The sequence below is a fragment of the Streptosporangium sp. 'caverna' genome (assembly GCF_003203775.1).
GTDB classification, from domain to species: domain Bacteria; phylum Actinomycetota; class Actinomycetes; order Streptosporangiales; family Streptosporangiaceae; genus Streptosporangium; species Streptosporangium subroseum.
In genome coordinates, this window is sequence record NZ_CP029711.1 from 11,035,471 (window position 1) to 11,092,959 (window position 57,489).

At 65.8% G+C, this 57,489-nt stretch carries 50 protein-coding genes, 1 tRNA gene and 2 pseudogenes (2 of these 53 cut by a window edge); 28 read left to right on the top strand and 25 right to left on the bottom strand.

The window, feature by feature from the left end; genetic code table 11:
* Positions 1-364 carry the final stretch of an ABC transporter permease gene (locus tag DKM19_RS47830; protein ID WP_110705175.1) on the top strand. The gene continues 422 nt to the left of window position 1, outside the view, so 364 of the gene's 786 nt are visible here — the last part of the coding sequence; its start codon lies off the left edge, out of view; the stop codon is at positions 362-364.
* A gap of 16 nt (positions 365-380) precedes the next feature.
* Here DKM19_RS47830 and DKM19_RS47835 read toward each other — a convergent pair whose 3' ends face one another.
* Positions 381-1,232: a phosphotransferase enzyme family protein gene (locus tag DKM19_RS47835; RefSeq protein ID WP_110705176.1), complete on the bottom strand. Its 852-nt coding sequence runs from the start codon at positions 1,230-1,232 to the stop codon at positions 381-383.
* A 159-nt stretch (positions 1,233-1,391) separates the two neighbouring features.
* Between DKM19_RS47835 and DKM19_RS47840 the strand changes: the two genes are divergently transcribed.
* Positions 1,392-2,408, top strand: coding sequence for a glycosyltransferase (locus tag DKM19_RS47840; protein WP_110705177.1), 1,017 nt, complete (start codon positions 1,392-1,394; stop codon positions 2,406-2,408).
* Positions 2,409-2,585: 177 nt separating this feature from the next.
* Positions 2,586-2,828, top strand: a complete 243-nt coding sequence (locus tag DKM19_RS47845) for a hypothetical protein (protein WP_110705178.1) — start codon at positions 2,586-2,588, stop codon at positions 2,826-2,828.
* A 73-nt stretch (positions 2,829-2,901) separates the two neighbouring features.
* Here DKM19_RS47845 and DKM19_RS47850 read toward each other — a convergent pair whose 3' ends face one another.
* Both DKM19_RS47850 and DKM19_RS51440 read right to left on the bottom strand, forming a co-directional pair.
* On the bottom strand, positions 2,902-3,552 hold the full coding sequence (locus tag DKM19_RS47850; protein ID WP_110705179.1) for a class I SAM-dependent methyltransferase: 651 nt from the start codon (positions 3,550-3,552) through the stop codon (positions 2,902-2,904).
* Positions 3,553-3,830: 278 nt separating this feature from the next.
* On the bottom strand, positions 3,831-6,884 hold the full coding sequence (locus DKM19_RS51440; protein ID WP_204358565.1) for a lamin tail domain-containing protein: 3,054 nt from the start codon (positions 6,882-6,884) through the stop codon (positions 3,831-3,833).
* A gap of 487 nt (positions 6,885-7,371) precedes the next feature.
* On the opposite strand from DKM19_RS51440, the gene DKM19_RS47865 reads away from it, so the two are divergent.
* Entirely contained in the window at positions 7,372-8,127 is a 756-nt protein-coding gene (locus DKM19_RS47865) for an IclR family transcriptional regulator (protein ID WP_162642318.1), read from the top strand.
* 369 nt (positions 8,128-8,496) lie between these two features.
* Here DKM19_RS47865 and DKM19_RS47870 read toward each other — a convergent pair whose 3' ends face one another.
* Both DKM19_RS47870 and DKM19_RS47875 read right to left on the bottom strand, forming a co-directional pair.
* On the bottom strand, positions 8,497-9,411 hold the full coding sequence (locus DKM19_RS47870) for a hypothetical protein (protein WP_204358566.1): 915 nt from the start codon (positions 9,409-9,411) through the stop codon (positions 8,497-8,499).
* 83 nt (positions 9,412-9,494) lie between these two features.
* Complete coding sequence (locus tag DKM19_RS47875; RefSeq protein WP_162642320.1) at positions 9,495-10,298, bottom strand: SDR family NAD(P)-dependent oxidoreductase; 804 nt, start codon at positions 10,296-10,298, stop codon at positions 9,495-9,497.
* 291 nt (positions 10,299-10,589) lie between these two features.
* On the opposite strand from DKM19_RS47875, the gene DKM19_RS47880 reads away from it, so the two are divergent.
* The 9 genes from DKM19_RS47880 (at position 10,590) to DKM19_RS51445 (ending at position 21,369) form a co-directional block, all read left to right on the top strand.
* Complete coding sequence (locus tag DKM19_RS47880) at positions 10,590-12,083, top strand: aldehyde dehydrogenase family protein (RefSeq protein ID WP_110705183.1); 1,494 nt, start codon at positions 10,590-10,592, stop codon at positions 12,081-12,083.
* A gap of 22 nt (positions 12,084-12,105) precedes the next feature.
* On the top strand, positions 12,106-13,686 hold the full coding sequence (locus DKM19_RS47885) for a phytoene desaturase family protein (protein ID WP_369990825.1): 1,581 nt from the start codon (positions 12,106-12,108) through the stop codon (positions 13,684-13,686).
* Positions 13,687-13,764: 78 nt separating this feature from the next.
* A complete protein-coding gene (locus DKM19_RS47890; protein ID WP_110705185.1) occupies positions 13,765-15,042 on the top strand; it encodes an alcohol dehydrogenase catalytic domain-containing protein in 1,278 nt (425 codons plus the stop codon).
* Positions 15,043-15,048: 6 nt separating this feature from the next.
* The gene (locus DKM19_RS50395; RefSeq protein ID WP_162642322.1) at positions 15,049-15,222 is read left to right on the top strand and encodes a hypothetical protein; all 174 of its coding nucleotides are present in this window, start codon (positions 15,049-15,051) and stop codon (positions 15,220-15,222) included.
* Positions 15,215-15,925, top strand: a complete 711-nt coding sequence (locus tag DKM19_RS47895) for a hypothetical protein (protein WP_110705186.1) — start codon at positions 15,215-15,217, stop codon at positions 15,923-15,925. The genes DKM19_RS50395 and DKM19_RS47895 overlap by 8 nt, the downstream gene beginning before the upstream one ends.
* Entirely contained in the window at positions 15,926-17,539 is a 1,614-nt protein-coding gene (locus tag DKM19_RS47900) for an FAD-dependent oxidoreductase (protein WP_110705187.1), read from the top strand.
* A gap of 521 nt (positions 17,540-18,060) precedes the next feature.
* Entirely contained in the window at positions 18,061-19,419 is a 1,359-nt protein-coding gene (locus DKM19_RS47905; RefSeq protein ID WP_162642324.1) for an MFS transporter, read from the top strand.
* Between the two features lie 43 nt (positions 19,420-19,462).
* Positions 19,463-20,641 carry an FAD-dependent monooxygenase gene (locus tag DKM19_RS47910; protein WP_110705189.1) on the top strand — a complete coding sequence of 393 codons (1,179 nt, stop codon included), beginning with the start codon at positions 19,463-19,465 and terminating at the stop codon, positions 20,639-20,641.
* Positions 20,642-21,033: 392 nt separating this feature from the next.
* Positions 21,034-21,369, top strand: a complete 336-nt coding sequence (locus DKM19_RS51445) for a hypothetical protein (RefSeq protein ID WP_204358567.1) — start codon at positions 21,034-21,036, stop codon at positions 21,367-21,369.
* Positions 21,370-21,529: 160 nt separating this feature from the next.
* On the opposite strand, the gene DKM19_RS47915 is transcribed toward DKM19_RS51445, so the two are convergent.
* The 3 genes from DKM19_RS47915 to DKM19_RS47925 form a co-directional block, all read right to left on the bottom strand.
* On the bottom strand, positions 21,530-22,033 hold the full coding sequence (locus tag DKM19_RS47915) for a DinB family protein (RefSeq protein ID WP_110705190.1): 504 nt from the start codon (positions 22,031-22,033) through the stop codon (positions 21,530-21,532).
* 127 nt (positions 22,034-22,160) lie between these two features.
* Positions 22,161-22,565 carry a protein phosphatase gene (locus DKM19_RS47920; RefSeq protein ID WP_204359275.1) on the bottom strand — a complete coding sequence of 135 codons (405 nt, stop codon included), beginning with the start codon at positions 22,563-22,565 and terminating at the stop codon, positions 22,161-22,163.
* 417 nt (positions 22,566-22,982) lie between these two features.
* Positions 22,983-23,546 (bottom strand): helix-turn-helix transcriptional regulator, encoded by a 564-nt coding sequence (locus DKM19_RS47925; protein ID WP_204358568.1) that lies wholly within the window; start codon positions 23,544-23,546, stop codon positions 22,983-22,985.
* A 78-nt stretch (positions 23,547-23,624) separates the two neighbouring features.
* On the opposite strand from DKM19_RS47925, the gene DKM19_RS52875 reads away from it, so the two are divergent.
* Positions 23,625-25,199, top strand: a complete 1,575-nt coding sequence (locus tag DKM19_RS52875; RefSeq protein ID WP_204358569.1) for a S9 family peptidase — start codon at positions 23,625-23,627, stop codon at positions 25,197-25,199.
* Positions 25,200-25,361: 162 nt separating this feature from the next.
* Here DKM19_RS52875 and DKM19_RS47935 read toward each other — a convergent pair whose 3' ends face one another.
* Both DKM19_RS47935 and DKM19_RS47950 read right to left on the bottom strand, forming a co-directional pair.
* On the bottom strand, positions 25,362-26,186 hold the full coding sequence (locus DKM19_RS47935; RefSeq protein WP_110705193.1) for a hypothetical protein: 825 nt from the start codon (positions 26,184-26,186) through the stop codon (positions 25,362-25,364).
* Positions 26,187-27,897: 1,711 nt separating this feature from the next.
* Positions 27,898-29,070 (bottom strand): esterase-like activity of phytase family protein, encoded by a 1,173-nt coding sequence (locus DKM19_RS47950; protein ID WP_110705195.1) that lies wholly within the window; start codon positions 29,068-29,070, stop codon positions 27,898-27,900.
* Positions 29,071-29,259: 189 nt separating this feature from the next.
* Here DKM19_RS47950 and DKM19_RS47955 point away from each other — a divergent pair, with 189 nt between their 5' ends.
* From DKM19_RS47955 to DKM19_RS47965, 3 genes are read left to right on the top strand one after another with little or no spacing between them, the layout of a single operon-like run.
* On the top strand, positions 29,260-29,772 hold the full coding sequence (locus tag DKM19_RS47955; protein WP_110705196.1) for a SigE family RNA polymerase sigma factor: 513 nt from the start codon (positions 29,260-29,262) through the stop codon (positions 29,770-29,772).
* Positions 29,772-31,184 carry a hypothetical protein gene (locus DKM19_RS47960; protein ID WP_110705197.1) on the top strand — a complete coding sequence of 471 codons (1,413 nt, stop codon included), beginning with the start codon at positions 29,772-29,774 and terminating at the stop codon, positions 31,182-31,184. Before DKM19_RS47955 ends, DKM19_RS47960 begins: the two co-directional genes overlap by 1 nt.
* A gap of 10 nt (positions 31,185-31,194) precedes the next feature.
* The gene (locus DKM19_RS47965) at positions 31,195-31,659 is read left to right on the top strand and encodes a MaoC family dehydratase (protein ID WP_110705198.1); all 465 of its coding nucleotides are present in this window, start codon (positions 31,195-31,197) and stop codon (positions 31,657-31,659) included.
* A 189-nt stretch (positions 31,660-31,848) separates the two neighbouring features.
* On the opposite strand, the gene DKM19_RS47970 is transcribed toward DKM19_RS47965, so the two are convergent.
* Both DKM19_RS47970 and DKM19_RS47975 read right to left on the bottom strand, forming a co-directional pair.
* On the bottom strand, positions 31,849-32,484 hold the full coding sequence (locus DKM19_RS47970; RefSeq protein WP_110705199.1) for a response regulator transcription factor: 636 nt from the start codon (positions 32,482-32,484) through the stop codon (positions 31,849-31,851).
* Complete coding sequence (locus DKM19_RS47975) at positions 32,481-33,611, bottom strand: sensor histidine kinase (RefSeq protein ID WP_239513992.1); 1,131 nt, start codon at positions 33,609-33,611, stop codon at positions 32,481-32,483. The genes DKM19_RS47970 and DKM19_RS47975 overlap by 4 nt, the downstream gene beginning before the upstream one ends.
* A gap of 131 nt (positions 33,612-33,742) precedes the next feature.
* On the opposite strand from DKM19_RS47975, the gene DKM19_RS47980 reads away from it, so the two are divergent.
* The gene (locus tag DKM19_RS47980; protein WP_110705200.1) at positions 33,743-34,291 is read left to right on the top strand and encodes a hypothetical protein; all 549 of its coding nucleotides are present in this window, start codon (positions 33,743-33,745) and stop codon (positions 34,289-34,291) included.
* A 329-nt stretch (positions 34,292-34,620) separates the two neighbouring features.
* Positions 34,621-34,693: transfer RNA gene (locus tag DKM19_RS47985), tRNA-Arg, on the top strand.
* Between the two features lie 675 nt (positions 34,694-35,368).
* Here the strand turns inward: DKM19_RS47985 and DKM19_RS47990 are convergent.
* From DKM19_RS47990 to DKM19_RS48025, 11 genes and pseudogenes are all read right to left on the bottom strand, one after another.
* Positions 35,369-36,118: a hypothetical protein gene (locus tag DKM19_RS47990; RefSeq protein ID WP_239513993.1), complete on the bottom strand. Its 750-nt coding sequence runs from the start codon at positions 36,116-36,118 to the stop codon at positions 35,369-35,371.
* A 27-nt stretch (positions 36,119-36,145) separates the two neighbouring features.
* A pseudogene (locus DKM19_RS53210) lies at positions 36,146-36,352 on the bottom strand (helix-turn-helix transcriptional regulator); the annotation flags it as partial.
* 617 nt (positions 36,353-36,969) lie between these two features.
* Positions 36,970-38,325: a pentapeptide repeat-containing protein gene (locus tag DKM19_RS47995; RefSeq protein WP_162642328.1), complete on the bottom strand. Its 1,356-nt coding sequence runs from the start codon at positions 38,323-38,325 to the stop codon at positions 36,970-36,972.
* Between the two features lie 570 nt (positions 38,326-38,895).
* Complete coding sequence (locus DKM19_RS48000; protein ID WP_239513994.1) at positions 38,896-40,146, bottom strand: tyrosine-type recombinase/integrase; 1,251 nt, start codon at positions 40,144-40,146, stop codon at positions 38,896-38,898.
* Positions 40,143-40,337: a helix-turn-helix domain-containing protein gene (locus DKM19_RS48005; RefSeq protein WP_110705203.1), complete on the bottom strand. Its 195-nt coding sequence runs from the start codon at positions 40,335-40,337 to the stop codon at positions 40,143-40,145. Before DKM19_RS48005 ends, DKM19_RS48000 begins: the two co-directional genes overlap by 4 nt.
* Positions 40,334-41,710 carry a replication initiator gene (locus DKM19_RS48010; RefSeq protein WP_110705204.1) on the bottom strand — a complete coding sequence of 459 codons (1,377 nt, stop codon included), beginning with the start codon at positions 41,708-41,710 and terminating at the stop codon, positions 40,334-40,336. The genes DKM19_RS48005 and DKM19_RS48010 overlap by 4 nt, the downstream gene beginning before the upstream one ends.
* A 104-nt stretch (positions 41,711-41,814) precedes the next feature.
* Positions 41,815-41,970 carry a hypothetical protein gene (locus tag DKM19_RS50405; protein ID WP_162642330.1) on the bottom strand — a complete coding sequence of 52 codons (156 nt, stop codon included), beginning with the start codon at positions 41,968-41,970 and terminating at the stop codon, positions 41,815-41,817.
* Positions 41,967-42,143 (bottom strand): hypothetical protein, encoded by a 177-nt coding sequence (locus tag DKM19_RS50410; protein WP_162642332.1) that lies wholly within the window; start codon positions 42,141-42,143, stop codon positions 41,967-41,969. The genes DKM19_RS50405 and DKM19_RS50410 overlap by 4 nt, the downstream gene beginning before the upstream one ends.
* 16 nt (positions 42,144-42,159) lie before the next feature.
* The gene (locus DKM19_RS48015) at positions 42,160-42,882 is read right to left on the bottom strand and encodes a DUF2637 domain-containing protein (protein ID WP_110705205.1); all 723 of its coding nucleotides are present in this window, start codon (positions 42,880-42,882) and stop codon (positions 42,160-42,162) included.
* Positions 42,883-42,910: 28 nt separating this feature from the next.
* Complete coding sequence (locus tag DKM19_RS48020; RefSeq protein WP_110705206.1) at positions 42,911-44,287, bottom strand: FtsK/SpoIIIE domain-containing protein; 1,377 nt, start codon at positions 44,285-44,287, stop codon at positions 42,911-42,913.
* On the bottom strand, positions 44,284-44,622 hold the full coding sequence (locus DKM19_RS48025) for a hypothetical protein (RefSeq protein ID WP_110705207.1): 339 nt from the start codon (positions 44,620-44,622) through the stop codon (positions 44,284-44,286). Before DKM19_RS48025 ends, DKM19_RS48020 begins: the two co-directional genes overlap by 4 nt.
* 165 nt (positions 44,623-44,787) lie before the next feature.
* Here DKM19_RS48025 and DKM19_RS48030 point away from each other — a divergent pair, with 165 nt between their 5' ends.
* From DKM19_RS48030 to DKM19_RS48040, 3 genes are all read left to right on the top strand, one after another.
* Positions 44,788-45,153, top strand: a complete 366-nt coding sequence (locus tag DKM19_RS48030; protein WP_110706511.1) for a GntR family transcriptional regulator — start codon at positions 44,788-44,790, stop codon at positions 45,151-45,153.
* A gap of 274 nt (positions 45,154-45,427) precedes the next feature.
* On the top strand, positions 45,428-46,471 hold the full coding sequence (locus tag DKM19_RS48035; RefSeq protein ID WP_204358570.1) for an AAA family ATPase: 1,044 nt from the start codon (positions 45,428-45,430) through the stop codon (positions 46,469-46,471).
* Positions 46,468-47,064: a guanylate kinase gene (locus tag DKM19_RS48040; RefSeq protein ID WP_110705209.1), complete on the top strand. Its 597-nt coding sequence runs from the start codon at positions 46,468-46,470 to the stop codon at positions 47,062-47,064. Before DKM19_RS48035 ends, DKM19_RS48040 begins: the two co-directional genes overlap by 4 nt.
* Before the next feature lie 536 nt (positions 47,065-47,600).
* Here the strand turns inward: DKM19_RS48040 and DKM19_RS48045 are convergent.
* A complete protein-coding gene (locus DKM19_RS48045) occupies positions 47,601-47,900 on the bottom strand; it encodes a hypothetical protein (RefSeq protein WP_110705210.1) in 300 nt (99 codons plus the stop codon).
* 264 nt (positions 47,901-48,164) lie between these two features.
* Between DKM19_RS48045 and DKM19_RS48050 the strand changes: the two genes are divergently transcribed.
* On the top strand, positions 48,165-48,431 hold the full coding sequence (locus tag DKM19_RS48050) for a winged helix-turn-helix domain-containing protein (RefSeq protein WP_204358571.1): 267 nt from the start codon (positions 48,165-48,167) through the stop codon (positions 48,429-48,431).
* Between the two features lie 135 nt (positions 48,432-48,566).
* On the opposite strand, the gene DKM19_RS48055 is transcribed toward DKM19_RS48050, so the two are convergent.
* Positions 48,567-48,812: a hypothetical protein gene (locus DKM19_RS48055; protein ID WP_162642333.1), complete on the bottom strand. Its 246-nt coding sequence runs from the start codon at positions 48,810-48,812 to the stop codon at positions 48,567-48,569.
* A 164-nt stretch (positions 48,813-48,976) separates the two neighbouring features.
* Between DKM19_RS48055 and DKM19_RS53215 the strand changes: the two are divergent.
* The 5 genes and pseudogenes from DKM19_RS53215 to DKM19_RS48070 all read left to right on the top strand — a co-directional run.
* Positions 48,977-49,219, top strand: a pseudogene (locus DKM19_RS53215) (helix-turn-helix domain-containing protein); the annotation flags it as partial.
* 93 nt (positions 49,220-49,312) lie between these two features.
* On the top strand, positions 49,313-50,386 hold the full coding sequence (locus tag DKM19_RS48060; RefSeq protein ID WP_162642335.1) for a magnesium transporter MgtE N-terminal domain-containing protein: 1,074 nt from the start codon (positions 49,313-49,315) through the stop codon (positions 50,384-50,386).
* Between the two features lie 748 nt (positions 50,387-51,134).
* A complete protein-coding gene (locus DKM19_RS48065; RefSeq protein ID WP_239513995.1) occupies positions 51,135-55,973 on the top strand; it encodes a type ISP restriction/modification enzyme in 4,839 nt (1,612 codons plus the stop codon).
* A gap of 444 nt (positions 55,974-56,417) precedes the next feature.
* Positions 56,418-57,143, top strand: coding sequence for a hypothetical protein (locus DKM19_RS50415; protein WP_162642337.1), 726 nt, complete (start codon positions 56,418-56,420; stop codon positions 57,141-57,143).
* 262 nt (positions 57,144-57,405) lie between these two features.
* A protein-coding gene (locus tag DKM19_RS48070) for a serine/threonine protein kinase (RefSeq protein WP_110705214.1) crosses the window boundary here: on the top strand, positions 57,406-57,489 show its beginning. It continues 2,088 nt past the right edge of the window; only the first 84 of its 2,172 coding nucleotides appear in the window; it begins with the start codon at positions 57,406-57,408; its stop codon lies beyond the right edge, outside the window.

Consider the following 57,489-nt stretch of genomic DNA (forward strand, 5'->3'; position numbering starts at 1 on the left):
GACGGTCACCGACTGGATGCTGGCGGCCGGTCTGCTCCTGCTTTACGTGCTCGCGCTGTCATGGCTGGCGGCGGGGCTCGGCGTGATCGCGAAGTCCGTGGAGTCGGCCAGCACGCTGAGCTTCCTCATGCTGTTCCTGCCCTACCTCAGCAGCGCCTTCGTGCCGACGCACACCATGCCGTCGTTCTTGCACGCGGTGAGCGAGAACCAGCCGATCACCCCGGTGATCGAGACCGTCCGGAGCCTGCTGACCGGGACCCCGATCGGCAACACCGGCTGGATCGCACTCGCCTGGTGCGTCGGCCTGCTGACCTGCTCGTTCATTCTCGCCGGCTGGCTGTTTCGCCGCCGTACCCACGGCTGAAAAGTGTCGCCCGTGATCAGCCATGGGTGTCCAAGCCCTTGCGATCGAGCGCTGCTCGGATCTGGCCGAGCCACTCCGTGCCCAGCCGGCGCCCGTTCGGGAGTCGGTCGTCTCGATCCCAGCGCCACGTTGTGATCATCGCCAGCATGAGGATCCGGCACTCGCGCAGCAGGGCTTGATCGACACCCGGATAGTGCTCGCTGACTTCTTCGGGCGCATGGACGAGGTCGAACTCGACAGGACCACGGCAACACGTCTCGAGGTCTATGAACAGCAGCCCGTTCTCCGTGGTGAGCAGGTTGCCCGGGTGCGGCTCGCCGTGCAGCAACTGCTCGGCGCCGCCGTGCTCGCCGATCACTCGTCTCAGGCTTCGCAACGTGTCGCCGAGCAGCTCCCGGTCCGCGTCGGCGAGCGCGGGAGTACGGTCGCGGCTCGCCACGAGCTGTTGAGCCTGCTCGACCCGATCCGTGAAGTGCGGCGTCGGCACATCGAGCTTGCGCATGCCGGCATGCAACCGCTCGAGCGCATCGGCGTAGTCGGCCGGTGAGACCTCTCGATGTGTCACGGGTTCGTAGTAGGTCCACAGCGTGACCTCGTAACCATCACGCCCATAGACGCGTGGCTCGACCCGGGGCTCGAGAGCGGCCACGGGGCACCCGGATTCGGCGAGTCGCTGAGCAAGCTCGATTTCGAACTGTGCGACCTGATGCGCTACAGGTGCCACCCGGGCCAGGACGTCACAGGGCAGCAGCCGCAGAGTGAGCTTGTTCGAGTCGTGAAGAACGATCGCGTCGTCGGCTGTCAGGCCAAGTGATGAGGCGATCGACATGGCCGCGGCCGTCGCACGCGGGACCTCTGACGCCTGCATCGTCGCCTGGTCCTCTCTATTGAGCGCCGCCGTACTCTTCAAGCGGTGCAACCTGGGGCACCATACCAAGTGCCGATAGAGGGGCGGGATGCGTCGGTTTGCACCTGTCGCGGGCGAAACGTCGCCGGGGGCCGGGTTGCCGGGCGTAGATTCGTCGGCATGCGCGTGCTGTTCGCCAGTCTTGCGTCGGTCGGTCACACCTATCCCCTGATTCCGCTCGCGATCGCCGTACGCGAGGCCGGGCACGAGGTGCATTTCGCCGCCGGCGAGGACGTGCACGCACCGCTGGCGGCGAACGGCCTGCGGCCCTTCCGTCCCGCGGACTCGTTCTACGAGATATACGCCGAGGATCTGCAACCGGAACTGGCGCGGTTGCAGCCCGACCTCGTCGTGCATGAATGGGGGCTGCCGGGAGCCGCCATCGCCGCGGCCCGTGCTGGAATTCCCGGCCTCTGGCATGGATTCGGCCGCATGATCCCCGAAGGGATCGGTCTTGAGCTGCCCACGAGGAACGCCGAGGCTCCCGGGCGGCCGCACGTCGACATCTGCCCGCCTTCCTTGCAGGACCAGGGCTTCCTCGCCGCCGAAGACCGAGTCGTGTTGCGTCCCGTCCCGTTCTCCGCACCGGCCGCGCTGCCCGCGTGGGTCGGCCAGAGCGGTTCGAGGCCGCTGATCTACCTGACGCTCGGTACCGCGTTCGGAACCGTGGAGTTGCTCGCAGCGGCCATCAAGGGGCTGGCGACGCTGGACGCGCGCGTGGTGGTCGCCGCCGGCCGGGTGCGTCCGGAGCAGCTCGGCGACGTGCCGGACAACGTCACCGTTCAGACCTGGGTGTCGCAGGCGGACCTGCTGCCGCATGTCGACGTGGTCGTGCACCACGGCGGCAGCGGCACGACCCTCGGCGCGCTCGCCGTCGGTGCCCCGCAGCTGATCCTGCCCCAGGGGGCCGACCAGTTCGCCAACGCCGATGCCGTCAGCGCCGCGGGCGCCGGGCTGTGCCTTCTCCCCGACGAGCTGAGTGCGGACGCCGTCGCCGAACACGTCCGGGAGCTGTTGCCGCACCACGGACACGCCGGCCACCGCGACGCGGCCCGTACGATCGCCGAGGAGATCGCCCGTATGCCCTCCCCGGACGAGGTCGCCCGCCATCTGCCGGAGTACGCCGAGCGCGCATGAGCCACCGGAGCACCGCGCCGCCGCCCCATCGGTCAGACGGGCCGACGGCAGGCGGACAGGCGGCAGAGCCGCCGATGCGCGAGGTGGTCCCCTACTCGGCCCACGTTGTACGGTGCGATGGAGGAGGGCGGATGCTTTATGACAGACGAGCAGATCACGACAATCGGCAGATGTCACATGTGCAAGCGAACCTTCGGCTTCACCCCTGCGAGTGTCATGACGATCATGATGGACCCCGAGACCAATCTTCCGCTGGGCATGACGGTGTCAGGTGCCTTCCGTGAGCCGGCACCGGAAGTCACCGCCAGATCGGTCAAGGAATACATCTGCTCCGACTGCGTGAAGAGGGCGGAGCGGCTCAGAGAACTGATGGACCCGCCCGCCCCCCGGTTCGACACCTGGCAGAGGGGCAACTCCTGATCGTGGCTCATGCGTCCGACGTGCGTTGATCATGAGCGTTTCCGTGTGTGCCGATCGTCGATGAGCCTGCCTGTCACGACGGTTCGGGCTTGCGGGCCAGAAGGCAGACGTGCTGCCTTCTCTGCCCCTCGCCGGGTTCCTCCAGCAGTCGCGCGCTGACGACAAGCCCCGCCTCGGCGAGCAACTCGGTGATGCGCTCTGGCGGCAGCAGGTAGGAACCGAAGGACACCGGGTGGCCGTACGCCTCCTGGAAGTGCCGGTTCTCATCGCCGACATGAGTCCCCAGCAGCAGGTGGCCGCCCGGTGCCAGCGTCCGATGGAACTCGGCGAACACCACCGGCAACTGCTCCGTCGGGACGTGATGGGTCGAGTACCAGGCGACGATCCCGCCCAGCTCGCCGTCCTTGAGATCCAGCGCGGTCATCGAACCCTCGTGGAACCGCAGGCTCGGATACCTCCGCCGGGCCACCTCGACCATCTTGGGCGACAGGTCGATGCCGAACACCGGCACCCCCAGCGCATTCAGGTGCGCCCCCACATGCCCGGGCCCGCACCCGATATCGGCGACCGGCCCGTCTCCGGCCAGTATGAGTTCGGCGAACGCGGCCAGCATCGCGCGGGTCAGCGGCATCGACGTGAGCGCGTTTCCGTAGCGCTCCGCGTAGTCGACGGCGACGGTGTCGTAGGACGCCCGAGTGGCGGTCAGGTAGGGGGGTTCAGTCATGCGGATGACCGTAGTCCGAGCCCGTGGCCCGTCGCCCGGCGCTACGGCGTGTGTCGCGAAACCCGACAAGAAGGTGATCGAATGCCTGGGCGGCATCACGTCACTCACCACCGGCACGATCCTCGATCGGCACCCGCGAGGTTCGGCATGCCCCCGTCCGTCGACCCCGTCGGTCCGTGAGCGGCGATGGCGCGGCGTGCGCCGACCACAGAAAGCCGACTGCGTAAAAAAGTAGGGCCGGCCAAGTCGGCCGGCCCTACCCGATCAGTCGACCGAGGTCACTTCCCGAACGTCTCGCATCGCTTGCCGACGTTGGTGTTGTTGCCACCACCGGCGTGCGCGGTGTCCGAGCCGGCACCGCAGTCGATGCCGTCGTTGCCGCTTACGGTCGTGACGGCGTCGTCGCCGCCGCCGGTGGTCACCGTGTTGTTGCCGCCGCCCGCATTGACCGTGTCGTCGCCGTCGCCGGTGGTGATCTGGTCGTTGCCCGAGCCGGTCACCACGGTGTTCGCGCCGCCGCCGACGCGGACCACGTTGTTGCCGCCGCCCGCGTCGATCCGGTCGTCGCCGCCGGTCGTGGTGATCTGGTCGTTGCCGCTGCCCGTCGTGACGCAGTCGCTGCCGCCGTTGCCGTTGACCGTGTCGTTGCCGCCTCGCCCGAGGACCAGGTCGTTGTCGCCGGTACCGGCGATCTGGTTGTTGCCGGTCGTGGCGACGATGACGTTCTGGATCGCGATGCCGGCGCACGCGGTCGCGGACATGCCGTCCGCGCGGACGCCGACGGTCCCGGTCCGCTGGATGCCGGTCAGCCCGGTGACCTTGCCGTTGGCGGACACCTCGGTGTAGGTGACCGAGGCGCCCTTGCCGACCGTCAGCGTGATCGGCGTGCCGTTCACGTTCACCGTGACGACCGCCTGCTCGCCGTCGACCGTCGTGACCGTACTGGTCTTCGCGGAGCCGGTGAGCTCGTAGGAGCCCTGTCCCAGCGCGATCGTCGCGCCGCTACCGGCCAGCTGGAACTGCGCGGGGGCGGAGCCGGCACCGGCGTTCACCCGTACGCCTGCGGGGTTGCGGACGTCGGAGACCGTGAGCGTGCGGCCCTTGCGGTTCAGAATCCTGCCCGACGTGGTACCGCCGGCGAGCGCGTCGGAGAACGTCTCGTTGGTCGGGTTGCCCGCCTGCGAGGTTCCCGGCGGGAACGTCACGTCCACGTCGTCGTTGACGCCGTCGTCGTCCGCGTCGAGGTCGAGCACCGTGCAGTTGAGCGTTCCGCTGCGCAGCGCGTGCCCGTCGGTGTTGCTGTCGTCGGACCAGAAGACGGGCTTGTGGCCGTCCACGCACTCCGACTGCGGTGCGATCGCGAACCCCTCGTTGTTGAGGTTGGGCATCGAGCTCGGCCGCTCGTACACGGTGGTGACGGCGAACTTCCCGCCGGCGTCGATGTCGAGGGTCGCGGTACGGCCGTTGCAGGTGTCGTCGCACGCCACCCAGAGGTGGTTGGTCTCGGGCTCGAATTCGAGGTCCATCACGCCGGGGAACCCGCTCGTGATCGTGGCGACCCGGGTGAATCCACCGCTGTTCTGGTCGAGCGCGTAGGCGTAGACGGTGCCGTTGGCTTCGAGGCCGACGAAGAACAGGCCGTCGCCGTGGCCCGGATAGGTGTCCGGCTTGTAGGCCGCGCCGGTGTGCTCGTCGAGGAAGCCGTGCGAGGTCAGGAACGAGTCGGGGATCCAGGAGATCGCCTCCAGCCCGCTGTTCGCGGCCACCGCCGGCAGGTCCGCGGTGAGGTTCCACTCCTTCGTGGCGGTGAGGCTGGTCGCCGTACCAAGCGGGTCGAAGCGCAGCACCTCGGGCCGGCTGACACCGCTGTTGCCGTTGTTGCGTTCGGTCGAGACGAACACGCCGCCGGCCGGACCGGCTCCGGTCAGGGTCACGCCCTCGGAGTCGAGATCGCCGGTGCCGTCCGGGTAGTGCAGCGCCTTGCCGGCGTTCCAGCCGTCGGTCGTGGCGGGTGCCCACTTGGTGCCGTTCCACTCCAGGCGGTACAGCGTGCCGGGACCGTTCTTCACCGCCCAGAGCACACCGGGCGTCGAGCCGCCGGATGCCTCGTAGGCCAGGCCGCTCATGTTGGTGCCGAACGTGTTGGCGTCGTCGGCGGTGGCCACCACTGCGCCGCCCGGCCAGGGCGAGGCGGGAACCTGACCGGGACACGCGTTCGCCGCGCCCTTGGTCGGTGTTGTGGTGGTCGCGAACGCGCCGGTGCCGTCGGGGCATCGGCCGTAGGTGGTGGCCGCGTGGGCGGTCCAGGTGTAGGAGTCGGCGAGGGCGGTGGCATCCGGCAGGAACAGGCGGGCGGAGTCCGCGCCGCCCAGGCCGAAGGCCGGGTCGACGTCGAGGGCCAGGTAGGCGCCGGCGGCCATCGTGCTTCCGGCGGCGATGGTGAAGGCGTGGGTGTCGTCGTTGTCCTTGAGGACCCAGCCGGACACGTCGACGGGGGTGGTGCCGGTGTTGAGGAGCTCGATCCAGTCGCCCGGCGTGCCGTCGTTGGACTCGACCTCATTGATCTTCACGACCGATGACGGAGTGCCGCAGTCGTTGGCCGCACCCTTGGTCGAGGTCGTGGTGGTGACGAATGCGCCGGAGCCGTCGGGGCATCGGCCGTAGGTGGTGGCCGCGTGGGCGGTCCAGCTGTAGGAGTCGACGACGGTGGTGGCATCCGGCAGGAACAGGCGGGCGGAATCCGCGCCGCCCAGGCCGAAGGCCGGATCGACGTCAAGGGCCAGGAAAGCACCGGCGGCCACCGTGGTACCCGCCGGGATCGTGAAGACATGTGTGTCGTCGTTGTCCTTGACGATCCAGCCGGACACATCGACGGGAGCCGCACCGGTGTTGACAAGTTCGACCCAGTCACCCGGCGTGCCGCCGTTGGACTCGACCTCATTGATCTTCACGGCAGGGGAGGGGGTGCCGCAGTCGTTGGCCGCGCCCTTGGTCGACGCCGTGACGGTCACAAACGCGCCGCTACCGTCCGGGCATCGGCCGTAGGTCGTCGCGGCGTGGGCGGTCCAGCTGTAGGTGTCGACAAGCGTGGTGGCGTCGGGCAGGAACAGGCGGGCGGAGTCGGCGCCGCCCAGGCCGAAGGCCGGGTCGACGTCGAGGGCCAGATAGGCACCGGCGGCCACCGTGGTACCCGCCGGGATGGTGAAGGCGTGGGTGTCGTCGTTGTCCTTGAGGACCCAGCCGGACACATCAACGGGGGTGGTGCCGGTGTTGAGGAGCTCGATCCAGTCACCGGGCGTACCGCCGTTGGACTCGACCTCATTGATCTTCACGGTGGACGGAACCGGGTCGTCCGCCGAGGCGGGCGTCACCGCGACGAGAAACGGGATAGCCGTCAGGGACGCGACTATCAATTTGATTGGCGCACGCCAATTCTTATGCAACGTTGATGTCCTCTTCGCAGGGCCCACAGCAGACAATGAGCAGTACTCGCCCAGAAGCTTCGGGCACTTCGGCAAATAGGGCACAAATGTTGGGCAAACAGTGGGTAGGTGTTCGCTGGTCCCGTGGAGGGGCATGCCGGAAGCCCGGCCGGTAGCGGTCGGGTGGGCTTCGACGGTGTGACCGGATCAGGGTGTCGGCCGGCGGCCGGCCGGGTTCACCACGACGACATTATGTGTTCTGCTAGGTGGGATAGGGTTCTGCAATGCTAGAATTGAGGCATATGGAACCGGCTCTCCCAGACGCTGGAGACACTGGTGCGCGGTGATGGCTACAGAACGGGCTGGTGACGCGATGGAGCATCCCGGATCCGAGGATGTGCCGAATTACCCCATCGGATCGGTGGACAACGCGCTGCGTCTGCTCCGACTCTTCGGCAGGCAGAAATCCGTCCGGGTGGCCGAGGCCGGCCGGGACATCGGAGTCGCCCGATCGACGGCACACCGATTGATGCAGATGCTGCAGTATCACGGCTTCGTAAGTCAAGATCCAGAATCGAAGGCTTATACGGCCGGGCCCGAGCTGATCGGCATGGCCGTGTCACTCGTGGGCGGATTGGACCTCCGCGTGGTCGCCCGTCCGATCATGGAGGACATGGTCCGGCAGCTCGGGGAGACGGTGCACATCAGCATCCTGCGCGGCTCTGACATCTTCTTCGTCGAGTCGATCGAGACGACAAAATCGTTGCGCGTCGGCTCACGGACGGGGATGGTCCTCCCCGCGCACGCCACGGCGTCGGGCAAGGTGCTTCTCGCCGGGCTGGAGCCGGACGAGGTCCGGCGCCTGCTACCCCAGACCAAGCTCGCTTCCCTGACGGGTCTGACCCTGACGAATCGGCGTGATCTCGAGGCGCATCTGGTGCGGGTCCGCGAGTTGGGATACGCGTCCAACTTCGGGGAGAGCGAGGACGAGGTGTGGTCGGTCGCGGTGCCCGTGCGAGGTGCGAGCGGAAATGTACGCGCTTCCCTGGCCATCTCGGCGCCACCGTCCCGGCTGGACAAGGACGCGGTGGCCGACATCGCCGGGGTGCTGAGGGAAGGCGCGGACAGAATCGGCGCGGTGCTTCCCGCCTGAGCGGTGCTTCCCGCTTAAACGGTGCCTCCGCCTAACCTAAGCGGTGCCTCCTGCCCAACTGCCGCGTTTCCCGCCTGAAGGACTTTCCGCCTCAAGGAATGGACCGCCGCCCCGGGTTGCCCGTGCCGGTTGGAGCATTCCCGTCGCCGGTGGTCAGGTCGTCGCTCGGCCCGATCCGTACCATGGCGACCTCCGGCTCCCCGGCCGGTCGCCCGCCTCCCCGGCCATCGGTCGTGGAACACCACACTCCGATGACACGGTTCCGCGGGTCACCAGGCCGGGGAGCTTCGCCTGAGCTCTCGCCGCCGTCATCCGAACGCTTCACGCCTCGCAGGTCCGTACCGCCTCGTCACCCGCGGACGGCCGAGCTCAGATCACGTGGGATTCGGCGATCGACGCGGGGAAGAGGTCGTCGGAGGTGAGCAGGCGCTCACAGACTCCCTGCTCGTGGGCGTAACGGAGGAACGCCTCAAGGGTCGTGCGGTTGGGCGCCGTTCCGTACGGCCACAGATCCCGACCGAAGACCTTCTCCGCCAGGCGGGCGCGGTCCGGTCCCCAGGGCAGGGGGAAGTGCGGCGCGGTCGGGCTGAGCAGCCTGGCCAGACTCCGGTCCTTGGCGGTGGTGAACGCCGTGACAAGGTTCTGGGCCACCCACGGATAGCGCTCGTGCACCTCGCGACGCAGCACCACCAGGTGCATGATCGGGAAGATGCCGGTCCTCAGGTAGTACTCTTCCTCGACCGCGGGGCCGTCGCGGAAAAGCTGGACGATGCGCCCCGAGCGATCCTCGAACGCGGTGGGCGGGTGGGGCACCATGATCGCGTCCAGCTCGCCGTCGAGCAGCAGCCGGTTCAGCGACCGTTGCCGTTCGGGCCGGACCGTGATGCCGTCGGGCAGTCCGACGGGCAGCGTCTCGATGCGTCCGGGCTCGTTGATCCCGCCCTGTACCCAGGTGACGCCGGTCAGGTCCACGCCGAACTCGTGCTGCAGGAGTGCTCGCTGGTAGACGGTCGCGGTCACCGTCCATTCCGGGATGCCGATCCGCGCCCCGGCGAGCTTGGCCGGATCATCCACGGGGCCGTCGGCGCGGACGAAGATGCCGGAGTGCCGGAACGAACGGGACGGGAACACCGGCAGCCCGACGAGGGAGTCGTCGCCGCGGGCGCGCAGTGAGCAGTACTTGCCCAGCGACATCTCCGAGATGTCCCATTCCCTGAACTTGGTGAACCTGAAGAAGATCTCCTCGACCTCAAGAAGAAGGCAGGTCAGGTCGACGCCGTTCACCGGCACAGATCCTGACACCAGATCGCGGACCTGGTCGGAGTCATTGATCGCAAGGGTGAGATGCACGTTCGATCGAGACGAGCTCACAGGAAATTCATCCCTCCGTCGATGACGATGCTCTGTCCCGTGATCGTGCGCGCGGCGTCGGACGCGAGGAAAACCGCCGTACCGGCGATGTCGGCCGACTGCAGGCGCCGGTGCAGAGCCTGGCCGGCGATGATCTGCTCGGCCTGGCCGGGTTTGACGGAGTCGCGGGGGATGCCGGTGTCCACCGAGCCGGGCATCAGGGCGTTGACGGTGACGTCCGCGGCGCCCAGCTCTCGCGCCAGCGATCGTGTCAGGCCCACCACGCCTGCCTTGGACGCCACGTAGTGCAGGTAGTTCGGCCGCCCCTGGAGCACGGCCGCCGAGGAGACGTTGATGATGCTGCCGCTGCGCTGGGTCCGCAGGTGGGCGCCGACCGTACGGCAGCAGAGGAACACGCCGGTCAGGTTGACGTCGACGACCTGCCGCCACTCCGCCGGGCTGATCTCGTCGAAGGGCTTCATCACGATGGTCGAGAAGATCGCGGCGTTGTTCACCAGGGTGTCGACCCGCCCGTAGGTCTCGAGCGTCAGGCGGAGCAACGTGTCGACGCTCTGTTCGTCGGCGACGTCGACGGTCACCGCCATGGCGTCGTGACCGTCCTTGCGCAGCTCGGCCGCGGTGGATTCGGCGCCGTCGGTGTCGCGGTCGGCGACGACGACGCGGGACCCGGACTCGGCGAAGGCGCGTGCGAAGGTACGGCCGATGCCCTGGGCCGCGCCGGTGATGATGCCGACCTTGCCGGCCGGGTCGGGCCCGGACGCTGTTCGGGCATTTCGGGCATGGAGAGCAGACTGCTCCATAGAGTCCACCAGATGTCTCCTATCTCTTTTTAACTCGCCGCCGCACAGTGGGTCGATTTGACCCCAAATGGTCAAGAAAGGGATGCCTTGACGGTGGGCGACACGCGTGCTTAACATCCATGGTGTTCTGCATGACGGTCTACCGTTCTCCACCGTAGAACGCAAGACTTCAGGGAAAACACGTCGCCGGATCAGTGGTCAGGCCGGGCCCGCAACGGCCCGCGTTCCCGCTGGTCCGACGCGATGCCCAGGACACCTCGGCTGATCGTGAGTGGGAGGAGCGAGACGCGGATGATGAGACCACCCGACGCCACAGCTGTCGTCGACCGGGAATGGTTCATGATCATCGATGGCCGGCCGGTCGGCGCCGTCGACGGAGGCAGGCTGGAGGTCGTCAACCCGGCCACCGGCCAGGTCGTCGCGACGATTCCGGCGGCCACGGAGGCGGATGTCGACGCGGCCGTCGCGGCGGCGAAAAACGCGTTCGACGGGTGGAGGCGCACTCCGGCCGTCGTGCGGGCTCGCCTGCTCAACGAGATAGCCGACGCGGTCGAGACGCACGGCGAGGAACTCGCCCGGATCGACGCGATCGACAACGGCACGCCGATCAGCATGTTGCGCAACGACATCCGCCTCGCGACCACCCAGCTGCGCTACTTCGCAGGGCTGGCGCTTGAGCTGCGCGGACAGTCGATCCCCCCGCCCGCGGGCGGGCTGAACTACACCGTGCACGAACCCTTCGGCGTCGTCGGGCGGATCGTGCCCTTCAACCATCCGATGATGTTCGCCGCGACGAAGATCGCCGCACCGCTCGTCGCCGGCAACACGGTGGTCCTCAAGCCCTCCGAGCACACGTCGCTGTCGGCACTGCGCATCGGTGAGCTGTGCGCCGAGATCCTGCCGCCCGGTGTGGTGAACGTGGTCACCGGGCTCGGCGCCACCGTCGGCGCGCGCCTGACGACGCATCCCGACGTCACCAGGATCGCCTTCACGGGCAGCGTCCAGACCGGACTGGGCATTCAGCGGCAGGCCGCCACCGAACGCGTGAAGACGGTGACGCTGGAGCTGGGCGGCAAGAACCCGCTGCTGGTCTTCCCCGACGCGGACCTCGACGCGGCCGTCGCCGGGGCGATCCGCGGGATGAACTTCACCTGGCAGGGGCAGAGCTGCGGATCGACCTCACGGGTGTACGTGCACCGCAGCCTGTGGGACGAGTTTCTCGACCGGTTGAAGGTGGGGGTCGAGAAGCTTCAGATCGGCGACCCGCAGAACGACGAAACCGACGTGGGCGCCATCGTGTGCAGGTCGCAGTACGACCGGGTCGTCCGTTTCATCGAGGCGGGGACCGCCGACCCGCGAGCGCGCCTGATCGCGGGCGGCGACGTCGAAGGCCCCGATGCCGGCCTCTTCGTACGCCCGACCGTCTTCGCCTTCGACGAGGGCGACTGCGACTCGCCGCTGCTGAACGAGGAGATCTTCGGCCCGGTGCTGTCGGTCCTGCCGTTCGACGAGTACGACGAGGTGATCGCCCGCGCGAACCGGCTCCCGCTGGGGTTGACGGCCAGCGTGTGGACCACGGACCTGAGCACGGCCATGCGGGCGACCCGGGATCTGGAAGCCGGCTACGTCTGGGTCAACACGAGCTCGATCCACATCCCGGGCGCGCCGTTCGGCGGATTCAAGAACAGCGGCGTGGGTCGTGAGGAAGGGGTCGAGGAGCTCTACTCCTACACCCAGCAGAAGAACGTCTACATCCAGTTTGAGCTAGGGGGCGGTTCCCATTAACGGTGAGTATGACGGAATCATCATCGGGTCCGGCCAGCACGGCCTGGTCCTTGGCAGCTACCTGTCGAAGCTTGGGCTCAAGATCGCGGTTCTGGAACGGCGCATGATGTTCGGTGGCGGCTTGAGCACCATCGAGCCCGGGCCGCCCGGGTTCTACCAGAATCCGCACTCCATCAATCATTTCAACATCACCGAGACGCCGTGGTACCGCGACCTCGGTCTGGCGGCGACAGTACGGTATGAGACGCCGCGTTTCGACTTCGCCCAGCCGCACGCCGACGGCACGTCGCTGGTCTTCTCCCGTGATGTCGACGAGACGTGCGCGTCGATCGGCCGGTTCTCGCAGCGCGACGCCAAGACGTTCCGTGAGTGGAACCGCCGCGCCGACGCCATCAGTGATTCGATCTTCCTGGCCGAGCGGTACTCCGAGCCCCTCGACGAGGACGAGCGCAACGAGCTGCTCTCGGGCACCGCCGTCGGGCGCGACTTCCTTGACATCATCGAACGGCAGCCGCTGGACCTGATGAACGAGCTGTTCGAGAACGAGCGCGTGAAGCTGCTGATGCTCTTCAAGCTCTCGATTTTCGGCACCGTCCTCTACGACGCGGTGAGCCAGCGCAGCCCGATGGGAGCGGCGATCCGCGGCTTCGACCTCGCCGCCGGTTACCAGGTGTGCGTCGGCGGAAGCTGGAACCTGGCACGCGGGCTGATGGAGAGCTTCATCCGGGCCGGTGGCACCTTCATCAACCACGCCGAGGTGGAGCGCATCGTCGTCGACGGCAACAGGGCGACCGGTGTCGACCTGGTCGACGGGCGCAGCCTCACCGCACGGCGGTTCGTGGCGAGCACCCTCGACGTCCCGCAGACCTTCACCAGGCTCGTCGGCCCGGACCAGCTGCCGGTGGCGTACCGGGAGAAGGTCGAGAAGTTCAAGCAGACGGCCTGGACGCTGTTCGGCGTGCACCTCGCACTGCGTGAGGCGCCCGACTACCTCGGCTCGGACTTCGATCCGAACGTGAACAAGGCGCTCAAGTACAACGTCGGGTGCGAGAGCATCGAGGAGCTGTTCGCGCTGCACGACGAGGTGGCCGCGGGCAAGGTCCCCGAGCACATCTCATTCGGCACCGGGCACATCACGCAGTTCGACCCGTCGCAGGCCCCGCCCGGGCACCACACCGCGTACGCCTGGCACGTGATGCCGTTCGCACCCGGCGGCAGTCCGGAGAACATCGAGCCGGTCAAGGCGGAGTTCACCGAGCGCGTTCTCGACAAGTGGCGCGAGTACGCGCCGAACATGACCCGCGACAACATCCTGCATGCCTGGACCCACACGGCGAACGACTACAGCCGCCAGCTGATCAACATGACGCGGGGCGACATCTTCATGGGGTCCTTCGCGGGCGAGCAGAGCATGTGGAACCACTTCGGCTACCGGACCCCCATCGACGGCCTGTACATGGCCGGGTCGCCCACGCATCCGGGCGGTGCGATCTCGGGGGGCGCGGGCTACATCGTCTCGCGGATCATCGCGGAAGACCTCGGGCTCGCTCCGTGGTGGGAGCCGGTCGACGTCCGGGCCGCGCTGAAGAACGCGGCGAGCTGACCCCGAGGCAAGGAAGTAACCGGCCGCGGTCACGGCCGGGCAGGTGCTCGAACCGGTGGGAACCAAGGAAGGCTGTATATGACGGACCAATCAATCAATCCAGAGGCCACGGTCGGATACCCCGGCAACCAGTCCGGTGAGTTCAAGGGCTGGGTGCGGTACCAGGACTGGTTCGAGATCCGGGGCCTCCGGCTGCGGCCGAGGCGACCGACCGACGTGGTGATCCGCAACCTCGCGGCACAGGCCTGCTACACGCTCGTGCCGAACGTCGCGGACCTGTCCACCACCCACCACGACAAGGCCAGGAGCCCGGGCCACGGTGCCATGGGGGTCGTCGTCGAGGTCGGGTCCCAGGTCCGGCGGGTCAAGGTCGGCGACCGGGTCGTGACGCCGGTGCTGCCGAGCTGCGGTACGTGCTACAGCTGCGTGCGCGGCGAGTGGCACGCCTGCGGCCACAAGAACGACCTGGACTTCGCCACGCAGGAGGCCCCGCCGTTCGCGGAGCTGGAGGACGGCACGCCGGTGTGGCAGGACCACACGGGTGGCTTCGCGGAGCTGGCGGTCTGCGACGAGTCCTGGGTCGTGCCGGTGTTCGACTCCCCGCTGTCCAACGTCGAGCTCGCCTCGCTCGCCTGTGTTCCGGGGCCCGGCTGGAGCTTCGCGCTCTTCGGCATGCCGGTGGAGATCGCCTCGAAGGTCGCCGTGCTCGGCTGCGGCGCGCTCGGCCTCTCCATCATCCAGGCCGCCAAGATGATGGGCGCCCAGCTGATCATCGCGGTCGAGCGCATCCCGCACCGGATGGAGGCCGCCAAGCGCGCGGGGGCGCACATCGTCCTCGACGCCGACGAGTACGGCGCCGACGTGGTCAAGAAGATCCAGGAGCTGTGCGGTCCGGACACGCCGAACATGGCGGCCGGCGGGAAGCCGTCCGTGGGCTTCTACCACGGGCGCGGCGCCGACCACATCTACGAGGCCGCGGGCAAGACGATCGGAGACCCCACGACGGGCAAGCCGGCCGACACCACCGGATCGGCGGCCCTGGGCTACGGCTACCAGGCCACCCGGCGAGGCGGGACGTTCGTGCACACCGGCTGGATCGAGCGGACCAACGACCCGCAGTGGTGGCCGGGCTCGCCGGGCCCCTTCGACTACGAGGGCAAGAAGTATCTCTCCGCGTCGTACGGCGGCGCCAACGTCCTCCGGGACATCCCGCGCCTGGCCAAGCTCATCGAGATGGGATACCTCGACGCGAAGTCGCTCTGCGATCCGGTCATGCCCTTCGAGAAGGGAGACCAGGCGCTGTGGCACTCGCTGAACAGGGACAGCATGCTTCCGATCATCACCTACGACGAGTGAACCGCGATGACGCACGTACGACAGCGGGTCCCCGGCACGAGCGCGACGACGCACGTACGGCAGCGAGCCTCCGGCACGAGCGCGACGACGCACGTCCGGCAGCCGGTCTCCGGCACGAGCGCGACGACGCACGTACGGCGGCGGGCCTCCGGCACGAGCATGGACGCCACCGATGATTGAGATCGACTACACGGTCGAGATCGCCGCCCCGATCGACGAGGTGTGGACCTACCTCTGGAACATTCCGAACTGGGCGCATCTGATGATCGGATTCCAGACGGTCAAGGTGGTCGACGAGCAGCACTCCGTCTGGACGCTCAAGGGCGACGTCGGCGTGCTCAGCCGCGAGGTCGACCTCGAAGTGATCATCGATGAGTGGGAGCCCAGGAGTTTCCTGAACTTCACGGTCAACGGGCTGACCGAGCAGATCGCGGGCAGCGGCACGTTCGGGATCGGCGAGGTGACGGACGGAGACGCGCCCGCTCAGGCCGCTCCGTCCGGGCCGGGCGGTTCCGCGTCCGGTCCGTCCGGGCCGGGTGGCTCCGCGTCCGCTCCGGCGGGGACGGGCGCGTCCCCGGCCGGCGAGTCGTGGCGCCGGCGACTCAGCCGGCGCTGGGCGGAGTTCGTGTTCAGAGTGATCACCAAGTCGGCGAGAAAACAGGCCGGTCAGCCTACGCGGAACGCGTCGACCGGCACCCCGAACACCGCTCCCGCGGGTGCGTCCGGGAGTGGCCCGAGGTCCAGGCTCACCTTCCACCTCGAAGTGAGCCCGGGCGGGCCGATGGCGCCCATGATCGAGTTGCTGATGTCACCTCTACTCGAACCGGCAGCGAAGGACTTGGCGGTCGGGATCCGTACGGAGCTGGAAGGACGGGAACAATAAATGACCGAAGAGAACGACGCGGTCATCATCGGCTCAGGGGCGGCCGGCCTGACGGCGGCCCTGTCGGCGGCCTCCCTGGGGCTGCGTGTCACGCTGCTGGAGAAGGCCCCGGTGTTCGGCGGCACGACCGCCGTCTCCGGCGGCTCGGTGTGGGCGCCGAACAGCAAGTATCCGGAGCAGGGAAGCCGGCCCGACAGTCGCGAGGACGCGCTGACGTATGTGCGGGCGCTGGCCCTGGGCCGGGTGGACGATCGCCTCATCGAGACGTTCGTCGACACCATCAACCCGACGCTGGACTTCCTGGAGAAGGAAACGGCGATCGAGTTCTCCGCCAACCCCCACCACCCCGACTACCAGCCGCACCTTCCGGGGGCCCGGGAGGGCGGCCGCACGCTGCAGGTCGGCATCTACGACACCAATCTCCTCGGCGAACGCGCCGGCCAGCTGCGCAAGGGGCACAGCTCGGTTCCGATCACCCGGCTGGAGGGCGACGCCTGGGGGATGGAACGGCCCGAACGCTGGGACTGGAAGCTCCTCGCCGAGCGCGTCGCGAGCGGCCTGGTGGGCATGGGCGCCTCCCTGGTCGGCACGTTGCTCGACGCCTGCCTGAAGAAGGGCGTGCAGGCGGTGGTCAACGCCCGCGCCGTCGAACTCGACCGCGACCCGCAGGGCCGGGTGGTCGGCGTGTACGCGGAGGTGGACGGCGAGCGACGGCTGTTCCGGGCCACCAAGGGGGTCATCCTGGCCTCCGGCGGCTTCGAGTGGAACAAGGAGCTGGTCGACAACTTCCTCGGGGTGCCGTGCGACGCGCCCGCGAGCCCTCCGGCGAACGAGGGCGACGGTCTGAACATGGCGATGGCCGTCGGCGCCGCGCTCGGCAACATGAGCGAGGCCTGGTGGGGCCCCATGATCGCCGCATCGGGAGACAGCTACGACGGTGCGCCGCTGTACCGCCCGACAAGCGGTCTGCGCACGCTTCCCGGCGGGATCATCGTCAACCGCAAGGGCCGCCGGTTCCTTGACGAGGCCATGAACTACAACGACTTCGGCAAGATGCTCGCGGCGTTCGACTCGCACGACTACGAGTACGCGAACCTCCCGTGCTGGCTGGTCTTCGACGAGCGCTTCCGCCAGTCGTACCCGATCGCGACGGTCACCCCGGGAACCCCGACGCCGCACTGGATGCTCACCGCGCCCACCCTCGCCGAGCTCGCCGAGGCGGCGGGAATCGACCCGGCCGGTCTCGGAGCGCAGGTCGAGGAGTTCAACGGGCACGCGGCGAACGGCGTGGATCCGGTCTTCCACCGCGGCGAATCGGTCTACGACCTCTACCGCGGCGATCCGGAGGTGACGCCGAACCGCAACCTGAGGCCGCTCGAATCGGGTCCGTACTACGCGGTCCAGCTCCACCTGGGCGCCCTGGGCACGAAGGGCGGCCCGCTCACCGACACGGAGGGCGCCGTCCTCGACACCCACGGAGCCCGGATCCCCGGACTCTACGCGTGCGGGAACGTCGCCTCCAGCCCGTTCGGCCCGGGATACCCCGGGGCGGGGGCGACGCTCGCCGCGGGGATGGTCTTCGGCTACCTGAGCGGTCAGGCCCTGGCCGTCTGATCCGCTGACCACTGTCCGAGCGGTCAGACGCCGATCGTCTGATTCGCCGACCACCACCTGAGCGGTCGGGCTCCGGCCGTCTCACTGCCTGAGCCCATCCGAGCCGCGAGATCCCGCGGGTTCCCGAGCGCGGGCGGACCGTCGAGTCCGCCGGGCCAACGCGTTCCGGAACCCGCGGGCTCGCCGGAAAACCGACCAACACCGACCAACACCGATCAACACCGATCAACACCGACCAACAGGGCCTGGCTTTTCCGAGGCCACTTCACGTGAACCTCCTCCAGTCCGGTTCGCGAACTCACCGGGGGACCGACGGGCGGTTTGGCCTGCCCGAATTTCGCACCGGAGACCTTTGGGGCGGCGGTTCACAACATGCTCAGGACCTGCTCGTGAGAATCGATGGAAAAGGTTCGGCGGAGAGACAAGGTGCGCTATTGAGAACGCGCGTTCAATGAACGCGTCCGTATAACGCGGTTTCGGGGGACGATCGCTGTCAAGTCTGGATGACCAGGAGAAACGGCATGCAAAATCCAACCGACGACCACGTTATCCAAACGACGAAACCGCGCCCGAGAACGGTCGCGGCACTGGTGCTCGGTCATTTCATCGAAGTATACGACACGGCTCTTTACGGGCTCTTCGTGGCGCCCATCGCCACGGCTTTCTTCCCCGCCGGAAACGCGGACGCGGCACTCATCGCCACGCTCGCCGTCTTCGGTGTCTCCTTTCTCTCCAAGTCGGCCGGAGGCCTGTTCTTCGGGGTTCTGGCCGATCGGGTCGGACGGCGTAACTCGCTGATGGTCTCGATCCTGCTCGTCGGAGGGTCGACCGCCGCCATCGGTCTCATTCCCACCTACGAGACGGCGGCGCTGCTCTCCCCGATCCTGCTCGTCGTCTGTCGGCTTCTGCAGGGCTTCGCCTCGGGTGGCGAGGCGACGGTGGCCCCGGTGTTCCTGGGAGAGTACGCCTCCCGGAAGCGCCGAGGATTCATCACCTCGTTCGTCGCCGCCGCGGGCAACCTGGGCACCCTGGTGGCCGCCGCCACCGGTGTGATCGTCGGCCTGAGCGTGAACGAGAGCGCGTTCAACGACTACGGATGGCGGTTCGCATTCTTGATCGCCGCGCCGTTGGCTCTCTTCGCCCTCTACCTCCGCTACGGCCTCGAAGAGCCGGTGACGTACCAGAAGGCGCGATCGCGGGTGAAGTCCGCGCCGATCAGGACGGCCCTGCGGCACTGGCGAATGATCCTGCGGGTGAGCTGTCTCGGCGCCCTGGGAACCACGTTCTACATCATGTTCGTGTACTACCCGACCTATCTCGTCAAGGAGACCGGGCTTTCCGCGAGCGACTCCCGAATAGTGCCGCTGATCCTGATCTCGCTGCTCGTGGTGTTCAATCCGCTGGTCGGGATGCTCGGTGACCGCTACGGCCGGAAGCTTCCGCTCCTGCTGGGCGGGCTCGCGTCGGTGCTTTTCGTCCTGCCGGGCTTTCTCGTCGCGCAGAGCGGCGGTTTTCTCGCGGCCGTGCTCGGCGGCGTGCTCATCCTGATCAGCGTCCCCCTGTGCCTCGGGTCGATCCACGCCATTTCGATGGAGTTCTATCCCACCGAGGTGCGGGCGACGGCGGCCGGAATCGCGGGGACCCTCGGCACGTTCGTCTTCGCCGGTCTGCCACCGGTCATCGTCAACGTGCTGACCACGACGTACGACATGCCGCTGGCCCCGGCATTCGTGATCGTCGGAACGGCCGTGATCGGGCTGCTCGCGGCCTGGGGTCTGCCCGACACCCGCAAGATCGACCTGGAGACCGTGGGGCTCTCGCCCGCCGACACACCGGCGGAGAGCCCGCGGGCCGGAGTACCCGGCCGGGTCGCACCGTGACGGCCGCGAAGGCCACCTGAATGAACAACAAAGGAGGAATTCCGTGAGCGACGGGGAGATTCTGGTCATCGGTGGCGGTATCGGAGGACTCACCGCCGCCCTGGCCATCGCTCGGTCGGGACGTGCCGTACGCGTGCTGGAGCGCGCGCCCGAGTTCGCCGAGATCGGCGCGGGCCTGCAACTGGCGCCGAACGCGACCCGGCTGCTGGACCGGCTGGGCGTGCTCGACGCGTGCGTCGAGGCCGGGGTCCTGCCCGAGCGCCTGGTCTTCAACGACGCGCTCACCGGTGCGCGGCTCACCCACCTCGACCTCGGTGAGGACTTCCGCCGGCGTTACGGGGGCCCGTACGTGGTCATGCACCGCAGCGACCTGCTCAGGATCCTCGTCGAGGCCTGCCGCACCCACGGCGTCGCCCTGGAGAACGAAAGGGAGGTCGACGAGGTCACCACGGAGCCCGGCGGTGTGACCGTCACCTGTGCGGACGGATCGCACCACACCGGCGTGCTGGCCGTGGCGGCCGACGGCCTGCGGTCGGGCGTACGCGGCCGGCTGTCGGACGACCAACCGATCGACTCGGGATACGTGGCCTATCGTGGCACGATCCCGATGGACGAGGTCACCGGCCCGATCTCGCTCTCCGAGGTCGTCGTCTGGTTCGGTCCCGGACTGCACCTGGTGCAGTACCCGTTGCGTTCCGGCCGGCTGCTCAACCAGGTCGCGGTGTTCCGCAGCCCGGGGTTCGCGGCCGGTGATCCCGACTGGGGCAACCCGGACGAGCTCGACGCGGCGTTCTCGGTCACGTGCGAGCCCGTCCGCATGGCGCTGCCGTCCCTGTGGCGTAACAACCGCTGGCCGATGTACGACCGCGAGCCATTGGACAACTGGCTGACCGGGCGCACGGTCCTGCTCGGCGACGCCGCTCATCCGATGCTGCAGTATCTCGCCCAGGGCGCGTGTCAGGCGATCGAGGACGGAGTGTCGCTCGCCGACTCGCTGGACCGGCATCTGACGGACGCCGTCCCGGACGCCGTCTCCGTGGACAAGGCACTGCACGCCTACCAGGACGAGCGCATTCCGCGCACCTCCCACATCCAGCGGACAGCCCGAATCTGGGGTGACATGTGGCATATCGACGGCGTAGGAGCGCTGTTGCGCAACGAGGTGTTCACCGGGCGGGCCGTGGATGACTACCGGCATGTCGACCCGATCTATGGCGCATGACCTTACTGACGTGAACGGGGCCCTCTCTCGAATTTACCATTTCGGGGGAGGGCTTTTTTTGATTCCTGGAGCGGTTGTCGTGGCACAGCCGTGGCACACGTTGAAATGATAACGCTCCCCGGATGCCCGGACTTTGCGGTAAATACCTCGGGAGAGCTGACCCGAGGGCTGAATTTCGGGGTTTTTCGGTGGCCCCTTACGCGCACGTACGTGAGGGACGTCGTATCCAAGAAGAACTGACCGGTGCAGTAAGCGGCATCCCAGTTCAGATGAACACGCCCGGATGCTGCCAAGCTTGGGTTCTCTCACTTCGAGTCGTCATATTGAGCGTGCATTAACGGGAGGGTGGCCCGCAGCAGGCGGGACATCTCTGCTCAAAGGAGAGAATCGTAATGAAGCGCACCACAATCGCCGCCGGACTGATCGCTTTCGGCGCCATCCTGGCCGCGCCGGCACTGGCCGCAGCTCCGGCTCAGGCAGCGGCGATCCCCTCTGACCCCTGCTTCGGCGGCGGGTTCGGCGGCTTCGGCGGCGGCGGGTTCGGCGGGTTCGGCGGCGGCGGCTTCGGCGGCTTCGGGGGCGGCGGCTTCGGCGGCGGCAACTACGGCAACCTCAGCGCCGGCAGCGGGTTCGGCCACGGCATCGCCCAGGCGAACGGCAACCTCATCGGCCTCAACGCCCTCAACAACGTCGGCCTCGGCCTTCTCAGCAGCGCCAACGGCTTCTAAGGACGATGGAAGGCGGGCAGGGCGGCGAAGGACGTCACGGTAGACGCCTGCGTCACCCCGATTCACGTCCTGCCCGGCGGACACGACGCCCCCACCCCGATTCACGTTCTGCCCGGCGGACGCGACGCCCCACCCGGCGAGCAGATGGGGGCGTACGACGCTATTCGCCGGTAACGCCGTCGATCCGCTCGCGCAGCAGGTCGGCGTGACCGTTGTGCCGGGCATACTCCTCGATCATGTGGACGAGGATCCAGCGATGGGAGCAGTCCTGCCCGTGGCGCTGCCGCTTTCCGACGGCGTCCAGAGACACCTCCGCCGAGAGCCTGCGGGCATGCTCGATCTCCGCCTGCCAGGTGGAGAGGGCCTCCTGGGCGGAGGCGGTGTCCACGTCGTTGAACTGGGCGTCGGGGTCGTCGGTCCTGTAGAGGAGGGGGACGTCCTCATCGTTCAGCACGTGGCGGAACCAGGCGCGCTCCACGTGCGCCATGTGACGGACCAGGCCGAGCAGAGACATGGTCGACGGCGGCACGGAGCGCTCGCGGAGCCGCTCCTCGGAGAGCCCCGCGCACTTGACCGCCAGGGTCTCGCGGTGCCAGTCGAGCCAGCTGTTCAGCATGGCGCGCTCGTCGCCGATGAAGGGAGGGGGAACGCGGTTGTCGGTCACAGCCCACGATTCTCCCACCCGCGAAGTATCGCCTGGTCATGACCGATGATCCGTTGAAGTCGCCGCGCCGGCGTCCGTGACCGGGAAGGTTCGCCGGGTCGGCGCGATGACGGGAAGCGGCGAGTCACTACCGGAAACGGGTGACGAAGCGACGTTGCCAGGGCGTCTCCACGGCGCGTGACGCATAGTGTTTCCGGACATAGGCGACCGCCTCGCGGCTCGGCACCCCGTCCAGTACGGCGAGGCAGGCCAGCGCGGTGCCGGTCCGTCCGCGCCCGCCGGCGCAGGCGATCTCGACGCGCTCGGTTTCCGCACGTGCCCATGCCTCGTGCAGCGCCTCCCCGGCGGCGGCGCGGTCGGAGGGCAACCAGAAGTCCGGCCAGCGCAGCCAGCGGGCCTCCCATGCGACGAGGGGGGGTTCGTGGCCCAGCAGATGCAGGGCGAAGGTGGGCGCCGGGCCTTCCGGCAGGGGACGGCGGAGTCCCCGGCCGCGAACGAGCCGGCCCGAGGGCAGTCGTAGCACGCCCGCCATCGCGGGGTCCCAGGAAACGATCACAGAGCGAGCGTAGTCCTCCGGCCCCGCCCGTTGCGCCGACCGGGATCGGGCACATGCGCCGGGCTGGATGATCAGACGGCTGCCGGTGACCGGTCGCCCCAGCCTGAGGGCCTGAACCGCATCGCCTCATCCACGATCAGTAGTGATCAGGGCCGCTCGAAGAACTTCCACCCGAGGAGAATCTTCCGGCGCCCGGGCGCCGGAACGGCGTCACGCTCGCCCGCAGGCGCTGACCTCGCCCCTTCTTCCGTCGCCGGCACCCCGGCTGCTACCGGGCCGGATGCGCGGCATCGGCACCGTGGTCGCGGTGACCGCCGTGACGCCGGAGCGCCAGGGGCTGGGATTTCCGGATCAGACCGGCGTGGCACTGGAACTCCGGCGGGGGTCTCCAGGTCACTCCTCGTCGGCGGGCAGGGCGAAGAGCCGGATGTACAGGGGCCGCGCGCCCGGTGGGGCGTCCTCGGCCCGATGGCTGTATTTCATCAGCAGCGCGATGTAGGCCTCGAAGAACTCGTCGAACTCCGCCTTGGTCATCCGGCCGAGGCCACGCGAGGCCTTGGCCCAGGTGGGGTCGCGCAGGTAGGCCGCGGGAAAGCGCTCGAACAGCTCACGATCCTCGTCCATGCCGATCCGATGGAACTCGGCGAGCACGGGACGGTCCTCGGGGGCGAGCTGGTCGGGCGTCGGCAGCCGCATGTCCCTGGGCCCCCCGGCCTTGCGCCACCAGCGCTCCCTGCCGGTCGAGCGCTCGGGGATCTCCTCGATGAAGCCGCATCTCTCGAGCAGGCGCAGGTGGTAGCTGGTCGTGCCGGTCTTGGCGTTGAACATCTCGCCGAGCGTCGTCGAGGTCGCGGGGCCGTGCACGTTGAGATGGCGCAGCATGAGCCTTCGCAGGGGATGAGCCAGCGCCTTGAGCCTCGCCGGGTCGTCGAGCATGAGCGACTCGTCATCCTTCATGATGAACAGCCTAGTCCTGCCGAATGATATCTGCAGATAAACCTTTGCCGAAAAACTTCTGCAGAATATATTCGGCCTATGAGACGAATCCTCCCAGCCACAGCCGTCGCCCTCTGCCTGCTCGCCGCCCCCGCGGCAGCGGCGGCGACACCCCCGCCCGCCGTGCCATCCGCCGCCGCAGCGGCTCCCATGCCCCCGCCCGTCGTGCTCTCCGCTTCCACGCACCTGTCCGTTGGACTCTCCGCTTCCACGGCGGTGACCAGCCCGCCCTCGCCCGCCGTGCTCTCCACTCCCCCGGCGGGCACCACGTCGCCGCTCGCCGTTCCCTCCGACCTGACCGCGACGGAGGTGAGCTTCCGCGGCAGCGGAGGTCTCGCCATGCACGGCACGGTCCTGTCACCCGCAGCGGCGAAACCCGCACGTCCCGGCATGGTCCTGGTGCACGGCGCGGGCGAGGGCCCCCGTACGAAGCTGATGGGCGAGGCGGTCGAGTTCGCCCGCAGGGGGCTCTCCGTACTGATCTACGACAAGCGATCCGAGGGCTACTCGCTCTTCCGGAGGTCCTACTCGCAGCTCGCCGACGACGCGCTCGGCGCCGTGGCCACGCTCCGCTCCCAGCCGGGCGTCGACCCGGCGAAGATCGGCATATGGGGGCTCAGCGAGGGCGGCTGGGTGGTCCCGATCGCGGCGGCCCGCTCGAAGGACATCGGCTTCGTCGTGGTCGTGGGCGCCAACGGTCTGCCACCGCTGCGGCAGCAGACCTGGACCGTGGCGGCCGGGCTGCGCAAGGCGGGGGTGTCGGGTTCCCTGATCGACCGGGCCGAGTTCAACCTGTATCGGGCGATCTCCGACGGCGGCATGTTCCCCGAGCCCTACTACGACCCCGCGCCGACCCTGGCCGCGGTACGCCAGCCGCTGCTCGGCATCTGGGGCACCCACGACCTGCTGACCCCGCCGAAGGAGAGTCCGCCGATATTCGCCGAGGCGCTGGAGAAGGGCGGCAACCGGCACTACACGCTCCGTTTCTTCCCCGGAGCCGACCACGCCGCACACCAGACTCCCGACGGCGGCGTCACCCGGCTGCCCGAGCTCGCCCCCGGCTACGCCGACCTGGTCGGCTCCTGGGTCGCCGACGTCACGGCGGGCAGGCCGCCCACGGCGCAGATCTCGGGACCCACCCCCGTGCAGGCCTCGCCGACCGTGCCGGTGAATCCCTCGGCCTGGTGGGAGTCGGCGCCGATGCAGCTCGCGGCACTGGTGCTGTTGGTGATCGCGTTCGCCGCCTACCCGGTGGTCGCGCTGGTGCGGCGTCTCCGCCGACGTTCGGCGGCTCCGGTGACCAGGGCCGCGTGGCTGCTCAGCGCCGGAGGTCTCACGGCGGTGCTCGGCTCGTTCTCCTACCTGTTCTACCTGGTGATGACGGGCGGCAAGCTGGCCGCTCCCGGTCCGGTGGTGGCGGAACGCCCGCTGATCTGGCTGGCGCTGCAGGCCCTCGCGTGGGCCTCCGCGGTCGCAACGGTCCTCATCGCGCTGGCCTGGCGCCGTACCCGAGGCTCCGCTCCGCGAGGAGAGAGGGTACGGCTAGGCCTCCTGCTCGCCGGTGGCGTGGTGTTCATCCCCTGGGCTCTCTACTGGGGCCTGCTGCTCCCGTGACAGCCGGCGGCTCCCCGAATGAAGTCGTCCCGCCTCCCGTGGAGGGTGGAGATCGTCACCAGGTGGGGTGGCATGTCCAACCTCATCGGAGGCGAGGGCGGGTTTCTCATCGGGGCCGAGGGGGACGTTGCCGTGGGCAGGCCGGGCGGACCGGGGCCGGGGTCAGGATCGTTCGTCCTGGTAGTCGGGCAGGCCGTCCGGCGGGGCGAGAAGGTAGACGAGGATCCTGCGGGCCACCTCGGCGGGGGATTCCGTTCTGACGTCCACGACGGCCTTGTCCCAGGTATGTGCCAAATCGATGATCCTTTTCGTGACGGCACGCCGTAGAACGGCACGGAGGAAGACGGCCGTGAGAGCGGCGGGTGGGCGGGCCCAGGAGCGGCTTCGCCCGGCCACCGTGACGGCAAGGCCCCATCGGTTGTCGCCGGTGGTGTGCGGGACGGCCTCCAAGGTGCCGGTGAAAAGGTGATGGGTCACCCTGGCGGTCGCCGCGGGGATTCCGGACCCGTGGCCGTCGAGCTGTTGCCACCAGCGCTCAAGGTCGATCTCCGCCAAGAACGTGATCTCCCGCACGAGCCGGTGATTCCCGTTGAGGACAAAGTGCGCCATCAAGGTTCTGGGTCTGTGGGCGCTGCACAGTTTCATGGTCCACGTCATGGAATAGGAGTCCTCGTCGAGCATGAGCTGAATGCCCGTCTCCACGTCGCGGTTCCATGAGGTGATCAAGAGGTCGGAAGGTGCCTCGCCGCCACCGGCGACTTCGCGTTCGCGCCTTTCGGCCGCGTTGAAGGGGACCAGCTCGTAACGGGTGCCGGTGGCGATGTGCCGTCCCTCGATGAGCCGGATCTCCGCACCCCCCGACGGATCGACGAATCGGTCCCCGGTGAAGTCGAGCCCCTCGACCACATCGTGGAACGCCTCGACGATGTCCTCCAGCCGGCGTCGCGAGAGCGGTTCGATCGAGACTTCCTGCCGGAAACGGACCATGCATCTAATCCTGCACGATTACGGCTTTATTTGAAATACCCGTTATTTATGGACATTAAGGGATGGGTCGCACGCGTTTCTCCCGGTGTGATGGAGGGCCACATCGCAGATCGGGATCTTGGCCACGCGGTGATTATCGGGCGGGCAAGCGCTCAGGGAGAAGCCTCACACCCCCGCTCGGATCCGTCTGTGGCAGCCGGACAGCCCCGGTCGATCCCGCCCAGGTCCGTCCGTGACCGCCGGACGGTCCCGATCAATGCCGGGAAAGCGAATGCCGTGCCCGATTCGACCGGGCACGGCATTCGCTTTTTCTTTCGACTTCTGTTCAACTCAGTCCGGTGGTGTGGCGGCGAAGGTGGTGCTTTCCCCGCCGAGCGGGATTCTTCTCATGTTCGGCCATCGCGGATGAAGATCCTGCGGCGTGAGAAGACCGCCCGTTGTGCCTTGCGAGCCGACTACGCTTTCGGACTTGTCGGGCGCTGGACTCTGGCCAGGCCGTCGGCGTTCTGAGATCGTGTGGGGTCAGCAGGCCCTGGATTTCCTACTGACCTATCAGGCCCTGAAGCTCTTGCAGGTTCACGCTGTCCCGACCGTCCAGGCCTATCAGGCCCGAGACTATGGCCAGGCCGTTGGCGGTCTGAGCGTCCGACTCGGTGCCCGATGGATTCAGCAGGCCCGAAATTCCCCCCACTACACCCTGGACTCCCTCCGCGCTGTTGACCCCCTGAGCGGCGCCTGTCAGGCCGTCGATTCCCTGTGTGGCGCCGGCGCCCTGGGACTCCTGAGGAGCGGATTCCTGCGAACCGGACCCCCGCGGCCTTGATTCCTGCGAGCCGGACCCTTGCGAACGGGTCTTCTGCGGAGCGGACTCCTGCGAATCGGTTGCTCCGGCGGGTCCAACGGCCTCGGAGGATTCAGCCGGACTCTGGCTGTCCTCCCCCATGCCCCTGCCGTTTCTGCCTTCTCTGTTGGCCCTGCCGGGTTTGCCGCCCTTGGCGTGACGGTGGTTCCTGCCGGCCTTGTGGCCCCTGCCCCTGTCGGACTGACCGTGCGAATCGCGGAGGCTGTGATGCCCGTGCGGTCCGAAACGTCTCCCACCGTCGAGGCTACTCCCGACATGGAGAACAGGGCTGTTCTGCGAATAGGAGTAAACGCCTTCGGTGTTCCCGATTGTGGCGTTTGCCGATACTTGATTTGACATCAGAAGGATGCCGGCTGCTGCCGCGACGGCCAATGCCCCGACACGATTGCTGGAGAGGGGACCTGGCGCCAATCTACTCTTACGAGGAAGCAATTGATCTCCCATGTCGTTCCTGATTCCGAAAATATCGGATCTGCCGTACTGCCACGAAAGTGGTAGTGATCAGGAGGTACCCGGGAAATTTGGATATAACGCATTGGTCCGGTTTGGGGAGGGCAAACAAGTAGTACCGGCGGGGAAGAATTTCGCCCGCTTAATCCATTTAATAAGCTTTATAGCAAATATCAGCGTTGGGGGCGAAATAGGCCTAAATATGCGCTTGGTGAGAGCGAAAAAGATGCCGCCGGGACTCTCCTCGGGTTCTCCGCGTCAGGCCGGAACCGGCGAGGACCACCGAGCGTCGATCACGCGTTTCGGGGGCCTTCCCCACCTGGACCGGTCACGTGCTTCGGGGCCTTCCCCACCTGACTGGAGAAGGCCCCGAAGCATGTCATGAGGTGGCGAGCCGCGTTACTTGTAGACGCGGGGGTCGGCCTGGAGCGGGCGCGACAGCTGCACGGTGATGAACTCGTTGTTGTCGGGCTTGCCCGCCGTACGACCCGAGGAGAACGGGAAGTTGTTGTCGTTGAGCACGCCCAGCGTCCGGTCGTCGAGGATCACGACGTCCTCGATGGTCTGGAACGGGAAGCGGAAGGTCTCCCCGAACCCGCCCAGGCCGCGGGGGTTGGCCAGGTTGAGCAGGTCGGCGACGAGGGTCTTGCGCAGGTCCCGGTCGCGGGTGTCCACCATGTAGATGCGCTTGGTCTTGGCCAGGTCGCCCTGCTCGTTGTCGCGCTCGATGATCAGGAAGCGGTGATCGTCCACCGCGATCATGTCGCCGATCGAGTTGCCGGGGCTGTCCAGCGTGTAGGTCCAGCGCTTACCGGTGTAGGCCCGCTTGCGCAGGTTGAACTCGTTGATCCGCAGCGTCCCGGCCGGATCGCCGGCCACGGTGCCCTCCAGCATCGGGTACAGCGTGCGGCCGTCGATCGAGCGGGCCATGCCCTCGAAGCCCTTGCTTCCGGCCAGGTTGGGCTGGCCGCCGTTCAGGAACGGGTTCTCCGGCGCCTTGACGTCGGGCAGCGAGATCGGGGTCTCCAGCAGCTTGCCCGAGGGCGAGAAGTGCAGCAGGAACGGGCCGAACTCGTCGCCGATCCAGTAGGTGCCGTCGAAGCCCCGCACGATCGACTCCACGTCGAAGTCGGCGCCGGTCAGCTTACGGTCGGGCCGGGTCAGCGGCCAGGTCACGCGGCGGTCGGGGTCGGTGAGGTTGAACCCGCCCAGCACCTCGACCTTTTCGCGACGGAAGGTGGGCTTGACCCGGTGCACCCGCAGCAGGAAGTCGGCGCTGGTGGCCTTGGAGCCGTAGCCGTTGTCGGACAGCACGTCGAAGGTGCCGTCGCCCCGTCGCACCACGCCGCTGAAGCCCTGGACCGGCTGACCGGTGAACGGCGGGGTCACACCGTTGACCGGGGTCTGGTCGATGTGGGCCCCTGACGGCTCGCTGTGGGGCACGAACGTCAGGGCCGGCAGGGAGGCGAATCCGGTCAGCTTGGCACGGTCGAACCCGGGACGCGAGGGGGTGGCCATCGCGGGGGTGGCCATTGCCAGGGCCAGTACGGCCGCGCCAATGGTGATGGTCATGCGTCGTCTCATGGCGGCACGCTAGGAGGCTCATGTGAACTGCCGATGTTGTGCTGCGGGCCGTACGGAGAAAACTGACATAGCGCACGGAGGCCGTACAAAATTCACGTGGGATTCGTCCAGAAATCGCACGGAGAAGCCGTATGGAAGCCGGGCGGCGACCGTGTGCGAGGCGCTCGGAAAAAGAGGATGCAACAGAACGGGCCCCTCGCGCGTCCCTGGTCCGTGGAGTTCACTGATTTCGTCGCCGCGCGGGGGAGTGCGCTGTACCGGTACGGCTACGTGCTCACCGGCAACGCCGAGGATGCCGCCGACCTGACGCAGGAAGCGCTGATGCGGCTGGGGGACGCGTGGCCAAAAATCAGGAAAAAGGATGACCCGGAGGGTTATGTCCGTACGACCATGGCCCGCCTGCACATCAGCGTCTGGCGACGATTACGCAGGGAACGCCTGGTCGCCGCGGTGCCCGAGGCCGCCTACATCGAAGATCGTTTTATTGATGACACCGGCCTGTGGAACGAACTGAAGGGACTGCCGTCCAAACAGCGGGCGGTGCTGGTCCTGCGCTACTACGAGGACCTCTCCGACCAGGAGATCGCCGACCTCCTCGGCATCTCACGCGGCACGGTACGCAGCCAGGCGGCCCGTGCGCTGAGCAAGCTCAGAGTCCGGGTGGCCGCCCTTGAGATGAGACGAGTGTGATGAACGACAGGGATGAAGCGGAGCTGATCCGCACGCTGGCGAGGGCGGCCGAGGCCGCGCCCGAGCCGGCGGGGGACCTGATCGGGACCATTCGCCGGCGGCGCAGGCAGCGCACGCGCAGGCGGGTGCAGTCGGCGCTCGCGGTCGCGGGAGTGATCGCGGTGATCGGCGGCGGTACGGCGGTGGCCAGGGGAACCCTCTCCAACAGGGGCGGAGAGGGTCCGGTCGTCAGCAAGGCCACGTCTTCCACCGAAGGCTCTCCCCTGTTCACGCCCTCTCCTTCGAGGGCGCCCCGCAGAGCGGTGCGGCCCGCCGCCGAGGTCTGGCCCTCGGCGGTGTTCAAAATCCCCGCCAAGGCCGCGGACGGCTGGAAATACCGGCCGGTCACGGGACTGAGCGCGACGGAACTGCTGCTCACCGCGGAGTCGTCGTTCGAGAAGGCCGGCCGGTTGGAGGTGTACGACACGACAGCGGGCAAGAGCACCGTGCTCACGGACATGCCCGTCGTGGACACGAAGGGCTACTTCGTCCAGGACTACGAGGTGGGGGCCGACTACATCGCGTGGTGGGGCGAGACGCCCAACAACTCCGACAAGTGGGCCGATTTCTGGGTCGTGCCTCGATCCGGAGGCACCCCGAAGCGGGTCGGCGAGGTCACGGGTGATCTCTCGCGCGTTACACGGATCGGCGTCACCTCGGACTCCGTCGTCTGGTCGGTCACCGGCGGGGGGATCTACCGCATGCCGATGAGCGGCGGAGCGCCGGAGCGGATCACGGGGACGGACGGACTCCACCTGCTGTCCTGGCCGCTGGCGGTCGACTACGGAGAGAAGGAAGGCGGGGACGCGTTCAAGAACCAGAGCAGGGTGGTCAACCTGGAGACGGGGCAGGTCACCGAAGTGAACGCCCCGGACGGCGTGAAGAATCTTCGCTGCGGCCCGGTCTGGTGTTTCGGGGATTGGGGGGACGGGGCCCTGGTGCAGAGGCTGGACGGCTCGGACCGGAAAATCCTGCGGGGGATGAGCTCCGGGCCCGAGGCGAAGGATGTCGGCGGCAGGTTCGGCAGCTTGGGGGCTTCCGGAGACGGGGAGCTGAACGCGGACGGGTACGCCCCCGTGACAGTGGTGTACGACCCGATCAGTGACGTCATGGCCGGGATATCGAAGATGGACCCGTCCGCAGGAGGGGGCTTCGGAATGGGTATCTCCTCCTCGCCCAGCTCGATCCTCTACTGGGACGAGGGCAGGAAACAGGTCAGGGAGTGCAAGACGGTCGACGGAAGCATCCTTCCTTCCCGGGCGTCGGGAGAGCCCGTCCCCACCGGGGAGGGCACGGTGTGCTCGACGAACGAGGTGGGCAGCGGCAAGGAGTTGACGGTCGTGAACCTTCTCGCCGTGCCTCCGACGGAATAAAGTTCCATTCATGAGGACCTTCGCGAACATCACCGAGCTCAAGGCCGCCGTCGGCGAGCATTTCGGTCACACCGAATGGCGCCAGATCAGCCAGGAACAGGTCAACCTCTTCGCCGACGCGACCGGCGATCACCAGTGGATCCACGTGGACGTCGAGAGGGCGAAGGAGGGGCCGTTCGGGGGCACCATCGCCCACGGCTATCTGAGCCTGTCGCTGCTGCCCCTGTTCATGAAGGAGCTGATCCAGGTGGGCGGCCTGGCCATGGGTATCAACTACGGGCTCAACAAGGTCCGCTTCCCCTCGCCGATTCTGGTCGGCGCGCGGATCCGCGCCGGGGCGGAACTCGTCGACCTCAAGGGCACCCCTTCGGGCTACCTGGCGAACATGCGCCTGACCGTCGAGGTGGAGGGCCAGAAGAAGCCCGCCTGCATCGCGGAGACCCTCTCCCTCTACGTCCCCGCCGAGAGCTCCTGACCGGGTCGTCCATGTCCCCGCCGAGAGCTTCTGAGCCTGGGTCGTCCATGTTCCCGTTGAGAGGCTCCTGAGCTGGGCCGTCCGCGTCCCCGGCGGGGGCTCCCGGGCCTGGGTCGTCCACGTCTCCGCCGAGAGCTTCTGGGCCAGGGTCGTCTACGTCCCCGCCGAGAGCTCCCGGGCCTGGGTCGTCTACGTCCCCGCCGAGAGCTCCTGGGCCAGGATCGCGGCCTGGACGCGACTGCGAAGACCCAGTTTGTTCAGCACCCTGCTGACGTGGGTCTTCGTGGTCGCCTCCGCCATACGCAGCTCGACGGAGATCTCCGCGTTCGACAGACCCCGTCCGAGGCACACCAGCACCTCGCGCTCACGCGGGGTCAGGCTGCCGATCTCCTGCGGCCTGTACTCCGGAACCGCGGCCCCGAAGGCCGCGATCAGCCGCCGGGTGACCGACGGCGCGATGAGCCCGTCTCCCCGCGCCACCACCCGCAGCGCCTCCACCAGCGCGTCGGCGTCGGTGTTCTTGAGCAGGAACCCGGCGGCCCCCGCCCGCAGCGCCCCGAAGACGTACTCGTCGATGTCGAAGGTGGTCAGGATCAGCACGTCGGCGACGCCGCTCAGCTCACGCGTCGCGGAGATCCCGTCGAGTTTCGGCATCCGGATGTCCATCAGCACAACGTCGGGACGGAGTTCGAGAGCCATCGCGACGGCCTGCTCTCCGTCCGCAGCCTGACCGACGACCTCGATGTCCTCGTGACCGTCAAGGATGAGAACGATCCCGGTGCGGACCGCCGCGTGATCGTCGGCGACGAGGACTCGGATGGTCATGGGGCCTCCCAGGTGGGTAGTTCGGCTCGGACCCGCCAGCCGTCGTCGTGGGGCCCGGCCTCGAAGGCGCCGCCGACGAGAGCCGTCCGTTCGCGCATGCCGATGATCCCCGCACCCGCGCCGGAAAGACCCTGTCCGACGCCGTCCACGGGATTGTCCACGGTGAGCGTGACCAGGCCGGGCCGGTAGCCGATCACCACGTCGGCGACCTTGCCGCCGTGCTTGAGCGCGTTGGTCAGGGACTCCTGGACGATCCGGTATCCGGCCAGGTCCACCGAGGCGGGCAACTGGCGGGCGTCGCCGTCCACGCGCAGCCGTACGTCCAGCCCTGCCTCCCGCGCCCGCTTCGCCAGCTCGTCGGCCTCGGCCACCCGCCGCCGAGTCGCCTCCGTCTCCTCGCCGTCCTGCCGGAGCAACTCGATCATGGTGCGCATCTCGGCCATGCCCTGGACGCTGTTCTCCCGGATGGACTCCAACACCTCCCGTACGGTCTGCGCGTTCAGATCCTTGCGGGAGAGCACGGCCGTGGACTGGATGGCGATCGCACTGAAGTGGTTGGCGATCATGTCATGCAGCTCCCTCGCCATCCGGGTCCGCTCGGCGTTCACCGCGGCCCGCTGGTCCAGCTCGGCCAGCCGCGCCACCTGCTCGGCCCCGGCCCGCTCGGCCTCAGCCTGGTCCCGGTGCTGTCGTATGATCACGCCGGTGATGACCGGGGTGATCCCGACCAGGCCGAGCTGGACGACGGCCATGGTCAGAGCGCTCAGGTCATGGGAGATGAATCCCACGGCCGTCCCGCCGACGACGGCGAAGACCGAGGTGATGCCGAGCATCCACTTGCCCAGCCTGCGCGGGCCGTACAGGACGGCGGCGTAGATGTTGTCGGTGAAGACCAGAATCGTGCCCATGGACGGGCCGACCAGGCTGTCGCCGACGATGGCGACGACGCCCAGCGCCAGAGCGGCCAGCGGCGCCCTCCGCCGTACCACGACCCCGAGACAGGCGACCAGCAGCGGCCCGGCGAGCAGGTAGACGGGCGTGTCCCGATGAACGTAGGCACTCGCCGCGATCAGGATGAGACCGCCGACGAAGCACACCGCCGCCCACAGCGCGTCGTCTCGTCTCATGCCCTTCATCTCATCACCTCGGTACGGCCTGCTGATCCTGCGGCGGACGGGATCGCCGTACATACAAGGATGTAGACCGGTTCATCAGCGCCGACGATGCCCCGACAGGCGCCGGCTGTGACCCTGGAACCATGATTCTGGCGATTATCATCGGCTGCGAGATCGGATTCTGGGTCCTGCTGGGACTGGGGCTCGCCTCGCGCTACCTGTGGAACATGAGGCGGCTCAGCACCGTGCTGCTGCTGGCGGTGCCGCTGGTCGACGTGGTCCTGCTGGTCGCCTCCGTCGTCGACATGCGCGGCGGAGCCGAGGCGAACTGGAGTCATGGCCTGGCCGCGGCCTATATCGCCTACTCGATCGTCTTCGGCCACCGGACCGTCAAATGGGCCGACGCCAAGTTCGCCCACCGCTTCGCGGACGGCCCCGAGCCGTGGAAGCCCCCGGCGGGCGGCATGGCCAGGACACGGTACGAGTGGGGCATCTGGCTCCGGATCGTCGTCGCGTACGGCATCGCCTGCGCCCTGCTGCTCGGCCTGACCTGGATTGTGGACGATCCCTCACGGACCGCGGCGCTGACCGCCTTCATGGGCAGCCTGCTCAAGATCCCGCTGATCGCCGCGATCTGGCCGGTGAGCTACACCCTGTTCCCGAAGAAGGTCGCCGGCGACTCCAGGGTGTGACCTCCTCCTCCCTCCCGCGCAAAAGCGGCTCCCACCGCCGCAACCCCGCCCGGCCGAGGCGGAAACCCGTTTCCCCGGCGCTGTCGCGCTCCCCCCGATCATCCAACCCGCGACCCCTGATCCGACCTGCCCCACATGATCAAGCCGGCTCCCGGACCGGAGCCCAGGAGCCGGTACGGTGCCTGCCCGGATGCCCTTCCGAATCCCCTGGAATGGGCTGATTTCCTCGCATGTGGTGGGAGATCGGACATCGAGGGGCAGGTCAGAAGGGGATCCGTTAACCGGTTCGAGGCATCGCTCAAGACCCGCTATGATTGCTTACGCAGCGAGCGGCCGTAGCTCAATGGATAGAGCATCTGACTACGGATCAGAAGGTTGGGGTTTCGAGTACCTCCGGCCGCACAGATGCAAGAGGGCCCCTGAACAGGCATTACGCCATCAGGGGCCCTCTTGGTTTCTTGATCGTTTGAGCTCCTTGCTAACACCCCTGCTAACAGGGCGGCCTCGGCGGTATCCCTCCACTCGCCGATGCTTGCCAGCCGTAGAGGGCTCCATCATTTTGATCATGTAGGCGGGGACGTGATGAAGGAGTCAAGCGGCCAGAGATGGGTGGCGACGGGAGGCGGGGAGGTTTGCCAGGAGCAGCGTTGCGGCGTAGGTGCGCCGGAGACTGTGGAGTCAAGCGTGCGAACTGACCGTGTCTGGGGGATCGGATCTTCTTTATGGATGCTGGGCACGACTTCCATGCGTGACCGGTATCAGGCATTTGGGAACCAATGCCATTTATAGATCCCGACGTTAAAGTAAACCCAAGCTGTTAATGATCAAAAGGGCAACAGTCACTGTCCCAGCGAAGGCTATTCCGCTCCTGCTGAGAATTGCTGAAACCCGGGCCCCGCTAGCCCTCTCCAGAAAGCCAGTGGCTTGAGCGGCGATGATCCCAATAAGGATCGCTATGATAACAAGTAGAGACTTTACGGGAGACATGATTTAGTGGTTCACCTTCGTTCTGGTGGTTAAGTAGGAGTGCGGGCTGTCTAGGTAACGGCTTGGCCGAATATTATGGCGTGTTGAAGATTATGAAGGTGGCTTCATTGATTGTTCGCGAATATAGCTGCGAAGCTCATGGGCTCGATCATTCATCGCATCCGCATCGTCTGACCATTTAGTTGCATTGCGGTCGAGGAAAAACAATTCCCGACAAAGAGTGGCTAGATGTTCATAGATGCGTTGCAATTGTTCGGCTTGGTGGAGGTCTTTAAGGTCCTTCTCTCTACTCTCTGCTTCGATTCGAAGAACGTCTAATGTAGCCAAAAATCGCAAACGTTTGACCCCATTCTGAACTGCGTCTTTTTTATTTATAGAGTGCTGGCTGTCCAGGTTGGCTGCAAGTTGATTTTGTTCCTCCTCCATGGTTCGAAGTGCACCTTTAGCGATTCGATCTTTAGCATCTTGTTCAGCTTTTCCGTATCGTCGTTGAGCGGATTCGGCTTTGGTTCCAAGGGTCTCCCCGATGGAATGCCATGTTGCTTTACGTTGGCGTTGGTAAATGACTGTTCTCTGGACAAGCTCCTCGGCCTGGTTTAACAAGTTATTGGCTTGCTTTAGAAGTTCATCGGTAGAGTCTGTTGTTTCGCTTACTGGAATAGTCGCAAGCCTCATAGCAGTCTCAGTGATGGCGTGAGCGCTTTCGCATAGATTCAGTCGTGCCTGTATGATTCCGCAAGTTGCTCTGGGATCTGTAAGGCGCGCAAATGTTCCATCGGTATTTCGAGCCGCCGGTTCCCGAGGGTCGTCAGGTTTGCGGACTTCGACAGTGTCAGTCATTGAGACTTCTTGGGGCCTCTGATTGAGCCACGATTCTACGGTGCTCCGTCGCCAAACCTGCTTCCGTCCTCGAAAGTTTTCACACTTCGGAAACTCGCCACGGTGGATGTAAGAGCTCACTGTTAGGGGCGCCACGCTCAGATACCTTGCGACCTCTTCCCGGTCCCACCATTCATCTAGCTTTTCAGGGTGCTGCTTCTCAAGAAGCCTTGCGAAGAAAAGAAGCCCAAACATGTTGATATCGGTCACGAACCCCCCTAGGTCGAGCGGTGAAGGCGACAAGAGAGATCTTCGTCTACGCCCGACGGGTTCCGACCAAATGTCCGCTTGCAAACTTAGATTTGCGTAGTTGGTAAACCTATCTGACCTGCGGTGATACCACTTATAGATCTTTGATGCCTAGTCCTGGGTGGGGATACCAGAGAGGTCGCCGTCAGGAGTCATGTGACTACGCATATGGCGCTTTAGGATGAATATGTGTACATATAGATATCTTTGGGACGGTAGACTGACTTATGGGCTTGCTCAGCAATGCGATCTACAGCAGATATGCCTAGCATGGTTACGCACTGCATCTTTGTGATTACCGCCTGATTAGGCCAGGATGCTGTTGGCGAGGTGCTTCCTTTCCGTATTGATCAAAAGGCTTTCGAGTTCTCTCGGGCGTACAGATGCACGAAGGTCCCCGAGTAGGCATTAAGCCGTCAGGTACCTTCGTGTTTTCTAGATCGTTCGGGCTCATTGCTCGCAGATCGGCTTCCAGTTAGTGCGGTGACCACGAACGTTCGCCGGGTTGTTTGATCATGCCGCTTGGGGATTGGTGGCCCCAGGGGCCTTACTGAACCCCGGTATCAGAACCGGGTCTTTGAATCGACACGGGCCTGGCGTCGTATGTCTTGTTCTGTCATGCCGACAATGCCGCGTAGGTCCGCGCCACGCAGATCCGCACCGTCCAGGTCCGCGATGTTCCGGCTCGGCTGAGGAAAGTCCCCACAGCGCCAGTACAGTTCGGCGTCGGCGCATATCAGGAGTGCGCCGCGTAGATCCGCGCCGCGTAGGTCCGCGCCGCGTAGATCCGCGCCGTGCAGGTCTGCGCCACGCAGATTCGTGCAGGTCATATTGTCCGAGCAGTTCAGGTGGGCGCCGCGCAGGTCCGCCCCCCGCAGGTCCGTGCAGCCCACGCTCTTGTCCATCTCCTGGCACTCCAGGTGCGCGCCACGCAGGTCCGCGCCTTGCAGGTTCGTGCAGCCCAGCTCCGTGCAGCCCAACTCTGTGCCGCGCAAGTTTGCGCCGCGCAGGTTCGTGCGCCCCAAGTTTGCGCTGCCCAGTCTCGTGTCTCTCAGGTCCGCCTCCTCTAGATTTGCGCCCAGCAGGTTCGCACCGCGCAGGTCTACGTCGCGCAGGTCGTCGGAACTCAGGTCAGTTTCGAATAGGTTTACGAGTGCCAGGCGGGCGCGGCTCAGCTTCGCGTCCCCCAGGGGCACGCCGCGCAGGTCCGCGCCCGAAAGGTCCGCGTAGCGCAGGTCCGCGTGGGTCACGTTCGCGTTGGCCAGGTCAGCGTCGGTCAGGTTCGCTTCGTACAGGTTCGTCTTGAATAGCTGCGCGTTGTTTAGGTTCGCATTGGGGAGGTTCGCGCGGCGCAGGTCTGCGTTGTTCAGGTTCGCGCCGGCCAGGTTTGTGCGGCTCAGCTCTGCGTGGGGGATGCGAACGGTTTGCAGATCGGGTTTGTGATCATCAAGTCGGGTGTTTCGGCGGCCGATGACAGTGAGGGCGCCCTGGACATCGGTGGTGGGCGGCGCAACAGTGTCGAGCGACTCAGTTGTGTTGGTGCTTCCGGGTTCGGGCTTGGGGTCGTGCTCGACGACGAATGCGGTCAGGACGTCGTAGATGGTCTGGTGGTCGCGTGGAGAGTCCTTGGCCAGGCGTTCCAGGGCGTAGATTCCGCCTAGCCGGATGTCCACGGTTTTGGAGCCGAGTTGCTCGACGGCTTTGGTGTAGCGGTCGGTGATCTGACCTTGCTCCGTGGTGAGCTGGGCCTTACGTGCGGTGTCCAGGGTCTGGGCGGTGTACCACAGGCCCTGGGCGGTGAACACGATTCCGCCGATCACGACTAGCCCGGTGGCGGCCTGGATGAGGTTATGGCGCGCGGCATTGACCGCCTCGACGCGCTCGGCAGCAGTCATCTCCTGCCGCTCGGCCGAGGTCATGGGAGCACGCTCGCCAGCCAGGCGGCGAGCCGCAGGGCCGAGCAGAAAAGCGATGGACAGGCAGGAAGCTCCAACTAGGGCGATGCTGGCGAGTGTCCATCGGGCCCATTCTGGACCGGGCAGGATCACAGCTGCCCAGGCAGCGGCCGCGATCACGGCCAGAACGGGGAGGAGCCAGAGTAATCGGCGCCCCCAACGGTGCGGCGGGAGCGACTCAGCGACTGGTGGCGGTGGAGCCTGCTCAGGCTCGGGAGGAGGGGCCGCGGTACGGGCGGCGCGGCGGGCTTTGGCCGCTGCTACCGAGGCGATGACCGCGCGCACCGGTACATGGGGGTGCCTGCTTTGCATATCCCAATTGCACGCTTCACTCAGTCGAATGGCCATGAACCGCGCGAGCATGGCACATCACAATTGCCACCGCACACAAGGACACCGATGGCATAGCGGTCTGCTGTCATCAATGTGCCTGCGCCCGAAGCGAGAAAGCGACGCCGCTGGGGGCACCCCAACAACCCGCGCAGCATGGTTAAACAACCTGGCGAACGTTCGTGGTCACCGCACTAACTGCCGTTACTCGCCGATGGCTTTGGCGAAGACGTCAGCTGCGGAAGCTTCCGCAGCTCGGATCACGTGGGCATAGACACGAAGCGTGATTGACGGGTCCGCATGGCCGAGTCGAGCGGCGACGACATGGACGGGGACGCCCGCCAGGAGCAGAGTCGTAGCATGGATGTGCCGAAGGTCATGGAGCCGGGCATGCGGGAGCGGATGCTTGGGTTTCGGTCCTTTCGACGGATCGTTGTAGCGGCGGATCATGGTTGCGGTGAGCGAGCTGACTGTGTCGGGATGGATGGGTTCACCCCAGCCGGTCGTGAACACGTGGTCGCTGGTCCCTTTCCACTCCTGTCCGGCCGCCAGTTTGTCGGCGGCCTGCTTGCTTCGCTGTGCCTTCAGGACTTTGATCGTTCCGTCGTCGAGGCTGATGATGCGCTTCCGGCCGCTCTTGGTGGTCCCCTCGATGCGTTCGCCGTCGATGAAGGCCGCCGAGCCGGTGATGGTGAGTTGCTTGCCGTCGAGGTCAACGTCTGACCAGCGCAGGTTGAGCAACTCCCCGCGCCGGGCGCCGGTGTAGGCGGCGACGTGGAAGAAGGCGAACAGCCGGTGCGTGGACATGACCTGAAGGAAGGTTTTGAGCTGGTTGGTGGTCCATACCGTGCCGGGCTCTTGGATCTCCCTCCGGGGGCGCTTGGCCCGTTCGATGGGGCTGGAGGAAAGGATCTGCTCGACTTCCACCGCATCCCGGAACGCCTTGCGGAGTACCGCGTGCACGTAGTCGATCGTTCGAGCCGAGAGCTTGCGGCCGTTCTTGCCGCCGCCGGCCATCAGGTCCCGGTAGAGCTTCGTGATCGTGGCGGGACGAACGGCCTGGAGCTTCTGAGCGCCGATGTGGGGCTTGACGTAGCGGGTGATGATGTCGCGGTAGTCCTTGAGCGTCTTGGGCTTGATCTCGACTGCGTGCCCCTCGATCCACTCGTCGAGGTAGTCGCCCACGGTGATCGCGTTCCGGTCGACGTACTCCCCTCGGCGAGCTTTGACCCGAGCCTCATCACGGGCACCTTTTGCATCGTCCTCGGTCTCGAAGCCGCCCACCCACTTGGGCTTGCTCTCTCCGGTCTCCGGGTCTTTGACGCGGACCACGTACGACCAGGTATTGCCGCGCTTCATGACCCCGTCACGTAGTTGGGGCTGGCTCTTCTTACCCTTTCTGCCGGTCGTTCCGGGCTCAGGCTCTTCGGGAGTGGCGACGAGGGTCGCGGTCATGCTGCGACCTCCTTTTCGGCGAGGTCGGTGAGGGCGGCGACGAAAGCTTCGAGAGCGGAGACGGGGACGCGGCGGGAGCGGTCGATTCGGACGTAGGCGACCGCGCCGGAGGCCATGAGCTGGTAGAGCTTGGCGCGCGAGATGGCCAGTGCTTCGGCCGCCTCATCGATGGTCAGCAGGAGCCGCGTCATACGGCGTCTCCGATGTTCGGAGGGGACGCGAGAGGTATCCCGGTAAGCGCGGTTACCAGAAGCGCATCGCCAACCGAGAAGCCCTTTCCGGCGTACTCCCAGTGCGAGATGACGAGGACGGTGTCCTCGTCGAAGAGGGGCAGGCGGCCGGTGGTGATGGCTTCCGCGCGCCGGTGTTCGGTACGTGCTTCGCGGAGTTTGCCGAGGGTGGTGGAGTAGCGGCGGCTCTTGGTGGAGAAGTGGCCGCGGAAGCCCAGCATGTTCGCCCATTTGACGAGCCGGAACTCGGTCAGCTCATCGAGGGCGCCCAAGCGCAGGCACTCACCTATGAGCCGCCGGGCGTGGTCGCGGATCGGCAGCGCGGTCAGGTCCTCGGTGGGATTGATCCGCCGATCCAGGGTGCCGACGCATTCAGCGGCCTTCGTGGCGTATTTCGCGATGTAGGCGGCTACGGCCTGATCGGTGAGATCCCCGGTCATGGTGATCTGCCGGACGTCGAGCTGGGTGCCCCAGTGGAAGGACCGCGCGGGTTCACCGGGCACCGCAGGGACGGTGACCGCGACGGCGGAGGCGGCGTGCTGGACGGCGTCGGTCAGCAGGTCGGCCGTCGCCCAGGCCGGTGGAGTGGTGGCCGGTCCTTCGGGGCCGTCGACGCGAATGACCGCGTGGAAGTGGACAACGCCGCGCCGCTGGTATTCGGCGACCTTGGCGAAAGAGATCACGGCCTGCTCGCGGAGCTCCCGCAGGGTCAACCCGGCGTTCTTGGCGACGCGCCGGCGCAGGGCTTCGGTGAAGCGCCGCCACAGCTCCGGAGACATCGCGTTGAACAGCACGCTGCCCGCGTAGTCGTAGCAGTCCGGGCACAGCGGCTCACCCAAGCAGGTCTCCTCGGCGCCGTGCCGGGCGGTGCAGGACATGATGCGCCCGTGCGGGCAGGTGGCCGCATCCCGGCGGGCGTGGCACGGCAGGACCGTGCCGTTTTTCTCTCGCCGGGTGTGCACGGTTCCGAAGGAGGGGGCGGTGAGGGTGACGAACAGGCATGGGTGCGCGGTGACCGAGGCCGGGACACCCTTGCCGCCGACGAGGCCGGCACGGATGAGTTGGTAGGTGTCGGTCCGGTAGGTCTCGGCGCAGGACGGGCAGCGGGTGGCGCGGCGGGTTTTGCACGGGAGGCGAAGGATTCCGTCGGGTTCGCTTGTGGTGCTGTAGCGGTGCAGGCGTTGGCCGGTGGCGGGGTCGATGTGCAGGATGTGGCCGCGTAGGTGGATGGGCTGTCGGCAGCCGCCGGTGGCGCGGATTTGGGAGGCCCAGCGGGCGTATTGGGGGTCGTGGAGCCGGGTGATGAGTCCGGCTACCGCGTAGGTGCTTGGCATGATGGGGGTGTCCTTTTCCGGGCTGGTGAGGTTCGGTGCGGGATGGCCCCCGACGTGGCGGACGTCTTGGCGGATGTGTGGTCACGCCGGGGGCGCCGAGAGGCTCAGCAGAAGCCGAGGCCCTCGCAGTGCTCACAGGTCGGGCCGTAGCTGTCGACGCCGGTCCCGCCGCAGTGGCAGCACAGCCAGCGCTTGGGGGCGATGTCGACGAGCGGGGCACGGTCGTCAGGGCTGTCGGGGCCATCCGGATCGTCGGTCATGCGATCCACCTGCTGACGTCGCGGTTGGGAGCGGTGTTGACGAACACGCGCCAGGTGTAGGGGCGCTTCCGTCGGGGGCGGATCGGTGAGATGGAGCCGACCGGGAGGACCGTGCGGATCTTGTTGAGGGTGTAGGCGAGTTCGGCGTAGGTGCCGTCGATGCGGATGCGCATGGGGGTTCCCTTCGGTTCAGGCGGGTTCAGGGCCCTCGCGCAGGGTGCGCAGGAGGTCGGAGGCGAGTTGGCTGGACACCCCGAGGCGGGTGCGCAGGGTGTCGCGGGTGATGGGTTTGCCGTGCCGGGCGTGGTGTTCGTCGGCGACGCGGCGGGCGTAGTCCAGGAGCGGGCCAGCCGTACCGTTTTCGTTCTGGCCGGGAACGGCGAGGCCGGACAGCGGAACGGGTGCGGCGGATTCGGCGGTGTCCTCAGGGACGGTGCCCACCGCGGGGAGGATCTGCGGTACGGCGTCCAGGACGGGAACGAGGGCCGGGGACGATTCGGGACGGGGATCGGTGGCGCGGCGCTCCAGCATGGAGACCGCGATCAGGAAAGCGCCGGCCGGGGTCGCGGCGGTGATCCACCCCCAGGCGGAGGGTTCGGCCTGGGCGAGGTTGGCGGCCAGGGACAGTGCGATGCCGCTGATGAGGACGAGGGTGGGCCAGGAGATCCAGCCGTCCCGTTCCCGTCCGTTCTTCTTGTCGCGTTGCCGTTCGCGGGCCGCCATGACGCAGGTGAGATCGACGCAGATGGCCACGGCCCAGGCCATCCACCCTGACTGCCCGTGCTGGGTAGCGGTGTCGCGGATGTGGGTGAAGCTGCCGGCCCCGGCGATTGCGGCGAGGATCAGTACCGGTGCGGAGTCGGCCAGCCGGACGGCTAGGCGGGACGCGGTCGGGGGCGTGGTCGCGCTCACGGCGAGGGTTCTCCTTCCCGTTCGGGGATTAGGCGGCGAGTTCGGGGGTGTCGTCGCGGGGCGGTAGTTCGTGGCCGAGGCCGGAGGCGGCGACCTGGTTCCAGGAGGGAGCCATTGCCGCGTAGGTGCCGGCGGCGTGTTCGGCGGCGGTGGTGGAGACGTAGCCGGACCGCGCCCGATACCACCGGCCGTCGGAGCCGGTGATCACGGCGACGCCAGGTAGTTCGGGGGCGATGGATCGGGCGGCCACCAGGGCATCGGGGTCGAGGTCGCCGAGGGTCATCATGGCGGTTTCGGGGTCATTGACCCGGTGACAGACCCGCCCGCCGATCTGGGCGCGCAGCGCGGTGACCCCGGGGCCGAGGTCGGAGCCGATGCGTTGGCCGGACAGCACCAGATGGATGCCGAACGCGCGGCCCAGTTGGGCGATGCGCAGCAGCGCAGTGGCGGTGCGGGTGACCTGATCCTTTTCGGCTTTGTCGGCGGTCAGGTACAGCTCGGCCAGCTCGTCGACCAGGACCACGACAGGGATGGGGCGGGCGGCGTCGGACAGTTGCCAGATGTCGCGGACCCCGGAGTGGCGGCAGGCGAGCATCCGGGCGCCCATCACGGCGATCAGGTCGGACAGCAGGTCAAGGCATTCGGTGCGGGTGGTGGCCAGTGCGGTCAGGCGAGGGGCGTAGGCCGACAACTCCACGCCGCCTTTGAGGTCGAAGCCGACCAGGGCGACCGGTTGCGGGGCCAGGCCGACGATGAGCGCGTTGATCAGGTTGGATTTGCCGGACTGGGTGGCGCCGGCGTTCATCCAGTGCGGGATCAGCCGCAGGTCCATCCGCCAGGCCGCGCCGGTCTCCAGCACCCCGACGACCGGCCGCAGCAGGTCCTCGGCCCGCCAGCCGTCCCGCGGTTCGGCCGGTGCTATGGCGGGGGCGACGTGGGATAGCGGGTCGCGGGTGATGCCTTGGAGGGTGACGCGGCCGGGCCGGGAGCCGACGACGCGGACCGCTTCGATGCGCCAGGCGTGGGCGAGGCGTTCGCAGACTTTGGCGTAGTCGTCGGGTACCTGGCCATCCAGGAGGTGGAAGGTGATGCGGAAGCCGTGCCGGACCGGCCGGGGCAGGCCCATCCAGGGTTTGGTGTCGACCGCGACCCGCTGGAAGCGCCGCTTGACCCGCACCACGCCGGTGGAGGCGACCAGGCCGGGCACGGTGGTGAACCACCAGCGGTAGCGCTTCTTGGTCAGGGCGCAGCCGGAGGCCACGTGCCGCCAGGACCAGCGCAGCCAGACAGCTTTGCGCGGGAAGACGAGCGCGTACCAGTAGGAGAGCGGAGCCCAGCGCCGCCAGGCGATCAGGACGAGCACGGCGGCGAGGAGCTTGAGCAGGGGGTGACTGAGGTCGATCACAGGTCCGCCCCCGTTCGGGCGGAGCCGGCGGGGACGAAGGACTGGGCGCGGTAGGAGATGCCCCAGCGTCCGCCCTGTTCCCAGACGTAGCCGACCAGGCCGACCGGGATGACCTCTTCTCCGGCGATGATCTGTGGTTCGGGGGTGGTGCTGATCTTGACGAGTTCCATCCGGTTGAACTCGTCTTCGAACAGCAAGGTGAGTTCGTACATGGTGTTGCCGTCCTTGTCGCGCTTGATCTCGCCGGTGTCCTTGTTGACCAGGCGGGGCTTGGCGGCCTTGACGCAGGTGATCTGGAGTTTGGTGACGTCGACGGGGATGGGGATGGTGCGCATGATCGTTCCTTTGTTAGGCTGAATACTTAGAATACATAGAATACTTGGAGTTCTAAGTTGTCAATGAGTTCTTTGACGGCTTGGTTGGTTTCTTTGCGGGGGTGTGCTGAACTGGAAGCGTGCGCACATGAGCGCACGCGAGTGCAGACGAGATGGACGAAGCAGATGGTGGAGAAGACTGGCCAGCCGGCCTACTTGCAGATCGTCGACGAGCTGCGCGGCCAGATCCGCACCGGCTTACTCGCGCCCGGTACGGCGTTGCCGTCCATCGCCCAGTTGGGTGAGCGCTTCGACGTCTCCGCCAGCGTGGTCAAGGCCGCGATCAGCGTGCTGCGCACCGAAGGCGTGGTGATTGGCCAGCAGGGCAAGGGCGTGTTCGTCCGCGAGAGTCCCGCTGATGCCCCCGAATTGGAAACCTCCAGCATCAACGCCGAGGTCCTGGACCAGCTTGCCCAGGTGCGTCACTCCCTCAAGGAACTGGGGGATCGGCTTGCCGCCCTGGAGGCGGCAGTCTTCGAAGAGCCGAAGTGATCTCACCGATTCGGCATGCCATTTCGTCCAGCTCTGCCCGGATCGCGGTCAATTCCCAGATGATCCGTTGCGGGTCTGCGTTCATTGGTTTCTCCCTTGCTCTGCGGTGCGTTTCGCCTTTCGCGATGACTTAAGTTCACCGTGAGCTGAGGGTTTCCGGTATCACGCCGATCTAGTTAAGCTTCTTCAGTTCCACTCAACGAGCATTTACACAAGCGTTTTCACCTGCACGACCGCACACCGCGCACGACCTCCACAGCGTGAAGGCGAAGGTATGCAATTGAAGACGACCCAGCATCAGGGCTGGACCCCCTCCCGCCTGCGGGAACACCGCGAAGCCCACGGCCTCACCCTGGAAGCCGCCGGCGAGCGCCTGCGCCAGGCCGCCACCCGCCACGGCCTGAGCGTCCCGGCGGCCAACTTCCAGACCCTGTGGGGGCACGAGCAGGGAACCGTGTTCCCCGGCCCGCATTACCGGCGTGCTTACTGCCTGCTGTATGAGGCCACCGAGCCCGAACTCGGCTTTCGCAACCCTTTGCCCGGTGAATCACAGAAAGCGGAAATTGTGATTTCCGATTTGCCTGCGCCCGCTGATCCCGCCGCGGACAACGCCGCCGCCCACGTCATCGAAGAGGCGTTCACCAAGGTCTCCGTCGGCGGCATCACCGCGGACGGCTCCCCGCAGGCGTTGTTGCGGAGCCGGGTGGTCGACGCCTGGCGCCGGCGCCACGGCGGTGGCAGCCCCAAACCCATCCTCGTCCTGGTCGGCGGATACGCCGGATCGGGCAAGACCGAGTTCTCCCGCTTCTTGTCCGACATCACCGGCTGGGCGTTCCTGGACAAGGACTCGTTGACCCGGTGCATCGTGGAGCGGCTGCTGGTCTCCCTGGGCGGTGACCCCAACGACCGCCACAGCGACCTGTACCTCAAGGAGGTCCGGCCGCTGGAGTACCGGTGTCTGATGGAGGCTGCGTGGGACAACCTCAACGTCGGCACCTCGGCCATCTTGTCCGCGCCGTTCATCACCGAACTCAAGGACGAAGCCTGGTTCACCCGGCTGGAGAACCGGTGCGCGGCCAAGGGCATCGACGTCGCGGCGATTTGGGTCCGCTGCGATCCCGAGTCCATGCGCGAATACATCGAGTTCCGCGGAGCCGCCCGCGATGCCTGGAAGCTGGGCAACTGGGAGCGATACGCCGACGGGCTCGACACCGAGACCAGCCCGCCCACCGCACATGTCACGGTGGACAATCGGTTGGGATCGGCGATCAGCCTTGCCGACCAGACCCGCGAGGCCCTCAAGCGGATCCTGACGTGAGCGGTCCGCAAGGAATCGTCTTGTACGGCCCGCCCGCCAGCGGCAAGGACACCATCACCGCCGCCCTCGCCCGGCTGGATGCGCGATTCGTGTTGTTGCCCAAGCTCAAGGTCGGCGCCGGCCGCGCCGACGGGTATGAGTTCATCAGTGCCGAGCACCTGGACAAGCTGCGCGAGGCCGGTCGTCTGCTGGCCGAGACGCACCGCTACGGCAACATCTATGCCGTCGACCGGCAGGCCATCGAAGACCGGCACGCCGCTGGCTACGTGCCGGTCGTACACATGGGCAACATCTCCGATCTGCGTCGGCTCATCGGCACGGTCCCGGATGGATGGTTGCGCGTGCTGCTGTGGATACCCCGTGAGGTCACCGAACAGCGATCTCGACAGCGCGGGGACCCTGACACCGCCAAGCGCCTGACCGCGTGGGACGAAACCCTTGCCGACCTGGAGGCTCACACCGACGCCGGGTTCTTTCACCTGCGCCTGCACACCGACCGCCTGGGAGCCGATGCCGCCGCGGGCGAGATCATGGGTGCCTACGATCGGCTACGGGAGGCAAGCTGTCCTCAGGGGCAGCAATGCCACCGGTGAGCCGGGCCGCGACCGCGGTCGGGATCAGATCCAGCCTCCACCAGGTGCCACACCCCCGACACCGCGCGCCTTCGGGAAGCGGATCTTGGTGGGTCCACTCGACATCATCGTGGGAGCACGCCGCGCCGTCTCGGTAGCTTTGCGCGCACCGCTCGGCGGTGACCGACGACTCATCGATTGTCACAATCAGCGGCGCCTCCCCCGCAGCACATCCGCAGTGCGGACACACCACCGGCTGTGTCCCGCCGCTCAGTTGCTCTTGGAGACGCCGCTGTTCGTCGGCCAGCCGGATGAGTTCCTCGGCCGTATGCGCCACCAGGTAGCGGGTAAGGCCGGCGAGTACCTCATGTTCGGCCAGCACGTGGTCCGGACTGCGGCGCGCGTAGAAGACGCCCCACCCGCTCATCTCCGTCTGCCACCCGTCAATCACGGGACCATCGCCCACCGGCGACAGCGTCCATCCAGCTGAAAGAACACGGCCTATCCGTCCTGGCATGTGATCTCCTTCATCCTCGCTACCATCACCAAGCAGGCATTCACCGGGCACAACCGCTGAGAATCGCCTCCCACAGGTGCAATCCCTCAGCCGTCAGCAGCCATGCGCTCTCTCGCTGCCTCGTCACATCTCCCTCCCGGTAGAGCTCCCGAACGAAGGCCAGGCCGCCCGCCTGGCAGAGCTCATAGACAACCGTCCGGCACGCACAGGTGTGTTTCCGTACCCGGATCCGGTCGGTACGCGGAACGTGCACACGCCACTCCAGCCGCTGACACTCGGCCTGCGGGGCAGCGGGATGGAGGCCGTGATAGAGCTCGGTCAGGTGACCCAGAGAGGTCACAGTCTCACTCCCTTTCACAGCATTCGGTGCACGTCCTCGGGTGAGCCGGGCATCGGTGAGCAGCCCACCGGACCGTGCCTCTTAGCGCCCTCCAACGCTGAAAGGCAGGACCCGCTACGGGGAAGGCCGGCCCCGGACCGATTGCGCACTGCCGCTCACCGATGCCACGTCCGCATCATAGACTTGCAATGGTGTAGTACACCATAGAATACGGCACCATGTTCCGCCGAGGTAGCCGTCACTACGGGCTTCTACCGTGTGCTCATGACCGAGTTGCGCGACGATCTGCCCAGGTGGCGACAGGTGCGAGACATCATCATCAAGCGCATCGAAGCCGGCCAGTACAAGCCAGGCCAGCGAATCCCCTCGGTCATCGACCTCACCCAAGAGTTCGGCATCGCCACCCAGACCGCGCAGAAGGTCATGAACGCTCTTCGCAAGGACCGGTGGATCCGCACTGAACGCGGCATGGGCAGCTTCGTCACCACCGTCGAAGAACGCGCAGCAGAGACCGGTGAAGCTTCCGAATAGTCCCTATAGAGCCGGGATCATCGAGAGCCACTCGTCCTGGATGAGAACTTCCATTCTCAGGAGTTGAGGTCATCGGCCACCTCAGAAGGAGAAAGCTCTCTGAGGCGCGCCGACGGGAGGCCACGCGTTCCTCGGTCAGGGGCGGGCGCCTTCCAGGAAGTAGGCGATCGCCAATAGCAAGGCCACGGTGGCTCCGAAGCCGCCCGCGCCGACGAGTACGGCGTTGGGCGCGCTGGCTCCACCCATCCAGGCCAGAATCCCTCCGGCCACGCCGATGATCAGGGATGTGATCATGATGATCGCCGCCCATAGGAAGCGGACGTGGTGCATGTCGATGTTCTCCTGACGATCCAGCCTGCTTGGGCAGCAGGTGTCTGACATCAGGAAAGCCCCACGCCCCCCATCCGGACAGGGATCACGGATGAGCTGGCTACGAGCGGGACAACATGATCACGGGTATGGGAGATCATGGGACAAGATGGGAAGCGGTGGGACATCATCGGAAGATGGCAGACGATCTCCCAATCGCGCAGCTAACCAAGACCATGCGTCCGGGAGTGGAACCCGATCCCAACTCTGTCACCACGGTAGCCGATCTCGGACGCGAACTGCGGAACCTGCGCACGTCCGTAGGAAAACCCTCTCTGCAAAAACTCTCCGACCGTGCCAAGGTACAAGACCTTGATCTGCCGCGTAGCACTGCCGGCAACGCAGAGTCGGGCAGAATTCTGCCGAGGCTAGAGGTCGTCTTGGCCTTCATCCAAGCGTGTGGCGTGACCAGCGGGACCGAGCTAACACGCTGGCGCTCGGCCTGGCAGCGGGCGAGTGCCAGCCGGGACTCACTGCCGCGTTCTGTGCCCTCCACCCAAGACACTCCGTCCGTGTCTTTCAACGTCGGACTACAGGAACTCGCCAGCCCCGCGACGGTTTCTGCTATCGCCGATCCTCTCCAGGAGGCGGCCGAACGGCTGACGGCAATGGACTTGGAACAGGCAGCAAATCGGTTGGTAGCCATGAACGCAGAGCGGGCAGCCACTCTCTTAGAGATCATGGACCCGGATTCCATGGTCGTCCTGCTGGCAACCATGGAGCCAAGGGAAGCCGCCGTGAGGTTGGAGGCCATGGATCTGGGGCGGTCGGTCACGGCGCTGAAGGCCATGGACCAAGGGCGGGTAGCCGTGAGGTTGGAGGCCATGAACCCAGAGCACGCGATCAAGCTGCTGGGGGCCGTGGACCCGGAGCAGGCGGCCGCAGTGTTGGAGGCTATGAAACCGGGGCATGCCGCCGTGAGGTTGGTGGCCATGGATTTGGGGCGGGCGATCACGGTGCTGGAGGCCATGGACCGAGGGCAGGCGGCCGCGGTGCTGGAGGCCATGGACCAAGGGCAGGCAGCCGCGGTGCTGGAGGCCATGAAGTCAGAGCAGGTGGTCGGGCTGCTGTGGTTCATGAAGTCGGCGCAGGTGGTCGGGCTACTGGAAGACATGGAGTCAGAGCACGCGGCTGTGGTGCTGGAGGCCATGAGACCGGGGCATGCGGCCACAGTGTTGAGGGCTATGAAGCCGAGTTATGCGGCTGTGAGGTTGGAGGCCATGAAGCCGAGGTATGCGGTCGGGCTGCTGAGGGTCATGAATTCGGAGCAGATGGTCGGGCTACTGGAGGCCATGAAACCGGGGCATGCCGCCGCAGTGCTGAGCGCTATGAAACCGGAGTATGCGGTCACGGTGCTGGAGGCTATAAACCCGGGGCATGCGGCTGATCTGCTAGAGGCCATGGACCCGGGGCATGCGGCTGCGTTGCTGGAGGCTATGGAGCCAGGGCATGCGACGACTGTGAGGTTGGAGGCTACGAACCGGGTGCAGGCGGCAGAGCTCCTAGAGGACATGAAACCAGGGCATGCGATCGCAGTAGTGAAAATTACAAACTGGACACAGAACCCAGAGCAGACAGCTGAATGAGACTTTTCTCTACGTCTTCAAGGGCGTGCCGCCTGCGGCGGCCCGCCGCGCGTCGGGCGGTCGCTGGCCGCGCTGCGGCTCTTCGGCCGGTCGCGGCCCGCGCCACCCACGCGCTAACGACTACCAGGCGCACGAAACAAACGAAGTACCCGGAGCGCTGCCACTGCCTTTTGCTTTCCGCGTCGAGCTTTGACGGTTTCAAACACTCTCAAGAGGCGTCCAGAAAGCCCTGACGATCGCTCACTTCGCTGCCGCCCTATGTGGTTGGGGCGATCGCTGCCGCGGCCTTCGTTCCTCAGGCCTTGCCACCGTGCAAGGGGAGTGCGGTTGACAGCAATATTCGCAAAGCCGCGCATCAGGCAGCGTCGACATTCTCCCCCAGTTCCCAAGAGATGGTCGGAGAGATCGTCACACTCGAAAAGTGCGAGGTCAGCGGTCGATTTCACCTTGGACAACCCTCTAAGAGCACAGGCGCCCAGAGCAGATCATCGGTCGGATAGCCCGGCTAGCGGCGATCTTTCGGGCGGACTCGGCCAGAAACGCCCATGCTCAGTGGATATCCCTTTTATGCCTACATGTGGCGTATATGCCATTTTAGCGCATCCATGATCAAACCCGCACCCGTTTGTCAATAATTTCACTTGTCCATAAGAGGACGGCTATTTTCTTTGCTTGGCAGTCAACTTCCATGTACTTAATGGCGTCCTTCTCCGACAAGAGTCGGGTGCACGAGGGCGGGAATGGGACGTTGGCGACAAGTATTCAAGAAGTTCTTGAAGAGCTTCATACCTCCTCAACCAGTGGATGGGATAAGGGGAACAAGTTCGAGCGGCTGATCGCTGCGTACCTACGTACGGACAGCTCGTGGGCTAATCGTTTCGGCAGCGTCTGGCTCTGGAACGACTGGCCCGACAGAGCTGGAAAACCCGACACGGGCATCGATCTCGTCGCCCAGGAGCGCGAGACGGGCGCCTTGGCCGCCATCCAGTGCAAGTTCTACGGTTCCAGCCACACCCTCCAGAAAAGCGATATTGACTCGTTTTTCACCGCATCGGGCAAGAGTGGCTTCTCTTCGCGTCTGATTATTTCCACAACGGACAAGTGGAGCAAACATGCGGAAGATGCCCTAAGAGGCCAGCAGATTCCCGTGACGCGCCTGCGGGTGCAGGATCTGGATGAGTCGAGCGTCGATTGGTCACAGTTCAACCTGGATGCCCCCGAGGTGATGGAGCGCAAGCCCAAGAAGGATCTGTATCCCCATCAGGACCTGGCACTGACCACGGTGCGCGAAGGCTTCCTGTCGCACGCCAGGGGCAAGCTCATCATGGCGTGCGGTACGGGCAAGACGCTGACCTCGCTCCGCATCGCCGAGGATCTCGTCCCGACGGGCGGCAGCGTTCTGGTGCTGGTCCCGTCCATCTCCCTGCTCTCTCAGACGCTGAAAGAGTGGACCGCAGAGGCCAAGGTGCCGTTGCGGCCGTTCGCCGTGTGCTCGGACACCAAGGCGGGCAATCGGAGCGACAACGAGGACATCTCCCCGTACGACCTCATCTTCCCTGCCACAACCGACACCGCCACGCTGTATACCCAGATCACCGGTGGAGGCCCGAAGGGGAAGATCACGGTCATCTTCTCCACCTACCAGTCGTTGCCGGTGGTCGCCGAGGCCCAGCGCAAGGGTCTTGCCGAGTTCGACCTGGTCATCTGCGACGAGGCCCACCGCACCACCGGTGTCACCCTGGCCGGCCAGAGTGAATCGAACTTCGTCAGGATCCACGACAAGCAGTATGTGAAAGCCGTCAAACGCCTGTACATGACCGCTACCCCGCGCCTGTACGACGACAGCAGCAAGTCCCAGGCCGAAGACGGCTCCGCGGTACTCGCGTCCATGGACAACGAGGCCCTCTACGGGCCGGAGTTCCACCGCCTGGGCTTCGGCAAGGCGGTGGAGCAGGGGCTGCTCACCGACTACAAGGTCCTCATCCTCACCATCGACGAGGGCGTGGTCGCCAAGACCCTCCAGGAGGGCTTTGCCGGCGGCGGGTCCGAATTGGCCCTCGACGACGCGGCGAAGATCATCGGCTGCTGGAACGCGATGGCCAAACGCACCGGGACCTTCGCCGACGGTTCCGGATTCGCCGAAGGCGAGGAGCCGATGAAGCGTGCCGTGGCCTTCGCCCGCTCCATCGCTGACTCCAAGCAGATCGCCGCCCATTTCAACGACATCGTCGAGGCCTACGACGGCGCGGACGATGACGTGCTTCGCTGCGAGGTCGACCACGTCGACGGCACGTTCAACGCCCTGGCACGCAACACGAGGCTGGACTGGCTGAAGCAGGACCCCGGCCCAGCCCAGGCCCGGATCCTGTCTAACGTCCGATGCCTATCTGAGGGCGTCGACGTCCCGAACCTGGACGCTGTCCTCTTCCTGCACCCTCGTAACTCCGTGGTCGACGTTGTCCAGTCCGTCGGCCGGGTGATGCGCCTGGCACCTGGCAAGAGGTACGGCTACATCATCCTACCCGTTGCCATCCCCGCTGGGATGTCGCCGGAGAAGGCTCTGGCCGACAACAAGCGTTTCAAGACGGTCTGGGAGGTCCTCCAGGCCCTGCGCGCCCACGACGACCGCTTCAACGCGACGGTCAACCAGATCGACCTGAACAAGAACAAGCCTGACAACAAGATCGGCATCGGCAGCATCGGCCCCAACGACGAGTCGGTCGGGGGCGCGGACCGCTCCGGCACCGCCGAGAGCGACGAGGCCGCCAAGGAGAAGGCAGCCCAGAGCGCTCAGCACATCCAAGACGCGCTGTTCTCCATCAGTGACTGGCGAAACGCGATCTACGCCCGCATCGTCAACAAGGTCGGCGAGCGCCACTACTGGGAGAAATGGGCCAAGGACATTGCCCAGATCGCCAGCCGTCACGTCACCCGCATCAGGGCCGCCCTAGCGGTCCCCGAGAAGAGGGCAGCCTTTGAGGAGTTCGTCGGCGAACTGCGCTCGAACATCAATCCCGGCGTCAGTGAAACCGACGCCGTCGACATGCTCGCCCAGCACATCGTCACTAAGCCCGTCTTCGACGCCTTGTTCAAGGACTACGGCTTCGCCGAGCACAATCCCGTCTCCAAGGCCATGCAGCGGATGCTCGATATCCTCGACGACCAGGGCTTGGACGCCGAGACCAAGACCCTGGAAGGCTTCTACGATTCGGTAAGAGTACGCGCCGAGGGTATCGACAACGCCGAGGGCCGGCAGCGCGTCATCGTCGAGCTGTACGACAAGTTCTTCAAGACCGCCCTGCCGAAGAGCGCCGACGCGCTCGGCATCGTCTACACCCCCGTCGAGGTCGTCGACTTCATCATCCGCTCCACCGAACAAGCCTTGGCCAAGCACTTTGGACGCTCCCTGTCCAACGAGGGCGTCCAAATCATTGATCCCTTTGTCGGCACCGGCACTTTCCCAGTCCGTCTCCTCCAGTCCGGCCTGATCAAACCGGAGGATCTGCAGCGCAAGTATGCGAGCGAGCTACACGCTAACGAGATCGTGCTTCTCGCGTACTACATTGCCGCCATCAACATCGAGGCCGCCTTCCATGACCTCGCTGGTGGCGAGTACAGGCCCTTCGAGGGAATCGTCCTCACCGACACCTTCCAGCTCGCCGAGAGCGCAGCCCAGACAATGCCAGGGATGGAAGTCCTGGAGGGCAACAGCGAGCGTGCGAAGAAGCAGCGGACGCAGGACATCACAGTCGTCGTCGGTAACCCGCCATATTCGGTAGGACAGGACAGCCAGAATGACGATAACCAGAACCTTAAGTACGAGGCGTTGGACGAACGCATCAAGCACACGTACGTGGCGCGCTCCACGGCCACGAACAAGAACTCACTGTATGACTCCTACATCCGCGCCATCCGATGGGCCTCGGACCGGATCAAGGACGAGGGGATCGTTGCTTACGTCTCCAACGGTGGCTACATCGATGGAAACACCGCGGATGGCCTCCGTAAATCCCTGGTCGACGAATTCGACGCAATCTACTGCTACAACTTGCGAGGCAACCAACGCACGGCCGGCGAACAGTCCCACAAGGAAGGCGGAAAGATCTTCGGCTCAGGTAGCCGGAGCACCGTCGCCATCCTGATTCTCATCAAAGGCGGTAAGGATGCCTCCGACACAGGCTCGGGGTTCGTGCTCCAATACCGGGACATCGGCGACCGCCTCAACCGCGAGGACAAGCTTCGTATAGTCGGCTCGCAGGACTTAGACACGGTGGACTGGCAGCAGATCACACCGAACGCAGATGGGGATTGGATCAACCAGCGGGACGAACGATTTACGAGCTTCCAGCCGATCGGGGACAGGGCAGGAAAGAGTGGATCCACCCCCCTCTTCAGTACGTACTCCGCGGGGCTTCAAACGAACCGGGATGCTTGGGTCTACAACTTCTCGGCTGCTCGCGTGCAGGAGAGCGCGAAATCCATGATTGACTTCTACAACTCTCAGATAGAAGACTTCAAGAACTACTGCGTAGCCCACCAGGTCACCTCGCCACGAGACCATGTTGATAGCTTCATTAGCTTGGATACTGAGAAAATCAGCTGGTCCCGAAGCCTTAAGGGATACCTAGCTAAAGGGGAGGTCGTCACCTTCGAAGCGGCACGAGTGACGCAATCCGCCTATCGGCCGTTCATGAAGGAGTCGGTCTACTTCGACCGTCACCTGAACCATGAACGATCGCAGCTCCCTCGGCTGTTTCCGACCTCTGAGCATACGAACTTTGGTTTCTACATTACGGGTATGGGGTCAGACAGGCCCTTCTCGGCGCACGCTGTCGACCATCTCCCAGATTTGGCGTACTGGGGTTCCAGCAACGGTCAGTTTTTCCCGCGCTACACCTACCGCGAACTCAGTAAGGATAACGTCCTCTTCGCTAGCTCTGAGAAGGATGGTGGCTACGAGCGTATCGACAACATTACCGACGCCGCCCTCCGCGGCTATCGCAAATCCTACGCCGACGCCGCGATCACCAAGGACGACATCTTCTACTACACGTACGGTCTGCTGCACTCGCCCGATTACCGCGATCGCTTCGCCGCCGACCTCAAGAAGTCACTTCCCCGCATCCCCAAGGTGGGCGACTTCCGTAGCTACGCCAAGGCTGGCCGGAAGCTCGCCGACCTGCACATCCACTACGAGCGGGCCGAGCCGTATAAGGGCATCGTGGAGAAGATCTCCGGCAACGCGGCCGGCACCTCGCCCCGTGAGCTGTACCGCGTCGCGAAGATGAAGATCCTCAAGGTGCAGGGGAAGCCGGACCGCTCGACCATCGTCTACAACAACTGGGTCACCCTCACCAACATCCCGGAGGAGGCGTATCGCTACCAGCTCGGTGCCCGCTCCGCGATTGAGTGGATCATTGATCGGTACCAGATAAAGATCGACAAGGATTCTGGCATCATCAACGACCCCAACGACTGGTCCGATGATCCGCGCTACATCATCGACCTGCTCAAGCGGATTGTGACGGTCAGCCTGGAGACGGTGAAGATCGTGGATCAGCTTCCGCCACTGGAGATCTTGGAGTAGGCGCTTACCACAGGCGAACTCCTTCCGGCCTTCTCCCATACCCCTGTGCGCTTGGTTCATCGGACTTGAAGCACGACTGCTCTGTTTAAAGGCAGAGGTGCCGCTGCCACTAACGCATGCGGCACCTCGCTCGCTGTCGACCTGAGGGGATAGACAGGCTCTCTTGGCTATGCGCATGGAACTGGTGAGCGCCGAAACCTTGTCAAGCAGGATGCCCCAGATTTTTGGAAGAATCAGTCTCCGTCGAGACACGATGCAACGAGATGCGTTTGGCATTTCTGCAGGTGAGCGCGTTAAGAAATTAACTATATCGCGTTATCTTCTTCTAGTTTTCCCGGAAAATCTGTTATTTTTCAGTATAAAAAAATCTGAACACAGCGAGGGTAGATGCTAGGGGTGGTGGCGCCGATTGGAGCGCCACACCTAAATTCAACGGAGTCTGCAATGCTTGATTTACATGCGTCTTTAGCCGAGCCTACTGGGCGCATTCGCAAGCACCCGGAGGCATCTGGCCGCAAGAAAGACAGAGCCGTCGCAGTCCGCTATGGCGCCCAACCAATCGCTAGGCACCGTGGCCCCCAATGGTCGAAAATCGAAGATTGGGCACTGAACCATGATGTCTCCTTAGGCACGATAGTTATCCATGATCCGCACGAGCTACGGATGCCCGTGTGGGAGCGCCCAAGCATTAGTCATTTGGCGGTTACTACCCTCCTCCCCTTAAATGGTGGTGTACTAATCGATAACTGGAAGATGCTCGGCGATGACAATCTCGGCCAAGCGGTCGTTCTTGAGTATCTTCTCCAAAAGAATTGCCATGCCGTCGCACGCATTGGTGCCGGCCCTCGGAATGAGATCACGCATGCCAGGTTAGACGGACTCCGCCGCAACATCGACGACGAGATATTCGAAGATGCTCGCGATCGATTTCAGCAGGTGTATATGCGCGAGTTTCAGCAGATGATTGAAAAAGATATAGGAGGTTTAATCTACTTTGGTCACGGCCCCGACCGCGATTCTAAGCAGGCGCTGATCGACGCTCGGATCCGCAGAGAGGCTGGATGGAGTGATGCACGTATACGAAGTTATCTAGAGCTCTATGGGTACACCAATACTTCCGGGACCGTAGGTCGCTGGTCTCACGAGCAATTCCACAGGCTTTGGACATGAACCTCGCGAGGTATGGCCATATGGATTGGCCTCCTTGACGTTAACTGCCCATCAGATGCCTTGGCCTTGAACGCCCTGTACTACGGAAGACCGGGGTTAAGGTAACAGCAGCGCTGACAACTTCGCCCTACAAATAAGGCTCATCGGAGCGGTTCAGAGTGACTCCACCCAGACCTAGACTGCCGAGTCGGGTCCGCTAGGCAGAGATGATGTTGAGGGCGAATGCCTGGGCAGTCGGCCATGAGGTTTGCGGAGGTGGGATATGCGAGCCGGTACAGAGCTGGCTGGCCGCTATCGGCTGGAGCGGTTGCTCGGCCGAGGCGGGATGGGCGAGGTGTGGCGGGGC

Coding starts and splice junctions, on each gene's coding strand:
- DKM19_RS47875 (WP_162642320.1), bottom strand. CDS start 10,298: ATGGAGCAGTCTGCTCTCCATGCCCGAAATGCCCGAACAGCGTCCGGG.
- DKM19_RS50405 (WP_162642330.1), bottom strand. CDS start 41,970: ATGACCGACGATCCGGATGGCCCCGACAGCCCTGACGACCGTGCCCCG.
- DKM19_RS47950 (WP_110705195.1), bottom strand. CDS start 29,070: ATGACCATCACCATTGGCGCGGCCGTACTGGCCCTGGCAATGGCCACC.
- DKM19_RS47980 (WP_110705200.1), top strand. CDS start 33,743: ATGATTCTGGCGATTATCATCGGCTGCGAGATCGGATTCTGGGTCCTG.
- DKM19_RS47990 (WP_239513993.1), bottom strand. CDS start 36,118: ATGACTGACACTGTCGAAGTCCGCAAACCTGACGACCCTCGGGAACCG.
- DKM19_RS47975 (WP_239513992.1), bottom strand. CDS start 33,611: ATGAGACGAGACGACGCGCTGTGGGCGGCGGTGTGCTTCGTCGGCGGT.
- DKM19_RS47890 (WP_110705185.1), top strand. CDS start 13,765: ATGACGGACCAATCAATCAATCCAGAGGCCACGGTCGGATACCCCGGC.
- DKM19_RS48005 (WP_110705203.1), bottom strand. CDS start 40,337: ATGACGCGGCTCCTGCTGACCATCGATGAGGCGGCCGAAGCACTGGCC.
- DKM19_RS48010 (WP_110705204.1), bottom strand. CDS start 41,710: ATGCCAAGCACCTACGCGGTAGCCGGACTCATCACCCGGCTCCACGAC.
- DKM19_RS47880 (WP_110705183.1), top strand. CDS start 10,590: ATGATGAGACCACCCGACGCCACAGCTGTCGTCGACCGGGAATGGTTC.
- DKM19_RS47840 (WP_110705177.1), top strand. CDS start 1,392: ATGCGCGTGCTGTTCGCCAGTCTTGCGTCGGTCGGTCACACCTATCCC.
- DKM19_RS50410 (WP_162642332.1), bottom strand. CDS start 42,143: ATGCGCATCCGCATCGACGGCACCTACGCCGAACTCGCCTACACCCTC.
- DKM19_RS51445 (WP_204358567.1), top strand. CDS start 21,034: ATGAAGCGCACCACAATCGCCGCCGGACTGATCGCTTTCGGCGCCATC.
- DKM19_RS47935 (WP_110705193.1), bottom strand. CDS start 26,186: ATGGTCCGTTTCCGGCAGGAAGTCTCGATCGAACCGCTCTCGCGACGC.
- DKM19_RS48000 (WP_239513994.1), bottom strand. CDS start 40,146: ATGACCGCGACCCTCGTCGCCACTCCCGAAGAGCCTGAGCCCGGAACG.
- DKM19_RS50415 (WP_162642337.1), top strand. CDS start 56,418: ATGCTTGATTTACATGCGTCTTTAGCCGAGCCTACTGGGCGCATTCGC.
- DKM19_RS47895 (WP_110705186.1), top strand. CDS start 15,215: ATGATTGAGATCGACTACACGGTCGAGATCGCCGCCCCGATCGACGAG.
- DKM19_RS47900 (WP_110705187.1), top strand. CDS start 15,926: ATGACCGAAGAGAACGACGCGGTCATCATCGGCTCAGGGGCGGCCGGC.
- DKM19_RS47920 (WP_204359275.1), bottom strand. CDS start 22,565: ATGGCGGGCGTGCTACGACTGCCCTCGGGCCGGCTCGTTCGCGGCCGG.
- DKM19_RS47960 (WP_110705197.1), top strand. CDS start 29,772: ATGAACGACAGGGATGAAGCGGAGCTGATCCGCACGCTGGCGAGGGCG.
- DKM19_RS48055 (WP_162642333.1), bottom strand. CDS start 48,812: ATGTCAGACACCTGCTGCCCAAGCAGGCTGGATCGTCAGGAGAACATC.
- DKM19_RS47970 (WP_110705199.1), bottom strand. CDS start 32,484: ATGACCATCCGAGTCCTCGTCGCCGACGATCACGCGGCGGTCCGCACC.
- DKM19_RS48025 (WP_110705207.1), bottom strand. CDS start 44,622: ATGCGCACCATCCCCATCCCCGTCGACGTCACCAAACTCCAGATCACC.
- DKM19_RS48035 (WP_204358570.1), top strand. CDS start 45,428: ATGCAATTGAAGACGACCCAGCATCAGGGCTGGACCCCCTCCCGCCTG.
- DKM19_RS48050 (WP_204358571.1), top strand. CDS start 48,165: ATGACCGAGTTGCGCGACGATCTGCCCAGGTGGCGACAGGTGCGAGAC.
- DKM19_RS47845 (WP_110705178.1), top strand. CDS start 2,586: ATGTGCAAGCGAACCTTCGGCTTCACCCCTGCGAGTGTCATGACGATC.
- DKM19_RS47955 (WP_110705196.1), top strand. CDS start 29,260: ATGCAACAGAACGGGCCCCTCGCGCGTCCCTGGTCCGTGGAGTTCACT.
- DKM19_RS47925 (WP_204358568.1), bottom strand. CDS start 23,546: ATGAAGGATGACGAGTCGCTCATGCTCGACGACCCGGCGAGGCTCAAG.
- DKM19_RS47965 (WP_110705198.1), top strand. CDS start 31,195: ATGAGGACCTTCGCGAACATCACCGAGCTCAAGGCCGCCGTCGGCGAG.
- DKM19_RS48030 (WP_110706511.1), top strand. CDS start 44,788: ATGGTGGAGAAGACTGGCCAGCCGGCCTACTTGCAGATCGTCGACGAG.
- DKM19_RS47905 (WP_162642324.1), top strand. CDS start 18,061: ATGCAAAATCCAACCGACGACCACGTTATCCAAACGACGAAACCGCGC.
- DKM19_RS47995 (WP_162642328.1), bottom strand. CDS start 38,325: ATGACCTCGGCCGAGCGGCAGGAGATGACTGCTGCCGAGCGCGTCGAG.
- DKM19_RS47835 (WP_110705176.1), bottom strand. CDS start 1,232: ATGCAGGCGTCAGAGGTCCCGCGTGCGACGGCCGCGGCCATGTCGATC.
- DKM19_RS52875 (WP_204358569.1), top strand. CDS start 23,625: ATGAGACGAATCCTCCCAGCCACAGCCGTCGCCCTCTGCCTGCTCGCC.
- DKM19_RS47850 (WP_110705179.1), bottom strand. CDS start 3,552: ATGACTGAACCCCCCTACCTGACCGCCACTCGGGCGTCCTACGACACC.
- DKM19_RS50395 (WP_162642322.1), top strand. CDS start 15,049: ATGACGCACGTACGACAGCGGGTCCCCGGCACGAGCGCGACGACGCAC.